This window comes from Microvirga alba (assembly GCF_015694465.1).
GTDB classification, from domain to species: Bacteria; Pseudomonadota; Alphaproteobacteria; order Rhizobiales; family Beijerinckiaceae; genus Microvirga; species Microvirga alba.
Genome location: NZ_JADQDO010000002.1, coordinates 515,350 through 571,034, shown reverse-complemented (window position 1 = coordinate 571,034; position 55,685 = coordinate 515,350). Strand labels below are relative to the sequence as shown.

General features: G+C 64.0%; 56 protein-coding genes (1 of these 56 running past the window's edge). 30 read left to right on the top strand and 26 right to left on the bottom strand.

The features are described from left to right. The 3 genes from I2H38_RS06985 to hslV form a co-directional block, all read right to left on the bottom strand. Positions 1-686: the 5' portion of a BA14K family protein gene (locus tag I2H38_RS06985; protein WP_196271094.1), read on the bottom strand. 115 nt of this gene lie to the left of the window's left edge; 686 of the gene's 801 nt are visible here — the first part of the coding sequence; its start codon is at positions 684-686; its stop codon lies beyond the left edge, outside the window. A gap of 240 nt (positions 687-926) precedes the next feature. Next, positions 927-2,237, bottom strand: a complete 1,311-nt coding sequence (gene hslU / locus I2H38_RS06980) for an ATP-dependent protease ATPase subunit HslU (RefSeq protein ID WP_196271093.1) — start codon at positions 2,235-2,237, stop codon at positions 927-929. Continuing rightward, complete coding sequence (hslV, locus tag I2H38_RS06975; RefSeq protein WP_196271343.1) at positions 2,234-2,764, bottom strand: ATP-dependent protease subunit HslV; 531 nt, start codon at positions 2,762-2,764, stop codon at positions 2,234-2,236. Before hslV ends, hslU begins: the two co-directional genes overlap by 4 nt. A gap of 190 nt (positions 2,765-2,954) precedes the next feature. On the opposite strand from hslV, the gene hisB reads away from it, so the two are divergent. From hisB to coaA, 7 genes are all read left to right on the top strand, one after another. After that, positions 2,955-3,542 (top strand): imidazoleglycerol-phosphate dehydratase HisB, encoded by a 588-nt coding sequence (gene hisB, locus I2H38_RS06970; protein WP_196271342.1) that lies wholly within the window; start codon positions 2,955-2,957, stop codon positions 3,540-3,542. Positions 3,543-3,654: 112 nt separating this feature from the next. Further along, positions 3,655-4,146 carry a DUF2628 domain-containing protein gene (locus I2H38_RS06965; protein WP_196271092.1) on the top strand — a complete coding sequence of 164 codons (492 nt, stop codon included), beginning with the start codon at positions 3,655-3,657 and terminating at the stop codon, positions 4,144-4,146. Further along, complete coding sequence (gene hisH / locus I2H38_RS06960) at positions 4,143-4,793, top strand: imidazole glycerol phosphate synthase subunit HisH (protein ID WP_196271091.1); 651 nt, start codon at positions 4,143-4,145, stop codon at positions 4,791-4,793. The genes I2H38_RS06965 and hisH overlap by 4 nt, the downstream gene beginning before the upstream one ends. Then, positions 4,781-5,533 carry a 1-(5-phosphoribosyl)-5-[(5-phosphoribosylamino)methylideneamino]imidazole-4-carboxamide isomerase gene (gene hisA / locus I2H38_RS06955; protein ID WP_196271090.1) on the top strand — a complete coding sequence of 251 codons (753 nt, stop codon included), beginning with the start codon at positions 4,781-4,783 and terminating at the stop codon, positions 5,531-5,533. The genes hisH and hisA overlap by 13 nt, the downstream gene beginning before the upstream one ends. After that, entirely contained in the window at positions 5,533-6,336 is an 804-nt protein-coding gene (hisF, locus tag I2H38_RS06950) for an imidazole glycerol phosphate synthase subunit HisF (RefSeq protein WP_196271089.1), read from the top strand. Before hisA ends, hisF begins: the two co-directional genes overlap by 1 nt. A 109-nt stretch (positions 6,337-6,445) precedes the next feature. Further along, on the top strand, positions 6,446-6,766 hold the full coding sequence (locus tag I2H38_RS06945) for a phosphoribosyl-ATP diphosphatase (protein ID WP_196271088.1): 321 nt from the start codon (positions 6,446-6,448) through the stop codon (positions 6,764-6,766). A 45-nt stretch (positions 6,767-6,811) separates the two neighbouring features. Continuing rightward, on the top strand, positions 6,812-7,789 hold the full coding sequence (coaA, locus tag I2H38_RS06940) for a type I pantothenate kinase (RefSeq protein WP_196271087.1): 978 nt from the start codon (positions 6,812-6,814) through the stop codon (positions 7,787-7,789). A gap of 138 nt (positions 7,790-7,927) precedes the next feature. On the opposite strand, the gene I2H38_RS06935 is transcribed toward coaA, so the two are convergent. The 6 genes from I2H38_RS06935 to I2H38_RS06910 all read right to left on the bottom strand — a co-directional run bounded on the left by I2H38_RS06935 (position 7,928) and on the right by I2H38_RS06910 (position 12,668). Further along, complete coding sequence (locus I2H38_RS06935) at positions 7,928-8,929, bottom strand: adenosine kinase (RefSeq protein WP_196271086.1); 1,002 nt, start codon at positions 8,927-8,929, stop codon at positions 7,928-7,930. Positions 8,930-9,058: 129 nt separating this feature from the next. After that, positions 9,059-9,751, bottom strand: coding sequence for a pentapeptide repeat-containing protein (locus I2H38_RS06930; RefSeq protein WP_196271085.1), 693 nt, complete (start codon positions 9,749-9,751; stop codon positions 9,059-9,061). A gap of 38 nt (positions 9,752-9,789) precedes the next feature. Next, positions 9,790-10,218 carry a helix-turn-helix domain-containing protein gene (locus I2H38_RS06925; RefSeq protein ID WP_196271084.1) on the bottom strand — a complete coding sequence of 143 codons (429 nt, stop codon included), beginning with the start codon at positions 10,216-10,218 and terminating at the stop codon, positions 9,790-9,792. Positions 10,219-10,222: 4 nt separating this feature from the next. Then, positions 10,223-10,786 carry a Smr/MutS family protein gene (locus I2H38_RS06920; RefSeq protein ID WP_196271083.1) on the bottom strand — a complete coding sequence of 188 codons (564 nt, stop codon included), beginning with the start codon at positions 10,784-10,786 and terminating at the stop codon, positions 10,223-10,225. Beyond that, the gene (mltA, locus tag I2H38_RS06915; RefSeq protein WP_324617358.1) at positions 10,783-11,904 is read right to left on the bottom strand and encodes a murein transglycosylase A; all 1,122 of its coding nucleotides are present in this window, start codon (positions 11,902-11,904) and stop codon (positions 10,783-10,785) included. Before mltA ends, I2H38_RS06920 begins: the two co-directional genes overlap by 4 nt. 47 nt (positions 11,905-11,951) lie before the next feature. Next, positions 11,952-12,668 carry a Tim44/TimA family putative adaptor protein gene (locus I2H38_RS06910; protein ID WP_196271081.1) on the bottom strand — a complete coding sequence of 239 codons (717 nt, stop codon included), beginning with the start codon at positions 12,666-12,668 and terminating at the stop codon, positions 11,952-11,954. A 265-nt stretch (positions 12,669-12,933) separates the two neighbouring features. Here I2H38_RS06910 and secB point away from each other — a divergent pair, with 265 nt between their 5' ends. After that, positions 12,934-13,428 (top strand): protein-export chaperone SecB, encoded by a 495-nt coding sequence (gene secB / locus I2H38_RS06905; protein WP_196271080.1) that lies wholly within the window; start codon positions 12,934-12,936, stop codon positions 13,426-13,428. On the opposite strand, the gene dnaQ is transcribed toward secB, so the two are convergent. The 5 genes from dnaQ to I2H38_RS06880 all read right to left on the bottom strand — a co-directional run bounded on the left by dnaQ (position 13,429) and on the right by I2H38_RS06880 (position 17,156). Continuing rightward, on the bottom strand, positions 13,429-14,151 hold the full coding sequence (gene dnaQ, locus I2H38_RS06900; protein ID WP_324617357.1) for a DNA polymerase III subunit epsilon: 723 nt from the start codon (positions 14,149-14,151) through the stop codon (positions 13,429-13,431). A gap of 14 nt (positions 14,152-14,165) precedes the next feature. Continuing rightward, entirely contained in the window at positions 14,166-14,783 is a 618-nt protein-coding gene (gene coaE, locus I2H38_RS06895; protein WP_196271079.1) for a dephospho-CoA kinase, read from the bottom strand. Next, positions 14,780-15,625: a shikimate dehydrogenase gene (locus I2H38_RS06890; RefSeq protein WP_196271078.1), complete on the bottom strand. Its 846-nt coding sequence runs from the start codon at positions 15,623-15,625 to the stop codon at positions 14,780-14,782. Before I2H38_RS06890 ends, coaE begins: the two co-directional genes overlap by 4 nt. A 77-nt stretch (positions 15,626-15,702) precedes the next feature. Beyond that, complete coding sequence (locus I2H38_RS06885) at positions 15,703-16,320, bottom strand: Maf family protein (protein ID WP_196271077.1); 618 nt, start codon at positions 16,318-16,320, stop codon at positions 15,703-15,705. Positions 16,321-16,325: 5 nt separating this feature from the next. Continuing rightward, the gene (locus I2H38_RS06880) at positions 16,326-17,156 is read right to left on the bottom strand and encodes a pyruvate, water dikinase regulatory protein (protein ID WP_196271076.1); all 831 of its coding nucleotides are present in this window, start codon (positions 17,154-17,156) and stop codon (positions 16,326-16,328) included. 376 nt (positions 17,157-17,532) lie between these two features. On the opposite strand from I2H38_RS06880, the gene hemE reads away from it, so the two are divergent. From hemE to I2H38_RS06855, 5 genes are all read left to right on the top strand, one after another. Further along, positions 17,533-18,567, top strand: coding sequence for a uroporphyrinogen decarboxylase (gene hemE, locus I2H38_RS06875; RefSeq protein WP_196271075.1), 1,035 nt, complete (start codon positions 17,533-17,535; stop codon positions 18,565-18,567). 67 nt (positions 18,568-18,634) lie between these two features. Beyond that, positions 18,635-19,060 (top strand): protoporphyrinogen oxidase HemJ, encoded by a 426-nt coding sequence (gene hemJ, locus I2H38_RS06870; RefSeq protein ID WP_196271074.1) that lies wholly within the window; start codon positions 18,635-18,637, stop codon positions 19,058-19,060. A 6-nt stretch (positions 19,061-19,066) separates the two neighbouring features. Next, positions 19,067-19,801 carry a hypothetical protein gene (locus tag I2H38_RS06865; protein WP_196271073.1) on the top strand — a complete coding sequence of 245 codons (735 nt, stop codon included), beginning with the start codon at positions 19,067-19,069 and terminating at the stop codon, positions 19,799-19,801. A gap of 240 nt (positions 19,802-20,041) precedes the next feature. Further along, a complete protein-coding gene (rho, locus tag I2H38_RS06860) occupies positions 20,042-21,307 on the top strand; it encodes a transcription termination factor Rho (protein WP_196271072.1) in 1,266 nt (421 codons plus the stop codon). A gap of 697 nt (positions 21,308-22,004) precedes the next feature. Next, the gene (locus I2H38_RS06855) at positions 22,005-22,880 is read left to right on the top strand and encodes an NAD(P)-dependent oxidoreductase (RefSeq protein ID WP_196271071.1); all 876 of its coding nucleotides are present in this window, start codon (positions 22,005-22,007) and stop codon (positions 22,878-22,880) included. A gap of 112 nt (positions 22,881-22,992) precedes the next feature. On the opposite strand, the gene I2H38_RS06850 is transcribed toward I2H38_RS06855, so the two are convergent. Further along, entirely contained in the window at positions 22,993-25,002 is a 2,010-nt protein-coding gene (locus I2H38_RS06850; protein WP_196271070.1) for a thioredoxin domain-containing protein, read from the bottom strand. A 121-nt stretch (positions 25,003-25,123) separates the two neighbouring features. Between I2H38_RS06850 and mnmE the strand changes: the two genes are divergently transcribed. The 6 genes from mnmE to I2H38_RS06820 all read left to right on the top strand — a co-directional run bounded on the left by mnmE (position 25,124) and on the right by I2H38_RS06820 (position 32,276). Then, positions 25,124-26,434 carry a tRNA uridine-5-carboxymethylaminomethyl(34) synthesis GTPase MnmE gene (mnmE, locus tag I2H38_RS06845; protein ID WP_196271069.1) on the top strand — a complete coding sequence of 437 codons (1,311 nt, stop codon included), beginning with the start codon at positions 25,124-25,126 and terminating at the stop codon, positions 26,432-26,434. 178 nt (positions 26,435-26,612) lie between these two features. After that, the gene (gene mnmG, locus I2H38_RS06840) at positions 26,613-28,499 is read left to right on the top strand and encodes a tRNA uridine-5-carboxymethylaminomethyl(34) synthesis enzyme MnmG (RefSeq protein WP_196271068.1); all 1,887 of its coding nucleotides are present in this window, start codon (positions 26,613-26,615) and stop codon (positions 28,497-28,499) included. After that, positions 28,496-29,134, top strand: coding sequence for a 16S rRNA (guanine(527)-N(7))-methyltransferase RsmG (gene rsmG, locus I2H38_RS06835; RefSeq protein ID WP_196271067.1), 639 nt, complete (start codon positions 28,496-28,498; stop codon positions 29,132-29,134). The genes mnmG and rsmG overlap by 4 nt, the downstream gene beginning before the upstream one ends. Continuing rightward, positions 29,131-29,970, top strand: coding sequence for a ParA family protein (locus I2H38_RS06830; protein WP_196271066.1), 840 nt, complete (start codon positions 29,131-29,133; stop codon positions 29,968-29,970). Before rsmG ends, I2H38_RS06830 begins: the two co-directional genes overlap by 4 nt. 24 nt (positions 29,971-29,994) lie before the next feature. Then, the gene (locus I2H38_RS06825) at positions 29,995-30,873 is read left to right on the top strand and encodes a ParB/RepB/Spo0J family partition protein (protein ID WP_196271065.1); all 879 of its coding nucleotides are present in this window, start codon (positions 29,995-29,997) and stop codon (positions 30,871-30,873) included. A gap of 275 nt (positions 30,874-31,148) precedes the next feature. Beyond that, entirely contained in the window at positions 31,149-32,276 is a 1,128-nt protein-coding gene (locus tag I2H38_RS06820) for an anhydro-N-acetylmuramic acid kinase (RefSeq protein ID WP_196271064.1), read from the top strand. Positions 32,277-32,391: 115 nt separating this feature from the next. Here I2H38_RS06820 and I2H38_RS06815 read toward each other — a convergent pair whose 3' ends face one another. Continuing rightward, entirely contained in the window at positions 32,392-33,636 is a 1,245-nt protein-coding gene (locus I2H38_RS06815) for an extracellular catalytic domain type 1 short-chain-length polyhydroxyalkanoate depolymerase (protein ID WP_196271063.1), read from the bottom strand. A gap of 111 nt (positions 33,637-33,747) precedes the next feature. After that, on the bottom strand, positions 33,748-34,167 hold the full coding sequence (locus tag I2H38_RS06810; RefSeq protein WP_196271062.1) for a CopG family transcriptional regulator: 420 nt from the start codon (positions 34,165-34,167) through the stop codon (positions 33,748-33,750). A 219-nt stretch (positions 34,168-34,386) separates the two neighbouring features. Here I2H38_RS06810 and I2H38_RS06805 point away from each other — a divergent pair, with 219 nt between their 5' ends. After that, positions 34,387-35,379 (top strand): PhnA-like protein, encoded by a 993-nt coding sequence (locus I2H38_RS06805; protein WP_196271061.1) that lies wholly within the window; start codon positions 34,387-34,389, stop codon positions 35,377-35,379. 37 nt (positions 35,380-35,416) lie between these two features. Here the strand turns inward: I2H38_RS06805 and holA are convergent, their stop codons facing one another. Genes holA through leuS form a run of 3 tightly spaced genes read right to left on the bottom strand, consistent with a single transcriptional unit; the run spans position 35,417 to position 39,585 of the window. Continuing rightward, positions 35,417-36,436 (bottom strand): DNA polymerase III subunit delta, encoded by a 1,020-nt coding sequence (gene holA, locus I2H38_RS06800; protein WP_196271060.1) that lies wholly within the window; start codon positions 36,434-36,436, stop codon positions 35,417-35,419. A 4-nt stretch (positions 36,437-36,440) separates the two neighbouring features. Then, positions 36,441-36,977, bottom strand: a complete 537-nt coding sequence (gene lptE, locus I2H38_RS06795; protein ID WP_196271059.1) for an LPS assembly lipoprotein LptE — start codon at positions 36,975-36,977, stop codon at positions 36,441-36,443. Then, positions 36,964-39,585 carry a leucine--tRNA ligase gene (gene leuS, locus I2H38_RS06790; RefSeq protein ID WP_196271058.1) on the bottom strand — a complete coding sequence of 874 codons (2,622 nt, stop codon included), beginning with the start codon at positions 39,583-39,585 and terminating at the stop codon, positions 36,964-36,966. The genes lptE and leuS overlap by 14 nt, the downstream gene beginning before the upstream one ends. A 328-nt stretch (positions 39,586-39,913) precedes the next feature. On the opposite strand from leuS, the gene I2H38_RS06785 reads away from it, so the two are divergent. Further along, positions 39,914-40,594: a YggS family pyridoxal phosphate-dependent enzyme gene (locus I2H38_RS06785; protein WP_196271057.1), complete on the top strand. Its 681-nt coding sequence runs from the start codon at positions 39,914-39,916 to the stop codon at positions 40,592-40,594. 255 nt (positions 40,595-40,849) lie between these two features. Here the strand turns inward: I2H38_RS06785 and I2H38_RS06780 are convergent, their stop codons facing one another. After that, positions 40,850-42,106: an MFS transporter gene (locus I2H38_RS06780; protein ID WP_229426573.1), complete on the bottom strand. Its 1,257-nt coding sequence runs from the start codon at positions 42,104-42,106 to the stop codon at positions 40,850-40,852. A 95-nt stretch (positions 42,107-42,201) separates the two neighbouring features. On the opposite strand from I2H38_RS06780, the gene I2H38_RS06775 reads away from it, so the two are divergent. The 5 genes from I2H38_RS06775 (at position 42,202) to I2H38_RS06755 (ending at position 47,361) form a co-directional block, all read left to right on the top strand. Further along, positions 42,202-43,056 carry a LysR family transcriptional regulator gene (locus I2H38_RS06775; protein WP_196271056.1) on the top strand — a complete coding sequence of 285 codons (855 nt, stop codon included), beginning with the start codon at positions 42,202-42,204 and terminating at the stop codon, positions 43,054-43,056. A gap of 310 nt (positions 43,057-43,366) precedes the next feature. Then, complete coding sequence (locus I2H38_RS06770; protein ID WP_196271055.1) at positions 43,367-44,896, top strand: ATP-binding cassette domain-containing protein; 1,530 nt, start codon at positions 43,367-43,369, stop codon at positions 44,894-44,896. A 291-nt stretch (positions 44,897-45,187) separates the two neighbouring features. Then, positions 45,188-45,823, top strand: a complete 636-nt coding sequence (locus I2H38_RS06765; protein WP_196271054.1) for a 2OG-Fe(II) oxygenase family protein — start codon at positions 45,188-45,190, stop codon at positions 45,821-45,823. A gap of 45 nt (positions 45,824-45,868) precedes the next feature. Beyond that, positions 45,869-46,495 carry a 2OG-Fe(II) oxygenase gene (locus I2H38_RS06760; protein WP_196271053.1) on the top strand — a complete coding sequence of 209 codons (627 nt, stop codon included), beginning with the start codon at positions 45,869-45,871 and terminating at the stop codon, positions 46,493-46,495. Continuing rightward, the gene (locus I2H38_RS06755; protein WP_196271052.1) at positions 46,492-47,361 is read left to right on the top strand and encodes an FkbM family methyltransferase; all 870 of its coding nucleotides are present in this window, start codon (positions 46,492-46,494) and stop codon (positions 47,359-47,361) included. Before I2H38_RS06760 ends, I2H38_RS06755 begins: the two co-directional genes overlap by 4 nt. Before the next feature lie 20 nt (positions 47,362-47,381). Here I2H38_RS06755 and I2H38_RS06750 read toward each other — a convergent pair whose 3' ends face one another. Beyond that, positions 47,382-47,915, bottom strand: coding sequence for a L,D-transpeptidase family protein (locus tag I2H38_RS06750; RefSeq protein WP_196271051.1), 534 nt, complete (start codon positions 47,913-47,915; stop codon positions 47,382-47,384). A 207-nt stretch (positions 47,916-48,122) separates the two neighbouring features. Here I2H38_RS06750 and I2H38_RS06745 point away from each other — a divergent pair, with 207 nt between their 5' ends. Continuing rightward, positions 48,123-48,809, top strand: a complete 687-nt coding sequence (locus I2H38_RS06745) for a response regulator transcription factor (protein WP_196271050.1) — start codon at positions 48,123-48,125, stop codon at positions 48,807-48,809. 2 nt (positions 48,810-48,811) lie between these two features. Beyond that, positions 48,812-49,306 carry a cyclic nucleotide-binding domain-containing protein gene (locus I2H38_RS06740; protein WP_196271049.1) on the top strand — a complete coding sequence of 165 codons (495 nt, stop codon included), beginning with the start codon at positions 48,812-48,814 and terminating at the stop codon, positions 49,304-49,306. Here the strand turns inward: I2H38_RS06740 and I2H38_RS06735 are convergent. The 4 genes from I2H38_RS06735 to I2H38_RS06720 form a co-directional block, all read right to left on the bottom strand. Further along, a complete protein-coding gene (locus I2H38_RS06735; RefSeq protein WP_196271048.1) occupies positions 49,303-49,473 on the bottom strand; it encodes a hypothetical protein in 171 nt (56 codons plus the stop codon). The two genes, I2H38_RS06740 and I2H38_RS06735, sit on opposite strands and share 4 nt — an antisense overlap. Positions 49,474-49,498: 25 nt before the next feature. Next, complete coding sequence (gene xth, locus I2H38_RS06730) at positions 49,499-50,311, bottom strand: exodeoxyribonuclease III (RefSeq protein WP_196271047.1); 813 nt, start codon at positions 50,309-50,311, stop codon at positions 49,499-49,501. A 163-nt stretch (positions 50,312-50,474) separates the two neighbouring features. Then, entirely contained in the window at positions 50,475-51,443 is a 969-nt protein-coding gene (locus I2H38_RS06725; protein WP_229426572.1) for an outer-membrane lipoprotein carrier protein LolA, read from the bottom strand. Positions 51,444-51,560: 117 nt separating this feature from the next. Further along, entirely contained in the window at positions 51,561-54,167 is a 2,607-nt protein-coding gene (locus I2H38_RS06720) for a DNA translocase FtsK (RefSeq protein WP_196271046.1), read from the bottom strand. Positions 54,168-54,297: 130 nt separating this feature from the next. Between I2H38_RS06720 and I2H38_RS06715 the strand changes: the two genes are divergently transcribed. Beyond that, a complete protein-coding gene (locus I2H38_RS06715) occupies positions 54,298-54,681 on the top strand; it encodes a hypothetical protein (RefSeq protein ID WP_196271045.1) in 384 nt (127 codons plus the stop codon). Positions 54,682-54,722: 41 nt separating this feature from the next. Further along, on the top strand, positions 54,723-55,670 hold the full coding sequence (locus I2H38_RS06710) for a DUF1775 domain-containing protein (protein ID WP_196271044.1): 948 nt from the start codon (positions 54,723-54,725) through the stop codon (positions 55,668-55,670). Positions 55,671-55,685: the final 15 nt, after the last annotated feature.

Here is a 55,685-nt window from a genome sequence, read left to right as displayed (position 1 = left end):
AACTCGCTGCCCCGCGCGAAGCCGTACCCGACGGCCCCCGTCGTCAACCCAATGCTGCCGGTGGTCTCCGGCCCCGTCACGACGGGCCCCGTCACCGCCCCGATGCTGCCCGAAACCGCCGGCGAGAGGCTGGTGTTGAGGTAGCCTAAGCCCGGCACGAATCCGTATTCATATCCGAGCTGGTTCATCGGGCTGAAATATTGACGCGGTGTCTGTCGCGCGATGCTGCCTGTCGTCAATACCTCGCCACCAGACCAGGCCGGAGGGACCCGCGCGATGCTGCCCGTCGTCACCACGTTGTAACCGGGAGACCACGTAGAGGCGTAGTAGGCCGGATACCGCCAACGCCACGAGCTGGCGGCGACCCGCGGACCGACCCAGACTCGCCTGGTCGCAACGAAGACCCGCCCACGCGGCGTCATCACCGTACGCCGGTAAGTCACGAAGTGTCCGCGATGCATCGCGACGCGCCGATGCACGACGACGCGATGCATGGCGACCCGATGATGCACGACACGGTGGGCTCGCACGTGATGAACCCTGTACTGAGTATAGTCTGCCTTCTGTGTCAGTGCCGCCAGATCATCCGACGACAAAGGTCGTGCTTCCACGGAAGCCGCCGCCGCCAGCAAGGATACGCTGCCGAGAGCCGCCGCCGCCAAAGTTGTGAGGATGGCTTTGCGCATGAGAAGTCTCCTTAGACTGTACGGGAGACTTAATGTCTCCCTAGGAGCGCAGTTCCGTTCCACGAGCCGTGATCCGATATCATCTCTCCAGCATCATCCCCGATGACTCGTCTGATACGAACCGTAACAGCAAGTTCCGCGCGTCTAAAGAACTTTGGCGCATATCCTTTTCGCGTTGTTGACCTTCGTCAAAGACTGAGCGCTTACATCGCGCTGCGTCATTATGACCTGAAGATTAGCTTACAGAATAAACCGGCTAAGGTCTGTATTCTTAGCTAAGCTTTCCACTTCGCCGCGCACGTAGACCGCGTCGATGGTCATGGTTTCGCCGGAGCGATCTGGCGCGGTGAACGAGACGTCGTCGAGCACCCGCTCCAGAACCGTCTGCAGGCGGCGCGCGCCGATATTCTCGACCGAGTTGTTCACCTCGACCGCGACCTTCGCCAGGGCGTCGATGGCATCATCGGTAAAGATCAGCTCCACGCCTTCCGTCCGCAGCAGCGCGACCGATTGCTTGATGAGGCTCGCCTCGGTCTCTGTCAGGATGCGCTTGAAATCCTCCACCGTCAGCGGCGACAGCTCGACGCGGATCGGCAGGCGGCCCTGCAATTCCGGCAGCAGGTCGGAGGGCTTCGACACATGGAATGCGCCCGACGCGATAAAAAGAATGTGATCGGTCTTCACCGGCCCGTATTTCGTGGAGACGGTGGTGCCTTCGATGAGCGGCAGGAGATCGCGCTGCACGCCCTCGCGGGAGACGTCCCCGCCCATGCGGCCCTCGCGGGCGCAGATCTTGTCGATCTCATCGAGGAAAACGATGCCGTTTTCCTCCACCTGCCGGATCGCGTCCTGCACGATCACGTCCTGGTCGAGCAGCTTGTCGGCCTCCTCCGTCACCAGCGGCTCATAAGCCTCGCGCACGGTCGTCCGCCGCGTCTTCGCGCGGCCGCTAAAAGCCTTGCCGAACATGTCGGAGAGGTTGATCGCGCCAACCGAGGCGCCCGGCATGCCGGGGATTTCGAACATCGGCATGCCCTGCGATCCGCCCGGCTGCAATTCGATCTCGATTTCCTTGTCGTCGAGTTCGTTCTCTCTGAGCTTGCGGCGGAAGGAATCGCGGGTGGCGGCGCTCGCCGTCGTGCCTACCAGGGCATCGAGCACCCGATCTTCGGCGGCAAGATGCGCCTTGGCCTGAACCTGGCGGCGACGCTCTTCCTTCACGAGGCCGATCCCGACTTCCACGAGATCGCGCACGATCTGCTCCACGTCGCGGCCCACATAGCCGACTTCCGTGAACTTCGTTGCCTCGACCTTGAGGAACGGCGCACCCGCGAGACGGGCGAGGCGGCGCGAAATCTCGGTTTTTCCGCACCCTGTCGGCCCGATCATCAGAATGTTCTTCGGCGCGACCTCCTCGCGCAACGCGCCTTCCAGTTGCTGGCGTCGCCAGCGATTGCGCAGTGCGATGGCGACCGCGCGCTTGGCGTCATGCTGGCCGACGATGAAGCGATCGAGTTCGGAGACGATTTCGCGGGGGGAGAAGGTGGTCATGCGGTTTCCAGAGTCTCGATGACGATATTCGCGTTGGTGTAGACGCAGATTTCAGCTGCGATGGCGAGCGACCGGCGCACGATGGCCTCGGCGTCCATGTCGCTGTCGGCGAGCGCCCGGGCGGCGGCGAGCGCGTAGTTGCCGCCGGAGCCGATGGCCATGATGCCGCCTTCCGGCTCCAGCACGTCGCCCGAGCCGGAGAGAAGCAGGCCGACTTCCTTGTCGGCAACGAGCATCATCGCCTCCAGGCGACGTAAATACCGGTCGGTGCGCCAGTCCTTCGTCAACTCGACGCAGGCGCGGGTAAGCTGGCCGGGATATTGCTCGAGCTTGCCCTCGAGCCGCTCGAACAGGGTGAAGGCATCGGCCGTCGAACCGGCAAAGCCGCCGATCACGCCGCCCTTGGTCAGGCGGCGGACTTTTTTCGCGTTACCTTTCACGATGGTCTGGCCGAGGCTGACCTGGCCGTCGCCGCCGATGACGACGCGGCCGCCTTTGCGGACCATGAGGATGGTGGTGGCGTGCATCGAAGGGGGGGAGGCTTCGGACAAGGGTTACGAACTCCGGGGGACGGGGAGGGACGGGGCTAAGCGGAGAACCGCTCATGCCCTGAATTAAGCATTCGTCATGCAAAAGCAACGCGGGTAGCGTTTCACGCCGCAGCTTGGTAGAACGCGCGGTCTCTTCGCCATCCCTGCCCTTTTAAGGATTGTCATGATGCGCTCCGCGAGCGTCAGCCGCCGCACCGCCGAGACCGATGTCGCCGTGTCGATTGCCCTCGATGGCACCGGCAAGGCCGAAATCGCGACGGGAGTAGGCTTTCTGGACCATATGCTCGAATTGTTCGCCCGCCACGGTCATTTCGACCTGACCGTGAAGGTGACCGGCGACCTGCATGTGGACCAGCATCATACGACGGAGGATACCGGCATCGCGTTAGGAACGGCGATCCTGAAGGCGCTCGGCGACAAAAAGGGCATCTCGCGCTACGCGGACATCCATCTGCCGATGGACGAGACCCTGACCCGCATCGCGCTGGATATTTCGGGCCGCCCGTTCCTGGTGTTCAAGACCACGTTTCCGACCGAGAAAATCGGCGTGTTCGACACCGAGCTGGTGCGCGAATTCTTCCAGGCGTTTGCCATGAATTCCGGGCTGACGCTCCACGTGGAGACGCTCTACGGCGAGAACAGCCATCATATCGCCGAAAGCTGCTTCAAGGGACTGGCACGCGCCTTGCGTCAGGCGGTTGCCATGGACCCAAGGGAAGAGGGCCGCGTTCCCTCTACCAAGGGCACGCTCTAAAGAGTTTTTCGATCTCGGGATCGAAAAGCGCTCTAGAATGTCTTCGTTGGCCGCATTTTCTTTCGCAAAACCGGCGTCCCCGTTTGCGGAAAATGCTCTAAGGAACATCGCCATGGCGACCTATACCCTGCACCTCCCGCGTGATGCGCGGCCGGGTGATCCGGCGGCATTGGACAAGGCTGAACTCGTGAAGGATGCCTTCTCGTGGGGAGCGTTCTTCTTCACGGTGCTGTGGTTCTTCGCCCATCGTCTCTGGATCGCCGGACTCGGCGTTCTTCTCGCGTTTGTCGCCTTCGACGGGGCATTGGACGTCCTGAACGTGCATCCAACGGCGGCCGTCGCCGCGCATCTCCTGTTCTCCTGCCTGATCGGGCTCGAGGCGAACAGCCTCCGGCGCTGGACGCTGGCCCGCAACGGCCGTCCCGTCGTCGATGTGGTGACCGCTTCCGACCGGGACGAGGCGGAGACCAAGGCCTTCGCCCGTTGGCTGGAACGCACCGCGCCCGTGTCCGCGCCATCCCGTCCTGTCGTCGCGCCGAACCGCTCCGCCCGTGGGCCGGAGCCGGTGCTCGGCCTGTTTCCCGATGTGGAGCGTTTCCGGTGAGCCTTGCGATCGTCGATTACGGGTCCGGTAACCTGCACTCCGCCGCGAAGGCTTTCGAGCGCGCCGCACGCGAGGCTGGGCTGTCGGACACCATCACCGTCACCTCCGACCCGGATGTGGTCGCCAAGGCCGACCGGATCGTGCTGCCGGGCGTCGGCGCCTTCGCCGATTGCCGGCGCGGGCTTAACGCCGTTCCCGGCATGGTCGACGCCTTGAACCGCGTGGTGCGGGACAAGGGCCATCCGTTCCTGGGCATCTGCGTCGGCATGCAGCTCATGGCGACGCGCGGCCTGGAGCATGTGACCTCGGATGGCCTCGATTGGATTCACGGCGACGTCAAAGCCATCGTCCCGGACGATCCGAGCTTGAAAATTCCGCATATGGGCTGGAACACCCTTGAGGTGCGCCACCACCATCCGTTGCTCGCCGGTATCGAGACCGGGCCGAACGGCCTGCATGCCTATTTCGTGCATTCCTATGCGCTGCAGGCCGCCGATGGCCGCGACATTGTCGCCACCACCTCCTATGGCGGGCCCGTGACCGCCATGGTGGCGCGCGACAACATCGTCGGCACCCAATTTCACCCCGAAAAGAGCCAGGCTCTCGGCCTGAAGCTCATCGCCAATTTTTTAAGGTGGCGCCCGTGATTCTCTTTCCCGCCATCGACCTCAAAGAGGGCCGCTGCGTCCGCCTGATCCAGGGCGACATGGACCAGGCGACCGTGTTCAACGACGATCCTGCCGCGCAAGGAGCCGCTTTCGAGCAGCAGGGCTTCGAGTGGCTGCATGTGGTCGATCTCGACGGCGCATTCGCCGGCAAGCCTATGAACGCGGCCGCGGTTGAGGCGATTCTCAAGCGCATCAAAATTCCGGTACAGCTCGGCGGCGGCATCCGCGACATGAAGACGGTCGAGGGCTGGCTCGCCAAGGGCGTGGCCCGCGTCATCATCGGCACCGCGGCTGTCCGCGACCCCGCTTTCGTGCGCGAGGCCGCGCGGCTTCACCCCGGCAAGATCGCGGTCGGCATCGACGCCAAGGACGGACTCGTGGCCGTTGAGGGCTGGGCCCAGACCTCGACCCTGACGGCGGAAGAACTCGGCCGCCGCTTCGAGGATGCGGGCGTTGCCGCGATCATCTACACCGACATCGCCCGCGACGGCATCCTGAAGGGCCTCAACATCCCGATGACGCTGGCGCTGGCGAAGGCGGTTTCGATCCCCGTCATCGCGTCTGGCGGCCTCGCCTCCATGGCGGATATCGAGCGCCTCACGCAACCGGACTGCGCCGTGCTCGGAGGCGCGATTTCCGGCCGCGCGCTCTATGACGGACGCATCGACCCGGATCAGGCGCTGGCGCTCTTGCGGACCGTGCGGCGGGAGAATGCCTGATGTTGAAGGTCCGCCTCATTCCCTGCCTCGATGTCAAGGACGGCCGCGTCGTCAAGGGCGTGCAATTCGTCGATCTGCGCGATGCGGGCGATCCGGTCGAGGCTGCGAAAGCTTATGACGCGGCGGGGGCCGACGAACTCTGCTTCCTTGACATCACCGCGAGCCATGAGGCGCGCGGCATCCTGCTCGATGTGGTGCAGCGCACGGCCGAGGCCTGTTTCATGCCGCTCACCGTCGGCGGCGGCGTGCGCACGGTCGAGGACATCCGCAAGCTGCTGCTGGCCGGAGCCGACAAGGTCTCGATCAACACGGCGGCCGTGAACAATCCGGATTTCGTGCGCGAAGCGGCGGAGAAATTCGGCAGCCAGTGCATCGTCGTCGCCATCGACGCCAAGAAGGTGTCGGGGGAGGGCGAGAAGCCGCGCTGGGAGATCTTTACCCATGGCGGACGCAAATCCACGGGCCTCGATGCCATCGCCTTCGCGAAGAAGGTGACCGAACTCGGCGCGGGCGAACTTCTCGTCACCTCCATGGACCGGGACGGCACCAAGGGCGGCTACGACCTGCCGCTGGTGCGCGCGATCGCGGACGCCGTCTCCGTGCCGATCATCGCCTCCGGCGGCGTCGGCAATCTCGACCACCTGGTCGAGGGCATCCGCGACGGCCACGCCAGCGCGGTGCTGGCCGCCTCGATCTTCCACTTCGGCACGTATACCATCGCCGAAGCGAAGGAATACATGGCGAAGGCGGGGCTGAATGTTCGGCTGGACAAGCCGGCAATGACGAAAAACACGCCGCATTGAGGAACCGCGACCTGCTCTCCTCTAACTGAAGCGTTTTCCGGCATTCAGAAAACTGGCCCTTCCCGGTAAAATTGCGTTAAGGGTCGCGACGTCAAAAGAAGTCCAAGCCATGACCTCCTTCACCCTCAACGACCTCGCCCGCATCGTCGCCGAGCGCGCCTCCGCTCCGGCGTCGGAATCCTATACGGCGAAGTTGCTGTCGGATGGACCCGCGCGCGCCGCGAAGAAGCTCGGCGAGGAGGCGGTAGAAGCCGCAATCGCCGCCGTGTTGCAGGATCGCGAAAACCTGACCGCGGAGGCCGCCGACGTGCTGTATCATCTGTTGGTGGTGTTGCACGGTGCCCATATTCCGCTAAGTGACGTGATGGCTGAGCTGGAGCGCCGGACGGCGCAATCGGGACTTGCCGAGAAGGCCGCGCGACCGCGCTGAATTTGGTCGGGCATGATCCTGCCCAAACCTGAAAAGGTGGCTCTCATGGACCAACTGAACGTGGTGTCGGCGCCTGAGACGGATGACGGGCTCTCGCCCTATCGCATTTTCCAGCGCGACGAGTGGGCCAAGCTTCGCGCCGACGCGCCGATGACACTCACCGCCGACGAAGTGGTGCAGCTGCAATCCCTCAATGATCCGATTTCGCTGGACGAAGTGGCAGCGATCTATCTGCCGCTGTCGCGCCTGCTTTCCCTCTACGTCGCGGCGACGCAAGGGTTGTTCAAGGCGACGCAGCGCTTCCTGCTCGCCGAAAACGACGGCAAGGTGCCCTATATCATCGGGGTCGCGGGGTCTGTCGCGGTCGGAAAATCCACCACCGCCCGCGTGCTGAAGGCGCTGCTCGCCCGCTGGCCCAACACCCCGAAGGTCGATCTCGTCACGACGGACGGGTTTCTTTTGCCGAATGCCGAGTTGACCCGTCTGGGCCTGATGGAGCGCAAAGGCTTTCCCGAGAGCTACGACACCGGCGCGCTGTTGCGCTTTCTCGCCGACATCAAGGCCGGCAAGCGCAACGTGCGCGCGCCGCTTTATTCGCACCTGGTCTATGACGTGGTGCCGGGCGAGGAGACGGTGGTCGACCGGCCGGACATCCTCATCGTCGAAGGCCTCAACGTGCTTCAGCCGGCGCGCATGCCGAAAGACGGCACCGCGATTCCCTTCGTGTCCGATTTCTTTGATTTCTCGGTCTATATCGACGCCGACGAGGCCGATCTTCACCGCTGGTACGTCAACCGCTTCCTGCGCCTGCGCCACACCGCTTTCCGCGACCCGCTCTCGTTCTTCCGCCGCTATGCGGAGCTGCCCGAGGACGAGGCCATCGCGATCGCCGAGGGCCTGTGGAACCGCATCAACCTGCTGAACCTGCGCGAAAACATCGTCCCGACCCGCCAGCGCGCGAGCCTGATCCTGAAGAAGGGCGCAAGCCATCGTATCGAGACGGTGGCGCTGAGAAGGCTTTAAGGTCACGCGCCCGCTCCCTCTCCTTTAGGGAGAGGGTTGGGGTGAGGGGTTACAGGTCTACCCGATGAGGGCGTACCCTCACCCTGGCTTCGCTCGACCTCTCCCCAGTGGGGAGAGGTAAAACGGGAAGCATTCGATTTACGCCAACAGGCCTTCCTGCCGCGCGAGATCGCGCAGATCCGTCTGCGGACGGGCGCCGAGATGGCTGATGACTTCCGCCGCCGCGAGGCCGCCGAGGCGGGCGCAATCGACGAGATCGAGGTCCTGGGTCAGTCCGGCGAGGAAGCCGGAGGCGAAAAGGTCGCCCGCGCCCGTGGTGTCGATCACGCGATCGACCGGGAACGCCTTGACCGCGCGGGTTTCGCCACGGCTGACCACGAGCGCGCCATCCGCCGAGCGGGTGACGACGCCCAACAGCTTTTCCTCACGCAGAGCGGCGAGGGCGCTTTCCGGATCGGAGGTCCCGTAGAGGCTCTGGAGCTCGTGAATGTTCGCGAACAGAATGTCGAGGCTGCCGTCGCGCATGAGGGTCAGGAACTCATCGCGGTAGCGATCGACGCAGAAGGCGTCGGAGAGGGTGAGCGCGACCTTGTTGCCCGCCTGGTGGGCGATCTTCACCGCCTTGCGGAACGCTTCCTTGGCCGCCGGGGGATCCCACAGATAGCCTTCGAGATAGACGATCGACGAGGAGCGAACCGTATCCTCATGGATGTCGTCCGGGGTCAGGTTCTGGCACGCACCGAGATAGGTGTTCATGGTGCGCTCGCCATCCGGCGTCACCAGGATGAAGCTGCGCGCCGTGGCGGGGCCATCCTCGGCGAACGCGACGTCGTAATGCACGGCGATGGATTTGAGATCATGCGCGAAAAGGCGCCCGGTCTCGTCGTTCTTCACCTTGCCGATGAAGCCCGCCTTGACGCCGAGCGAAGCGACGCCCGCCGCCGTGTTCGCCGCCGAACCGCCGGAGACGATGATGGCCTGCCCCATATCGCCATAAAGCTCCTCGGCTCGCGCCTCGTCGATGAGCTGCATGGCGCCCTTGTGGACGTTCTTGGCGACGAGGAAGGCTTCATCCGTATGGGCTAGCACGTCAACGATGGCGTTGCCGAGCGTGAGCACGTCGATGCGATTCTGGGACATGAGCAACCGGAGCTTGAGCAAAGTTGCGCTTTCGCATCCGACGCGAGAGCGGTCAAGGGCCGGGGCCTGCAACAAGGGCGTTCGGGCCGCACCGCATCTTCCTAACGCTCGCGCCAGGCTTCCAAAACCTCAGCGCACGTGGATCCCCAGTTCCGACAACAGTTGACTGGCCTGCGCTCGAGAGATCGTCGCTCCCTTGAATTGCTTGGCATCCATCAGCCGGATGCCGCCAAGGTCTGCTCCGCGGAGGTCCGCACCATCGAACCGGGCATCCCTCAGATTGGCATCACGCAAGCTGCATTCCTCGAACCATGCGTCCCGGAAGTCACATTTCCGCAGATCAGCCTGTCCAAAATCGATCTGTCTCAGCCTCGCCTTTCGGAAACTGAAGTTCGGAAGCTTTGCATCGGCGAACAGAATTTCCTCGAACGTAACATTGAGGTGCCTCGCTTCACTCAGATCGGCTCCAATCATTTTACAACTTTGAAACGTAGCGGAGGTGAGGGAGGCTCCTCGGAAATTGCCGTTATTGAAGTCGCACGATTGCAAGACTGCTTCGTTGAGGGAGGCGCCCGCAAAATCGGCGACCCCTCCTCGGCATCCCTTCCATGTTGAGTTCACAAGGGTTGCTCCGGTCATTTTGACATTTCGACAAACGCATTTTTCGAAGTGCCAGCCTGTCAGATCGAGGCGCGAGAGATCGGCCTCCTCAAGATTGCAGTCGATGAGCCTGATGGGAGTGTTCTGGTTCAGGAAAGCCCCAATGGCTGAGCGGTCGAGACGCTCTCCTGAAACAGAGATTAGGCGGTCATCGGTAGCCATTGGTTCTTCCCGGGGTCAGGATACATCGGCGGTCCTCCTCACGGTCTGGGTGAGGATTCGCGGTCTGCTTCCTGCGCCGCCGCGCCGGAATCGGGGCCGCGCCGGCCCTTTTCCTGCGCATTGTCGAGGATCGCGAGAATTTTTTCGAGATCGGCCTCGGAAAGCGCCTTGATCTCCCGCGCCAGCCGGTTCGCGAGGAGCGTTGCGCGCGGGTCCGTGCCCGCCGTGTCGATCCTCACCCTCGGGTCGGAGATGTCGGCCAGCCGGGCAAGGGCATCGGCTTCGTCCCAGATGATGTTGAAATATTGCAGAACCCCCTGGATCAGCGCCCAGGTCGGCTTGCCGCGCTCGCCGCGCTCCAGCGCCGAAAGATAGGCACTCGACACGCCCAGATGCGCGGCCATGTCCTTGAGGAGAAGCCCGCGCTCGCGGCGCAGCTGCCGCACCCGTTCGCCGAAAGGGGTCATCCGATCATCCCGCGCCGCGCCGGCGGCGAAGCCGGACATAGAGTGCACCGGATCCGCCATGCTGGGGAGAGGCTTCCTCGAAACCAACCACGACCGACCGCAATTCCGGCAAGCGCAGCCAATGCGGCACCATGCGGCGCAACACGCCGCGCTCATCGAACAAGGAATGACTGGACGACGGCCCACCCTTGCCGGTGATGACGAGGACGATGACCTGTCCCGATTCCTGCGCCCGGTGGAGAAAGCCGAAGAGCGCGAAATGCGCCTCGGTCTGGCGCATTCCATGCAGGTCGATGACGCTGTCCACCGTACGGGTGCCCCGGCGCAGGGCCTGCAGGGTCTTGCGCTCGACCGGCGCGAGCGGGGTCAGGGCGGGCTTCGCCACGGGCCGCGGCGGCGGCGAGGACGGCAGCACGATGGTCGGCGCGGGCGCGGTGGAGGGTCGTTCCTCCGGCTCGGGCTCGGGCGGCAGCATCTTGCCCTTCATGGGCTTCACGTCCCGGGCCACATGGGCCCAAAGCCGACGCTCTTCGGACGAGAGCTGGCGGGACCGGCGGCGTTTCATCATGACCGGGCTTTGGGCTGGAGCACCACGAACCGGGTGGCGTGCCGCAGCAGGCCCGCGCGCGTTCCCGCCGCCTCCCCGCTGCCAAAAAAGAAATCGCCCCGCGCCGGCCCAACAATCGCCGAGCCCGTATCCTGCGCGATCATGAGCCGTTGCAACGGCTCGGCGCTCTCGAGACTGAGCGGCAATTGCCCCTCGAGCCAGAAGGGCAGGCCATAGGCCCACAGGGAACGGTCGACGGCGAGACTCCGGCCGGGAACGAGCGGAATGCCTGCGCCGCCGATGGGACCGTCCTGCGGCGACAACTCGTCCGCCTCGCGAAAGAAGATATAGGACCGGTTCCGCCGCATCAGCTCGCGGGCCGGTTCGGGATGGTCCTTAAGCCAGCCCATGAGCTTTTCCAGCGTCATGGATTCGAGATCCATCTCGCCCCGCTCGACCAGCAGGCGGCCGATGGACGTGTATGGATGGCCGTTGCGGCCCGCATAGGCGACCCGCATCACGGAACCGTCGGTGAGGCGGATGCGGGTCGAGCCCTGCACATGGATGATGAAGGCCTCGCCCGGCTCGCGGACATAGACAAGCGCTTTCGCGCGAGAGCCGAGGGCTCCGCTTTCGATGGCCGCGCGGTCGGGATAGGGCTCGTAGCCGTTCGGAAGGCGACGGGCGGCTTGCAGCCCAGCCTCCAGGCCGGGCAGGGTCTCGCCCTGAGGAATGGTCACGAGATCGTCCGGGCGAGCGAGGAGCGGCACGGAATAGATCGCCGTCTTTTCGCGTGAACCTTGGAATTCCGGCTCGTAATAGCCGGTCAGGAAGCCCTCGCCGGAGGCCGGAACGATGGAATAGGGTTGGAAATGGGCCTCGAAAAACCGCCGCGCTTCGTCTTTCGAGAGAGACGACCCGGCGCTGAGCGCCTTGCGGCAGACGGCGAGCAAGCCCGCATGGGGTTTTTGCGCAGGCCGCAATTCGGAAGACTGGGCTTCGAGGGAGCGGCAGGACCGCAGGAAAGCCTGAAAAGCCGCCGCGTGATCGTCCTCATCCCAGCCTTTGAGGGCCGAGAACGGCAAGGGCTCGAGATGCGCCCGGCCTTTCAGCGTCGATGCGGCGTCAGTGGCGGACACGGTCAACGCCCAGGCGAGACAACCAAAAACGACTCGCCGGGCATGGCTCATTGCCCCGATTCGGTTGCGACGAGCTGCCAGTTGGGATCGCGGCTGCCGAGCGTGCGGGCGAAGGTCCACACATCGGTCACGTCGACGACGGCATCCGGGCTGCCATCGACAACGGCGCCGGAGGCATCCCGCGTCGCGGTGATGAGCTTGGAGAGGAACCGCACCACGACCTGAGCTGTCTTGCCGGTCATCTCGATGCCGGGGATCTCGGCCTTGTCGATGGAGACGAAAGTGGTTTCCACCTTCTCGCCCCGGCGCTCGCGTTCGGTGATGGCGCGCTCGAAACCATCATAAACGTCCTTGGACAGAAGATCCTTGAGGGTCTTGCGATCGCCCTGGGCAAACGCGGTCACGATCATCTCATAGGCGGCCTTCGCCCCTTCCAGGAAGGTGGCGGCGTCGAAAGACGGCTCGGCGCGCGCGATCTCGTCGAGGTTCCGGGCGAGCGGCGTGCCGGGTTCGGCGATGCCCTTCCAACGCTCGGCCGGCGGCGTCTCCTGAAGCGGGGCGCCGTTGGAGCCGGGCAAGCGCACGACGTTGTCCTGCTCGGCCGAAGCGTTGCCCGGACGCAAGGGTGCGTCGCGCCGCGCCAGCGGATCGAAAGGCTGCTGCTCATTTCCAGTCTTCTGGCCCAGCACTGAGCGAAGGCGCCAGATCACGAAGATCGCGAGAACGATGAAAATGAGGGTCGTGATGTCGAAGGAATCCTGCATCGTCGATCCGTTTTAGGCCTGCCCGTTCCTGGCTCATGATCGGCCAGGCTTTGCCCGCCCATGCGAAAGGAGTGATTTCTCGCATATGGGGCTTATGGGTCGTAACATCCACCTCTTGTTGCGACAAGCGAAGGAGAGAGCTGAATCTTGCCTCGCGGGACTGAAGCATGGTAGCGCGATGATCCTTGGCCCGTTGCCGATCCGGCGCTTTTCACGAAGCGCACCGTCCGGGCCCGACCGAGACCCCACCGCGGAGCATGAAACCATGGCCGACAACCCGGCAAACAACGGAGCGCAGGACGGCGGCATGCCCGCGCTGAACGCGCTTGCGCAATATTGCAAGGATTTCTCGTTCGAGAATCCCAACGCACCCCGCTCGCTGCAGCCGCAGACCGAAGGCCCGCAGATCAACCTGCAGGTCAACGTCAATGCCAAGCAGCTTGCCGAGGCCGATTTCGAAGTCGATCTGACGTTGGAAGGCGACGCCAAGATTGGCGGCAAGGACGTGCTGTTCGCGTTCGAGCTGACCTATTCGGGCGTCTTCCGCGTTCAGAACATCCCGCAGGATCAGCTGCACCCGGTCGTGATGATCGAATGCCCGCGCCTGCTGTTCCCCTTCGCCCGTCAGATCGTGGCCGAGGCAGTGCGCAATGGCGGCTTCCCGCCGCTCTATATCGACCCGATCGATTTCGTTGCGCTCTATCGTCAGCGCGCCGCCGAGATGCAGGGTGAGTCGAGCGCCGGTCAGACGCTCTCGTAATCAGTCGGACGGGCTCTCGCCGATATAGTCGCGCCAGAGAGCATTGGGGCCGAGAGATTGAATGAACGCCTCGTGGGCGTTTCTCTCGGCTTCCGTCAGACGTGACAGAATGGAACGCGGCCGCGCCTCCCGGGGTGCGGCCGCTCCCGTTTGGGGACCAACGCCGCCGCGCGCGGATGGCTGCATCGACAGATCGAAGCCGACCTGCTTGCCGCCGATCAGCTCGATATAAACCTCGGCCAGAATTTCCGCGTCGAGAAGCGCGCCGTGCTTGGTGCGCTTGGAATTGTCGATGCCATAACGCGAGCAGAGCGCATCGAGGTTGTTCGCCGCGCCCGGATGCTTGCGCCGCGCCATCGAGAGCGTGTCGACGGCATCGGCCAGCGCGATTTGCGGATGGCCCGTGCGGGCGAATTCCGCATTGAGGAAGCCCACGTCGAACGCCGCATTGTGAATCACGAGCCGCCCGCCGCGGATGAACTCCACGAACTCCTCGACGATGGCGGAGAAGACCGGCTTGTCCGACAGAAACGCGTCGCTCAACCCGTGCACCGCCAGCGCCCCGGCCGAGACCGGCCGCTGCGGGTTGATGTAGACGTGGTAGAACTTCCCCGTCGGGATGTGATTGAAGAGCTCGATGCAGCCGATTTCGATGATCCGGTCGCCCGAGGCGTGCTCGGTGCCGGTGGTTTCGGTATCCAGAACGATTTCGCGCAGCGTCACTTAAGCTTTATTCCTTAGAGTTTGTTCACGCGCCGCCGGACGCGCCCCGGGCGGGCGGCGAGACAGGCGAGAATGGACCGCACCTGCTCCTCGGCGGAAGCGAAGTCGCGGCTCGTATCCACCAGGAAATGGGACCGTACCCGCTTTTCGGCGTCCGGCATCTGCTTGTCCAGAATGGCGGCGAACTTTTCCTCCGTCATGCCCGGCCGGCGTAGCACACGCTCGCGCTGGATCGGGGCCGGAGCCGTCACCACCAGAACCGCATCGCAGCGCTTTTCCGCGCCGGTTTCGAACAGAAGCGGGATGTCGAGGACCGCCACCGAGGCGAGGGCGGTCACATGGTCGAGAAACGCCTCCTCCTCCTGCCAGACCAGCGGGTGAACGATGGCTTCGAGTTGCTTCATGCGCGCGGAATCGTTGAAAACGGCGGCCCCGAGCCTGGCGCGGTCCACGACGCCGTCGGTCACGGTGCCGGGAAAGGCCTGTTCGATCAGGGGCACAGCGCGACCGCGATAGAGGGCGTGGACGGCAGCATCCGCATCGTGAACCGGGACTCCCAGACGCCGGAAGGCATTCGCCGTCGCCGACTTTCCCATGCCGATGGAGCCTGTGAGTCCCAAGATGAAGGTCATGTCCGGCCCTCGATATCCGCCACGATCAACGCCCGCAGCTCGGGCGTGACCTGCGGCGTGACGCCGAACCAGCGCGCAAAACCGGGCACCGCCTGATGCAGCAGCATGCCGAGCCCGTCGACGATTCTCAAATCCCGCGCCGTCGCCGCCGCGAGAAGAGGCGTCAGCAAAGGAACATAAACGATATCCGCGACGATGGCACGGGCAGGCGCTTTCGCCAGATCGAGAAGCAGCGGCGGCTGGCCGGTCATGCCCAAGGACGTGGTGTTGACGATGAGGCCGGATTTCTCCAGCGCCGCGCCAAGATTCTCCCAAGGGACAACCTCGAGGCTCGGTCCCGGACTTTTCAGGTCGCGCACCAGCTCTTCAGCCTTCGACGCCGTGCGGTTCGCCACGAGAATGCGCCGGATCGGGCGGTCCTGGAGGCCGGCGACGATGGCGCGGGCAGCGCCTCCGGCACCGATGACGAGGGCAGTATCCACATCTTGTTCCCAAGCTGTCCCCAGGCTTTGGTCGAGATGGGCCATGAATCCGAGCACATCGGTGTTGTCGCCCCAGAGCACCCCATTCTCGACCCAGAGCGTGTTGACGGCGCGCAAGCGCTCGGCGCGCTCGGTCCTGCGCTCGACACCGAGAAAGGCCGCCTCCTTATGCGGAATCGTGACATTGCCGCCGGCGAAACCTTGATTCGCAAACGTCTTCAGAAAAGCGGGAAAATCAGCGGGGGCCACGTCGATGCGCTCGTAGGAACCCACCAACCCATATTCCTTCAGCCAATGACCATGGATCAGCGGCGAGCGCGAATGCTTGATGGGATGGCCGACGACGAAGGCCTTGGTCATTGGGGTCGAATCCTTAGAGCATGATTCAGAAAAGCGAAAAAACCGGTTTTCCGATAAAATCATGTGGTATCAAGAGGTTAGAGGGCAAGGCAACCGAGACGCCGCAAAGCGGCAAGGAGAGGAATGAGGGGAAGGCCGAGAATCGTCGAGTGGTCCCCATCGACATGGTCGAAGAGGTGAATGCCCAGACCCTCGAAATGATAGACCCCGACGCTGTGCAGCACCTCCGGTCCGGCCAGATCGAGATAAAGATCGATGGCCTCACCGCTCAGGCCCCGCATGGCGAGATGCGCGCTGACGCAAAAATCCGCGACGATCTCGCCGCCTTGCGCGAGCGAACCAGCGGAATGCAGCGCATGAGTTCGGCCGGCGAGGCTTTGCAGATGAACCCGCGCCGCCGCGCGGTCCGCCGGTTTGTGAAAGATCTTATCCCCGCAATCCAGAACCTGGTCGGCTCCAAGCACCAAACGCTCCGGATTCCGGCGGCTGACGGCAAGCGCCTTTTCAGTCGCCAGGCGGCGGGCGAGATCGATGGGAGACAAAGCCTCCGACCGCGCCGCGGCCTCGACGGCGCGTTCATCGACGTCGGGGGATTGCGTCTCGACCGACAGCCCCGCGCTCTCCAGGAGAGTGCGCCTGGTGCGGCTCGTCGAGGCGAGAAGAAGCGGCGCGGCGGCGACCCAGAGATTCGTCATGCCGCCTATTCCGCGATGAAGCGCAGGCGATGATCGCGGTAGAGATCGAGGATCGCGGCGGCCGTTTCCTCGATGGAACGGCGAGTGACGTCGATCATCGGCCAGTTATGGCGCGCGAAGAGCCGCCGCGAGGCCGCGATTTCCTCCGCCACCGCGTCGCGGTCCACATAAGATGTGTCGTCGTCGGCCTTCAGGCTCAAAAGCCGGTTCTGCCGAATCTGGATGATTCGCTCCGGGGTCGCGACAAGGCCGACGATCAGCGCTCTTCGCGTCGATTCCAGAACCTGCGGCGGCGGTACGCCGGGAACGAGCGGAATGTTGGCGGTCTTCATGCCGCGATGCGCCAGATAGATCGCCGTCGGGGTCTTCGAGGTCCGGCTGACGCCCACCAGGATCACATCCGCGTCGTCCAGATCCTGAGGCAGATGCCCGTCGTCATGGAGAAGGGTGAAATTCATAGCGTCGATGCGCTTGAAGTATTCCGCGTTCAGCATGTGCTGCGCGCCGGGCCGCGCCGTGGACGCGGCTCCGAGATAGGATTGCAGCAAAGTATGCACGGGCTCGAGCACCGAGAGATAGGGTGAGCCGCTGTTGCGGCACACTTCCTCCAGCCGGCTCGCCAGATCCCGCTCGACCAGGGTGTAGAGCACGATGCCGGGAGCGGCCTCGATCTCGCTCAGCACACGGTCGAGCTGCGTCGGGGACCGCACCAGCGGATAGACGTGTTCGATCGCCGCGATTCCCTCGTACTGGGCGACCACGGCGCGGGCGACAGTGATCAGGGTCTCGCCGGTCGAATCCGAGACGAGATGGAGATGAAAGTAGCTGCGCCCCACGAAAGGCCTCCCGGATAAGGAGTTGATGAATGTGGATAGTTCGCTTGTTCTCCCAGGTCCAGCGCGGGGGCCTGTGGGCTCTTTCGTCTTCCATCAACAACACTGGCCATTGTGGGATCGCGCAACGGCCTTTCTGGGAGAATCCGGTACGAATCACCCCACGAAGCACGATTCGAATCTCATCCGATCGCGTTAGTGATTTGTTAAGCTTTAAGAATTTGGAAAGGATTAAGGCAGACGCGACACATTCCCTAACGAAGGGTTACCGGCCCCACCGGTGTGGACCGCCTGTGGACGGGGTTGCGGCTTTACGATTCACGGCCCAAGAGAAACAACAGATTCTCGATTCAAAGAATTTAAGTTTAAGAGAGAGCCTGTGAGCAAACGTCCCACCAAAGCGATCCTGCGTGTCCTGAATGGCGAACCGGTCTGGCCTTTGCCGATCTGGATCATGCGTCAGGCCGGCCGTTATCTGCCGGAGTACCGGGAAACGCGCGCTCAAGCCGGTTCGTTCCTCGACCTCTGCTACAACCCAAGGCTTGCCGAGGAAGTGACGCTTCAGCCGATCCGCCGCTTCGGGTTCGATGCGGCGATCATGTTTTCGGATATTCTGGTCATCCCGCATGCGCTCGGCCAGGAGGTCCGGTTCGTCGAGAACGAGGGGCCGAAGCTCGACCCGATCACCACGATGGCGGATCTGAACCGGCTTGCGGATGAGATCCCGCTCGAGCGCCTCGATCCGGTTTTCGAGACCCTTGACCGGCTCAGCGCCTCGCTGCCGCGCGAAACCACGCTTCTCGGCTTCTGCGGCGCGCCCTGGACGGTGGCGAGCTACATGATCGCGGGCAAGGGCACGCCCGACCAGGCGCCGGCCCGCCTGACCGCCTATCGCGATCCGGCCTTCATGGCCGCCCTGATCGACCGGCTGGTCGTGGCCTCGACCAAGTACCTCATCCGCCAGATCGATGCGGGCGCGGAAGCGGTCCAGATTTTCGAGAGCTTCGGTTCGGCCCTGCCGCCGGCGCTGTTCGACACCCTGTCGCTTGATCCGATCCGGCGGATGGTGGAGGGCCTGAAAGCGGCCCGGCCGGACGCCAAGGTGATCGTGTTCGTGCGGGGAGGGGGATCGCATCTGCATCGGTTCGCGGCCGCTGGAGTGGGCGACGCGCTTGCCCTCGACTGGACCCTCGATCCGGCACTCGTTCTGCCGACGCTCCCGAACCATGTCGCGACACAGGGCAATCTCGATCCGCTGGCGCTCATCGCCGGGGGAGAGGCTCTGACAAAGGGCGTCGATCACATCCTGTCCGCCGTGCGCGGACGTCCGCATATCTTCAACCTCGGGCACGGCATCCTGCCGGAGACGCCGACGGATCATGTGGCGCAGCTCATCGCTCGCGTCAGAGCCTGATGCGAAAAAGTGGACACCATTTTTCCGCAAAAAATCATGCGGCAACAAAAAGATAGGGGGGCCTGACATGGCGTATCTTTGGATCAAGGCGTTTCACGTCATCGCGGTTATCGCCTGGATGGCGGGGATGCTCTATCTGCCGCGCCTGTTCGTTTACCATTGCGATGCGCCCAAAGGTTCGATCCAGTCCGACACCTTCAAGATCATGGAACGGCGTCTGTTGAAGGCGATCATCAACCCGGCGATGGTCCTCACCTGGGTGCTGGGCCTGATCCTGATCTGGCAGGGCGGATGGATTGCTTCAGGCTGGATCCACGCCAAGATCCTGCTCGTGCTGATCCTGTCGGGCGTGCACGGCTTTCTGTCGAAGACGGTGAAGGTTTTCGCGGCCGACGAGAATGTCCGGCCGGCGAAATTCTACCGGATGCTGAACGAGGTTCCGACGGTTTTGATGATTGGCATCGTCATCCTCGTGATCGTGAAGCCGTTCTGAGCCGCGATGGCGAAGAACGACCTCGTCGCATCAGCCGCCCGCAACAATGCCCTGTGGTGCGACACGGTTTGCCGGGCTCACGGCAAGCCGGGCGAGTTTCACCAGGCGATCTGGCTCAACCGGTACGGCACACCGCCGTTCTACCCCGACGCGGTGACACTCGATGGTCGTGACGCATCCGGACTTTTCGACATCCTGGCCGATCTGACTGGCGCGGATCGCGGTCGCGGTTGGGCGGTCAAGGACAGCTTTCACGGCCTGGATTTATCCCCCTTGGGCTTTGAGACGCTGTTCGATGCGCAATGGCTTTGCCTCGAAACCGCGCCTGGAAAGGACCACCCTGGAGATCACCCTTTTTCCGTGATTCGAACCGAGGGTGAATTGGCGGACTGGGAGGATGCCTGGGCCGGGCTGGAAACCGGCTTGAGCGATCGATCGTTACGTCTGTTCGGCTCACAGCTCCTGTTCGATCCCGATATCGTCGTTGCGGCCATCAAGCGTGATGGCGCGATGGTCGGCGGGGGAATTTTGAACCGGGGTGCCGGTGTCGTTGGCCTGTCCAACCTCTTCGCCCTCGCCTTTGACCGCGATACGGTCCGCCGACGATTGGCGGAACTCGCTGTGACGATTTTTCCCGGCCTGCCCCTTGTCGGTTACGAGCGAGGCGCGGATCTTGCGGCTGCGCGCCGGATCGGCTTCGAGCCGATCGGAGATCTGCGGATTTGGCACCGTCCAGCCTGAATCAGTCGATTCCTGCCCTGCCCATTCTTGAATGTGAGGCCTTGAGACTCACTTCGGAAAGGTTTAGAAGGGATCTCCCTTCCTAAAAGACAGGTCGCGCCGCACGGGCCCTCCCGGGTCCTCCAAGTCACATCTCGTGAACTGGGTGGCCCTGTCCAACGTTCCCCTTCAGCTCCCCCCACGCGTTCAGTTCTCTCCTTTTCGAACCTGCCCGCGAACCCTACCCGAGAGTGTTCCCCGATGAGGGAAATCAAACTTCAAGACCTGAAATCCAAGACGCCGACCGAACTCATCGCTTTCGCCGAGGAGCTCGAGGTCGAGAACGCGAGCACGATGCGCAAGCAGGAGCTCATGTTCGCCATCCTCAAGCAGCTGGCCGCCCGCGAGGTCGAGATCATCGGCGCAGGCGTCGTCGAGGTGCTGCAGGACGGCTTCGGCTTCCTGCGCTCGGCTGATTCGAACTATCTGCCCGGCCCGGACGACATCTACGTCTCCCCGAGCCAGATCCGGAAATTCGGCCTGCGCACCGGCGACACGGTAGACGGCCCGATCCGCGGGCCGAAAGAGGGCGAGCGTTATTTCGCCCTGCTCAAGGTCAACACCATCAATTTCGAGGATCCCGAGAAGATCCGGCACAAGGTTCATTTCGACAACCTGACGCCGCTCTTCCCGACCGAGCGCTTCAAGCTCGAAATCGACGATCCGACGAAAAAGGATTATTCGCCGCGAATCATCGACATCGTCTCGCCGATCGGCAAAGGCCAGCGCGCGCTCATCGTGGCGCCGCCGCGCACCGGTAAGACCGTACTGATGCAGAACGTGGCGCAGTCGATCACCACCAACCACCCCGAATGCTACCTCATCGTGCTGCTCATCGACGAGCGCCCGGAAGAGGTGACCGACATGCAGCGCTCGGTGAAGGGCGAGGTCGTGGCCTCCACCTTCGACGAGCCGGCCTCGCGCCACGTCCAGGTCGCCGAAATGGTGATCGAGAAGGCCAAGCGCCTCGTGGAGCATGGCCGCGACGTGGTCATCCTGCTCGACTCGATCACCCGTTTGGGCCGCGCCTACAACACGGTCGTTCCGTCATCCGGCAAGGTGCTGACCGGCGGTGTCGACGCTAATGCCCTGCAGCGTCCGAAGCGCTTCTTCGGTGCGGCGCGTAATATCGAAGAGGGTGGCTCGCTCACCATCATCGCCACCGCGCTCATCGACACCGGTTCGCGCATGGACGAGGTGATCTTCGAAGAGTTCAAGGGCACCGGTAACTCGGAAATCATCCTCGACCGCAAGGTTGCCGACAAGCGCACCTTCCCGGCCATCGACATCACCCGCTCCGGCACCCGCAAGGAAGAGCTTCTGGTTCCGGCCGACACGCTCAAGAAGATGTACGTGCTGCGCCGTATCCTCAACCCGATGGGCACTGTCGACGCCATCGAGTTCCTGCTCGACAAGCTGCGCCAGACCAAGTCGAATGCCGAGTTCTTCGATTCAATGAACACCTGAGCCGGAACGTCCGGCTGCGGAATTTTGGCCCCATCCTCGGCAACGAGGGTGGGGTTTTTTAATGATGGAAGACCCCCATCAGCCAGAGCACCAGCAGGGTCAGCACCGCTGAGATCAGCAAGGACCAGAGACAGCCGACCCGGTTCGAGAAGAAAAGAAACATCGCCGGTTTCCTCTAGCCTTTGCCATCCCCGACCGCCGACAGGCCGGGAAGGCGATATGGGAAACGCGAAAAGGGACGATGGATTTCCTTCCACCGCTTCGTTCTGGCTGGGAACGACCCTATCCCGTCATTCCGGGGCCGCGTGAGCGGAGCCCGGAACCCATAAACGCCGACAATCCCGGAAGAATCTCATCGGCGACCCTATCGCTTCTTCCGAATAAGACAGCGTTTATGGGTTCCGGGTTCGCCTGCGGCGCCCCGGAATGACAGCCGATGCGTGACGGCGGCACAGATGGACGGGAGGGGATTCTTCAAAACGAGGCTGACCTCGCCACTCTCCCAACCTTTCCAAACCCGATCCTCGTTCGCATAACCGAACAGGTCACCTGAATATTCGCTAGGGTCGGAAAGAGTTCCCGCCAGGAGCCCACCGCCCGCGGACGCTTTGCCGGAGGTCGCAGTTCAATCCATTGCGCCACCCTATGGCCTCAGAGTTCGCTCACAGTGCGAGAGCCCGTGTCGGGGGATCGAAACATGGATGTTGGTTTCATCGGGCTTGGGCATATGGGCTTAGGCATGGCGCGATGCCTGCTTGGGGCCGGACATCGACTTGTCGTCTATAACCGGACTCGCGGTAAGGCCTCGGCCCTCGCGGCGGAGGGTGCGCAGGTCGCGGACCGACCCGGCGATGCCTGCCGCAGCGACGCCGTCATCACGATGCTGGCGGATGATCAAGCGGTCGAGGACCTTGTCTTTGGAAGCGGAGAGCTTCTGTCTGCCCTTGGATCGAGCACCGTTCACGTCTCCATGAGTACGATCAGCGTCGCGCTCTCGGAAAAGCTGGCCGATGCGCATGGACAGGCTGGCCAGGCTTATCTTGCCGCTCCTGTCTTCGGCCGCCCGGATGCTACAGAGGCGGCGAAGCTCTTTATCATGGCGGCAGGGCCGGACGCGGCCATCACCCAATGCCAGCCCCTGTTCGACGCGATGGGGCAGAAAACTTTTGTCGTCGGCGAGCGGCAGTCTCAGGCCAACGTCGTCAAGCTCGCCGGCAATTTCCTGATCGCCTCCGTGCTGGAGAGCCTGGGGGAGGCCTTGGCGCTGGTGCGCAAGTCCGACGTCGACGCCCATCTTTTCATGGAGCTCCTCACTGAAACGCTCTTCTCGGCGCCGGTCTACAAGACCTATGGATCCATCATCGCCGACGAGAGATATGAGCCTGCCGGGTTCAAAATGGCCCTCGGGTTGAAAGACATCCGCTTGGCCCTTGCCGCGGCCGACGCGAAGACGGTCCCCATGCCGATCGCCAGTCTGCTCAGGGACCACTTTTTGGCCGGGGTTGCGCGAGGCGAAGGCGATTCCGATTGGTCTGCCCTGGCGCGCTTGGCTGCGAGAAATGCCGGCCTGTAAGGCCGAGGTGCATGCTCAAGGCCGGCGTCTCCGGAACGAGACACAGGCTTTCGCCGACCCCTCAGGAAGAGGTCTATGGGAGCCGTTCGCGGCTCTTAAGCGTCGCGCTGGCTCATCGGGACGACAGCATCTCCCGTGCCTGGGTCACGAGAGCCGCCGGATCGTGGACGGGGAGCGAGCAGCGCATCCCGGCGCATATCAATGCCTGCGGTTCCGCGCTCGATGACGCGAGCGCTCGCGCCGGATGGTCGGTATCCAGAATCTCGCCCTCGCGCAGCCATCGTGTGCTGCGGTCGAGATAGGGCAGGCGCAACGCCGCCTCGTGTAGCGTATCCGCCTTGTTTCCCGTGACCAAAATGCTCAAGCCCCGAAGGTGAAGATCGAGCGCGTTGAGGATCGAGGTGTGCCCGAGCGGCGCGGCGCTGGCGATCCCGGTCAGGTGTGCCAGCATCTTCTCGGCGCGGGCGTGATCCTTTTCCGCCCCGGTGATCTGGGCGAGCCGGACGAGTGCTTCGGCGAAGACCCCGTTCGCGTTCGGCACCGCGTCGTCATGGGTCGGCTGCGGCCGGACCACGAGCGGGTCGGCCTCGCATGCGGTCATGGCGAGGACCCCCGTTTCTTCGACGAGGAAGGCGTCGAGGAGAACATCGCGCCAGGTGATGGCATCCCGTAGACAAGCCTCGTCGCCCGTTGCCTCATAAAGGCTGAGCGCTGCGCGCATCATCGCCGCATGATCGAGGGCAAAGCCCGGAAAGATCAGCGCGCCGCCGCGCCACGAGTGCCCGAGCTGGCCATCGCGGGTCATCGATTCGGCAATGAAACGATACGCCTGTCGAGCCAGCGCGATCCATTCCGGGTGATCGAGGAGGGGAGCGGCCCGCACCAGGGCCGCGATCATCAGCCCGTTCCAGTCGGCCAAGATCTTGTCGTCGAGGCCGGGCCGGATGCGGGTGGCGCGCCGGTCGAGCAGCTTCTGCCGCATCCCGGCAAGGCGCCCCTCCGCCTCGGGCGTGACCTCGCCGGAGAGGAGCCGGTTCGGGATATTGGTCTCTTCCCAGTTCCCCTCGCCCGTGATGTCGTAGGCCTCGGCGAAGAACGCGCCGTCCTCGTCCCCCAGGACCTCGATGATCTCCGCCAGACGCCAGATATAGAACCGGCCTTCCTCGCCTTCCGAATCCGCGTCCAGGCTGGCAGCGTATGCGCCGCCCGGCATCGTCATTTCCCGTTGAAGCCAGGTGACGATGCCCTCCGCCGCAGCCCGGAAGAGGGGCCGGCCGGTCTCCGCGAAGGCGAGGGCGTAGAGCTCCAGCAGCTGGACGTTGTCGTAGAGCATCTTTTCGAAATGCGGCACCAGCCAGCGCTCATCGACCGCGTAGCGGGCAAAGCCGCCGCCGAGGTGATCGTGGATGCCACCAAGCGCCATCCGTTCCAGGGTGAGAAGAAAGAGCTCGCGGGACAGGGCATCCCCCGTCCGCCGGGCATGGCGCAGGAGATATTCGAGGATCGGTGGGTTGGGAAATTTCGGCGCGCCCTGGAGACCGCCATTCTGTGGGTCGATAATCGCGGCAAGCTTTTCGCCCAGATGGTCGAGGTCCTCCCGGGTGAAGGCGCCGCCATCGCCGGTCGCGGTTTTCGCAAGGTGCTGTCTCAAGGCTGCGGTGTTCTTCGCCACGCGCTCCGGTTCGACGCGATAGATACGCGCGATCTCGCGCAGGACCTGGACGAAGCCGGGGCGGCCGAAGCGGGGCTCCTTGGGAAAATAGGTGCCACCCCAGAACGGCTCGCCCTTCGGAGTCAGGAACATGGTGAGCGGCCATCCGCCCTGCTCGCCGAGAAGATGGAGCGCGGTCATGTAGACATGGTCGACATCGGGCCGTTCTTCCCGATCGACCTTGATATTGACGAAGAGCTCGTTCATGACCGCCGCCACGCCGGGGTCTTCGAAGCTCTCGTGGGCCATCACGTGACACCAATGGCACGCCGCGTAGCCGATGGAGATGAGGATCGGCCGGTCGAGCCGCATCGCCTCGGCTTGCGCCTCCGGCCCCCATTCCCACCAATGGACAGGATTGTCCCGGTGCTGCAGGAGATAGGGGGAAGAGGCGTCCTTGAGTCGGTTCATCGATCCTGCTCCGAGGGGGCGTGGTTCAGGGATCCAAAGACAGGCGCGAACGATTCGGATCTGAACCGATCGTTAAGTCGCTTCGAGTTAAAGCTTTCTCAACCCGTTTAGGTTCACGCTCATGCGTTCGGATGACACCATCTTCGCCATTGCGTCAGGCTATGGCCGCGCGGCCGTCTGCATCATCAGGATCAGCGGGGCGAGAAGTCGATTCATCCTCGAAACGATTGCCGGATCGGTGCCCGATTCCCGGCGCGCCTCCGTTCGCTTGCTGCGCGAACCGGCCTCCGGGGAGCCGCTCGATCAGGCCCTCGTGCTGTGGATGCCGGGGCCGAACAGTTTTACCGGCGAGGATCAGGCCGAGCTTCACATCCATGGCGGGTTGGCGACGCGGGCCGCGATCTTGCGCGTGCTCGGCTCGCTGGAGGGATGTCGCGCGGCGGAAGCCGGGGAGTTCACCCGCCGGGCCTTCCTGAATGGGCGGATGGACCTTAGCCGGGTGGAGGGCCTCGCCGACCTGATCGATGCCGAGACCGAGGGTCAGCGCCGCCAGGCCCTGCTCCAGCTCGAAGGCCGCCTCGGCAACGCCGCGGAGGGATGGCGCGAGGACATTCTGCAGGTGCTGGCGCTGATCGAAGCGAGCCTCGACTTCTCCGATGAGGGCGATGTGCCCGATGGCTTGGAGGCCGACATCCTGCGCCGCCTCAAGGCGCTGGGGGACGAACTCGGCCGGGTGCTGGCAAACCGCAGCGGCGAGCGCCTGCGCGAGGGCCTGACCGTCGTGCTCGCCGGTCCCCCCAATGCGGGCAAGTCGACCCTGCTCAACGCGTTGGCACAGCGCGACGTCGCCATCGTCTCGCCGATTGCCGGCACGACTCGCGACGTGATCGAGGTCCATTGTGATCTTGGCGGTTTGCCGGTGGTCATCGTCGACACGGCGGGCCTGCGCGAGAGCGGCGACGTGATCGAGCAGGAGGGCGTCGCCCGGGCCCGTGCCAAGGCGGAAGGCGCGGATGTGGTGCTCTGGCTCGTGCCGCCGGAAGGCGCGGCGAGCGAGCCGCCGGTTGCGCGGCGGCTCCTGCGCATTGCGACCAAATCGGATTTGAATCGGATCCGAGAGGATTGCGACCTGGAGGTCTCGGCCACGACCGGCGAGGGCTTGCCGGAGCTGATCCGTGCTCTGGAGGCCGAGGCCGAAGCGGCTTTGGGGCAGGGCGATGCGCTCCTGACCCGTGAACGGCATCGTCGGGCCTTGGAGCGCACCCATTCTTCCATCGTGCGGGCGATGGAGATGTTGGCGTTTGACGAGCCGGTGGAGCTGATCGCGGAGGAGGTTCGGCTGGCCTCACGCGCCGTCGGCGAGATCACGGGACGGGTCGATGTCGAGCATATGCTCGACCGGCTGTTCTCAAGTTTTTGTATCGGAAAATAGGGGCTGAGGGGCTGTGCCTATCCCTGTTCATGAGGCGGGGAGAGGGAGTCGATAAGCGGCGGACAGGCTGTGGATAGACTGTGTAGAAGAGACCGAGACCTGCGATGTTTCACGTGAAACATTTTGCCCTTTTGACCGCGATCCCGACAGGCCGTACAGGCGTGTCCTGGAGATTTCCATGATTCACCGATTCGACGTGATTGTTGTCGGCGGCGGCCATGCCGGTGCTGAAGCGGCGGCCGCTTCCGCGCGCATGGGCGCGCGCACCGCGCTCGTCACCCATAAGGCCGGGACCATCGGCGCCATGTCCTGCAACCCGGCCATCGGCGGTCTGGGCAAGGGCCACCTCGTTCGTGAGATCGACGCCCTCGACGGGGTGATGGGGCGCATCGCCGATCAGGCCGGCATCCAGTTCCGCCTTCTTAACCGCCGTAAGGGACCCGCCGTGCGCGGCCCACGCACCCAGGCCGACCGCAAGCTCTATGCCCGCGCCATGCAGGCCGAACTGTCCCGGACGCCGAACCTGACCATTGTCGAAGGCGAGGCTGACGACATCGTGGTCGAGGAGGGCCGGGTGACGAGCCTGCTCCTGGCCGACGGCCGCAGGCTCGGCACCGGCGCCGTCGTGTTGACGACCGGCACCTTCCTGTCCGGCCTGATCCATATTGGCGAACGCAAGATCCCGGCGGGCCGGATGGGGGAGCGTCCCTCGCTCGGCTTGCCCAAAACCTTTCAGCGACTCGGCTTCACCCTCGGGCGGCTCAAGACCGGCACGCCGCCGCGCCTCGATGGCCGCACCATCGATTGGGCCTCGGTCGAAAAGCAGGCCGCCGATGATGAGCCGGTACCGTTCTCGGCGCTGACGACGACCATCACTGTGCCGCAGATCGAGTGCGGGATCACCCGCACGACGGCGCAGGTCCATGCCCTCATCCGGGACAACCTCCACCGCGCCCCGATGTACTCGGGCGACATCCAGGGGCGGGGGCCGCGCTATTGCCCCTCCATCGAGGATAAGGTGGTGCGCTTCGGCGACCGTGACGGGCACCAGATCTTTTTGGAGCCGGAGGGGCTCGACGACATCACCGTTTATCCCAACGGTATCTCGACCTCCTTGCCGGAGGACGTCCAGCTTGGCCTCCTGGCCCATATTCCTGGCCTGGAAAAGGTCCGGATGATCCAGCCCGGCTACGCGATCGAGTACGATTATGTCGATCCACGCAACCTGACGCCGAGCCTCGAAACCAAGGCCGTGCGGGGTCTTTTTCTCGCCGGTCAGATCAACGGGACGACTGGCTATGAGGAGGCGGGGGCGCAAGGACTGGTCGCCGGTCTCAATGCCGCCCGCTGCGCTTCCGGTCAGGACGGCGTCGTGTTCGACCGGGCCGAATCCTATATCGGCGTGTTGATCGACGATCTCGTGACCCGAGGGGTGAGCGAGCCCTACCGTATGTTCACCTCACGCTCCGAGTATCGGCTCAGCCTGCGCATCGACAATGCAGACGAGCGGCTGACCGGGAAGGGGCAGGACATCGGCTGTGTCGGCCCGGAGCGCGCGGCGCATTTCCGGCAATCGCAGGACGACATTCGGCAGACCACGGCGCAGCTTCAGGCGCTCAACGTGACGCCGAAGGAGGCTCTCCGCTACGGTTTGGAGCTGAACCAGGACGGCATTCGCCGCAGCGCCTACCAGCTTCTGTCCTATCCGAATATCGGCTGGGACCGGCTGATCGCGGTCTGGCCGGAACTGGTGGCGGTGCCCGCATCCGTGAAGGAGCGGCTTGAGACCGACGCGACCTATGCTGTCTATCTCGACCGTCAGAAGGCGGATATCGCCGCTTACCGCCGGGACGAGGGTGTCGTGCTCGAGGACGCGATCGACTTCCAGAACCTTCCCGGCTTGTCGAACGAGATCAAGGCCAAGCTTGATCTGGTGCGCCCGCAGACTTTGGGGCAGGCGGCCCGAATCGAAGGCATCACGCCCGCCGCTTTGACCCTCCTTGCGGCTCACGCCAAGAAATTATCCGCACGTAGTGTCCAGGAAATGGATTCGGTATCGCCATGAAACCTTCTGCCGCATCGCATTTGGACAGCCTCGCGCCGTTCGATGTTTCACGTGAAACAGAGGAGAGGCTCTCTCTCCTCGAGAGCGAACTGCGCCGTTGGCAAGCGATCAAGAATCTCGTCGGCCCCGGGACCCTCGATCACATCTGGGACCGGCACATCGTCGATTCGCTTCAATTGCTCGACCTGGAACCAGAGGCGCGGACCTGGCTCGACCTCGGTTCGGGCGCCGGATTCCCCGGGCTGGTTCTCGCCATCGCCGGGTTTGAACGCGGCCTGACGGTCCATCTCGTCGAGAGCAATTCGCGTAAATGCGCTTTCCTCCGGAACATCGCTCGGCTGACCGGTGTGCGGGCTTTCGTGCATGAAGCACGGCTGGAAACCGTCATTCCTACTTTCGTGGGTAAAGCCGATGTGGTTTCCGCAAGGGCACTCGCCTCGCTAACCAAGTTGATAGAATGGACGGAACCGTTGTTGAAAACGGGGACAACTGGTCTGTTTCCCAAGGGACGGGACGTGGAGTCGGAATTGACCGAGGCGCGGGAATCGTGGACATTCGAAGCAGAAATCCTGCCGAGCCGGACCGATTCCGAAGCCAGGATTCTTCGCATCACTTCCATCGAGAACCTGTCATGATCACCGACCGCAGCGGATCCGACCAAGGGACGCGCCCGGGCAAGCCCCGCATTCTGGTGCTCGCCAATCAAAAGGGCGGCGTCGGCAAGACCACCACGGCCATCAATCTCGGAACCGCTTTGGCCGCCATCGGCGAGAAGGTGCTGATCGTCGACCTCGATCCGCAGGGCAACGCGTCGACTGGCCTCGGCATCGATCGCAAGAGCCGTCGCGTTTCGACCTATCATGTGCTCGCCGGAGAGTCGTCCTTGGCGGAGGCCATCACCGAGACCGTGGTGCCGCGTCTCTACGTGGCGCCCTCGACTCTCGACCTGTTGGGCATCGAATTGGAGATCGCCAGCGAGCGCAATCGCGCGCACCGGCTCCGCTCGGCGATCGAGGGTCTGATGAGCGTCGAGGTAAATGATCCCTTTACCTATGTTTTGATCGACTGCCCGCCTTCGCTCAATCTTTTGACCATCAATGCCTTGACCGCGTCTGATGCCGTCCTGGTGCCGCTCCAATGCGAATTTTTTGCGCTGGAAGGCCTCAGCCAGTTGCTAAAGACCGTCGAACAGGTCCGTGCGGCGCTCAATCCGCAATTGTCGATTCATGGCGTCGTGCTGACCATGTTCGACCCGCGCAACAACCTGTCGGGGCAGGTCGTGGCCGACGTGCGCGAGTTCATGGGCAACAAGGTTTACGAGACCATGATCCCGCGTAACGTTCGCGTGTCGGAAGCGCCGTCGCACGGCAAGCCGGTGCTGCTCTACGATCTGAAATGCGCCGGCTCGCAGGCCTATCTTCGACTCGCATCCGAAATCATTCAGCGTGAGCGCGCTCTCCGCGCGGCTTAAAATCAAAAACAATTGAGAGAACCAATGGCAGAAGAAGGCAAGTCGCGTTTGGGGCGGGGACTGGCGGCGCTGATCGGCGAGGTCGGCGACGAGATCGGCGTGGTTGAGCGCGGCAAGGGCCAGCGCCGGGTACCGGTGGAGTTCCTGCGTCCCAACCCGCGCAATCCGCGCAAGACTTTCGAAGACAGCGAGCTGCAGGAGCTGTCCCAGTCGATCAAGGATCGCGGCATCATCCAACCCATCGTGGTGCGACCGCTGCCGAACAAGTCCGATGCCTATGAGATCGTCGCGGGCGAGCGCCGCTGGCGCGCGGCTCAAGCCGCCGGTTTGCATGAGGTGCCGGTCGTCGTGGTCGATATCGACGACAAGACCTCGCTCGAATACGCGATTCTTGAAAACGTGCAGCGCGCGGACCTCAACCCGGTCGAGGAGGCGCAGGGCTATTCCCGGTTGATGGCCGAGTTTTCCTACACGCAGGAGAACCTGTCGAAGATCATCGGCAAGAGCCGCAGCCATATCGCCAACATGATGCGCCTCTCGGATCTGCCGGAATCGGTCAAGACGTTGCTGGTCAACCGCCAGATCACCGCCGGCCACGGCCGCGCGCTTCTGTCGGTCAAAGACCCGCTCGGCGTTGCCAAGAAGATCATGAGCGCCGGCTTGAGCGTCCGTCAGGTCGAGGAAATCGCGCAAGCCGAACACGCGGAGCCCTCGACGCTCGAGACCAAATCGGCGAAGCCCAAGGCGGCAAAGGACCCCGATACCCGCGCGCTCGAAAAGGCGCTGCAGGACGTGCTCGGCCTCACCGTCGCCATTGACCACAAGGGGCAGGGCGGCGAATTGCGCATCCGCTACAAGACCCTGGAGCAACTTGACGGGCTTTGCCGCAGGCTGAATCCGTAACGACGAAAAACACTATTTTATCAATATGTTAAAGCGGGTCTGCGACTATTGTCGCGCCCGCTTTTTTTCTGTATCGCCCTGGTTGATCCAGGCGGGGTGACCCGGCCTGAGGCTGGATCAACCTCTCGCGCAAGGCGGGCCTGATCCTCGGCTATGACCTATCGGAAAGAGCATTGCGATTGCTCGGCCCGACGATATGATCACGGTCATCAGGCGAGCTTGACTGGCCGAAACCGGTGCGAAGAGTTCGCCCGATCCGTGAAGGGGAGATTGTCGTGAAGCCAGCGTGGGCCATCGGATTGATGACCGGAACCGTCCTCGACGGCAACATCGACATCGCCTTGATCAAGACGGACGGCGAGACGGTGCAAGAATTCGGGCCCTGGACGCTCGCGCCGTATCCACCGGAACTCCGCCCGCTGCTCCGAGAGGCCATGGCCCAGGCGCGCGACTGGGGTTTCGAAGGTCCCGAGCCTGAGATCTTCGCGCGCGCGGAAGACGCCCTGACCCGGGCGCAATCGGCGGCTGTCTCAGCCTTTCTCGCGAAGGCCGAAATCAAGCCATCGGACATCTCCGTCATCGGTTTTCACGGCCAGACCATGCTTCACCGCGCCCCCGAGGGCGAGCGCCGGGGCAAGACCCGGCAACTCGGCAACGGCGCGCTGATGGCGAACCTCGTCGGCGCGAACGTGGCCTTTGATTTCCGGACCGCCGATATGGCGGCGGGCGGGCAGGGCGCGCCCTTGGCGGCGAGCTACCACGTCGCGCTGCTGCGCAGCATCGACGCCAAGTCGAACGCGGCGGTCCTCAATTTGGGTGGCGTGAGCAACGTCACCTGGTGGGGCGGCGACACGATGGTTGCGTTCGATACCGGCCCGGCCAACGCTCCGCTCAACGACTGGATCGGCCGATATGGCCTTGGCGACATGGATCGCGACGGCCTCATCGCGGCCCGTGGAACAGTGGATGAGGCGCGGCTTGCCCGCCTTCTCGAGCATCCTTATCTCACGGCGCCCTATCCCAAGTCGCTGGATCGCAACGATTTCACGGCGTCCATGGCTGACGGGCTGAGCGTGGAGGATGGCGCAGCCACGTTGACGGCGTTCACCGCAGGCGCCGTGGGCAAAGCGCTCGATCTGCTGCCCCAACGCCCCGCGCGGCTCATCCTGTGCGGCGGCGGGCGAAGAAACCCGACGCTGGTGGATGCCATTCGCAAGCGCGCGCGCGTCGAGCCGATCATGGCGGAGGCAGTGGGTTGGCGCGGCGATGCCGTGGAGGCGGAGTGCTTTGCATTTCTTGCCATGCGCGCCCTTCGCGGATTGCCGATCAGCTTCCCGCTGACGACGGGCGTCAAGCAGCCGATCACCGGTGGACGCATCGCGATGTTCGACGCGGCGGCTTAAGCCTGGGTGTGGAGTTGCAACGATCAGCCGGTATGGCTTGATCATGTCTTTTTGAAACATGATCAAGCTCTTGGCGGCGATGGTGTCGGTGAGGTCCGCTTGTCCCGATCATGTTCTAGCCGAGAGGCGCGGCTTTCGTTGGGTGTTGGAGGAAGAAGCGCATCATCTCGCGACTGGCGTCGGGCCCGCTCGGGTCCGTGTACGATCCGGCGGTGCTTCCGCCGGACCATGCGTGGCCCACGCCGTGAAGGATCCATTGCTCCCGCATTGGCCGCCCGCTTTCGTCCGCCTGCACGGTACGGGTGTACCTGATTCCGCCCGGAGCCTCGCCGTGGCTGACGGTGGTCCGGAGATCCGCCGCAGCACGCGACTGGGCGATGACCTGATCGCCGTTGACTGGATTGACGGTCGTGTCGCGGTCACCATGGAATACGATGATCGGAACGGCGCCGAACCCGCGCGATCCCGGGGAAGATCCGCCCTGCCGCATCGCGGCTAAGGCGGATGGCATGTCGCTCGCGGCACCGCACGCCAATCCGGAATGGACCCCGACGGCCGCGTAGAGATCCGGGTAGGCCGAGCCCATGACGGCCGCTGCGGCGCCTCCGGCAGACAGGCCGGCGATATACACGCGGCCGGGCTCGACGGGGAAGTCGCGCATGATCTGGCGGGTGATCCCGGCGATCAACGAGGGTTCGCCCCGGTCGCGCTGCTGATGGCCCGCGCTGAACCAGTTCCAGCATTTCGAGACATTGGCCGACTGTGCCTGCGCCGGATAAGCGACAAGGAAAGTCTGTTCTTCAGCCAGATCGTTCATTCGCGTTCCGGCGGCAAAGTCGTCGGGCGACTGGGTGCAGCCGTGGAGCATCACCACAAGGGGCAGCGCCGTTCCGTCGTAGCCGCTTGGAACGTAGAGTTTGTACGCTCGGCTTCCCGCCGCATTGGCATAGCCGCGCTCTTCAAACTGCGCCCCGTCCGGCAGAGGAGCCGGGGCGCGCACCACTGCAGGCCCGACCAGTCCGTCGAGCCCACGGACGGAGCCGGGTTGCACGAACCGGTCGAGGAACCCGCGGAGCGCCTCAGGCATCTGCGGCGGGCTCATGCCCCCGGGACGACCGGCGGAGTGCGCCTCACGAAATTGCGGGGACGTCCAAGCGCCTCCGGTTTCCATGGACGGCGGCACCATATCGAGAATGGGCGGCGTTCCGGCCGGCTTCTGCTGTGCATCACCGTCGAAATAGGACGCGGCGGCGGATGAAGGGGCGAGCCCTCCACGCAGGACGGCCATCGCCTCTTCGAGCTGCCCTTCGCGCGTGAGGCGGGTTGCCTCCATCATATCGATTTTCAGGAATACGTTCATGGAAGTAGCTCCTGTGTGGGGTCGGATTCCGGCAAAGAAAGAGCGCTGCCCTTCCTCTCGGAAGGGATTGAAGGCGCTCACTCGGTCTTCGAGTAGCGGAAAATCAGACCCTTATCGGATGCGGTCGCTCAACGCCGCCTTCACCGCGGGACTGGCTTGCAAGGCGCCAAGCACGTGAATGGAGGCAATGGTTTCGCGCGCCAGTTCGGGAGAGACGTCTGCCGCGATGACGGCCAGCCCGAGGACCTGGATGTGAAGCGTCTCACCTGCCGCTCTGACGGTCTCCAGGTCCTGCCGACTGTATTGGCGCAGACCGAGATCGAGTTGGTGCCTCGCGACGGACTGCTTGACGGCGTCGTTGTGGCGATCGAGCTGGTTCCGGATCGCCGTCCGGATGAAATCGGTGCGGTTCGAGTAAAACCCCTCCTGCACCAGGAGGTCGACATGGCCGAGATCGACATAGCCGAGATTGATCGTGATCTTCTCGCTGTCGGCTGCCTTCGGCCGGAGCTCCTGTACTTTATCAGACATCTCGACCATCCATTGACCATCCACATGGATGGTATTTGGGATGACTCGATCGCATTACAAGGGACCCCAGCGCTGAAATTCTCGGGCGTCGGGCCTGAGAATGCCGTCAAGACGGCCCCTCGACCTGCGGCCGCGCGCAGGTTCCCGGAAAGCGGCCTTCCGGAACACGCATGCAGGGCGCACGTTCCTTCTGGGCAATCTTGTGTTCAGGAGGCAGCTATGGTCGATCGCCCTGTCACACTGCCCGCCGAGGATGCCCGCACGATGATGCTCAACCGCATCGCCTGGGGCGCCGTCTTTGCCGGCGTCGTCATCGCTCTCGTCACGCAGCTTATCCTCAACATGATCGGCGTCGGAATTGGCGTGTCGACGCTCAATCCGGGCGCGGGCGCGAGTGCGAACCCCTCCGCGATGTCCCTTTCCATCGGGGCCGGGGTCTGGTTTCTCCTGTCCGGCGTGATTGCCTCCTTTGCGGGCGGCTACGCCGCAGGTCGGCTTGCGGGCAAGCCGAAGGAATCGACTGCGGGGTGGCACGGCCTCACGGCCTGGGCGCTCACGACCCTGGTCATCTTCTATCTCCTAACGTCCACGGCCAGCAGCCTGGTGGGCGGGGCCTACAGTACGGTGACGGGCGCACTTGGAGGCGTGAGCCGCACAGTCGGAGCCACGGCCCAAACCGCACTTCAGGCCGCTGCCCCATCATTATCGCAGGTCACCGATCCGTTCAGCGCTATCGAGAACCAGATACGGGGCGTAACCGGCGGCAATGACCCCGCTGCGCTGCGCGACGCGGCTATCACCGCCATACGTGCCACGCTCACGGGTGACCAGGCTCAGGCGCAGGCCGCGCGGAATCGCGCCGTCGCTGCGTTGGCCCGGGCGCAGAACATCCCGGAGGATCAGGCCCGAGCCCAGATTCAGCAATACGAGCAGCAATACCGGCAGGCGGTGGATCAGGCCAAGCTGCGGGCGACGCAGGCCGCCGACGCTGCCGCCCAAGCTGTCTCCCGGAGTGCTCTGTTTGGCTCGCTCGCCCTTGTCGTCGGTGCCTTGGCGGGCTGGTTTGGCGGTCGGACCGGCACGGTGTACCCGGCACTCACGGAAACGATGTTGGCTCCAGCCGTGCGTACGGGGTTCGCCGAATCGGTGTCACGCAGCGAGCTGGAGGCTGGTCGTCAAACCACGGCTGGCGAACCCATCAGGCAGCCGTAGATCGTGGCTTGTCCGTAGAGCAATCAGGGATCAAGCTCTACCGCCTTGCGGCGCGGGCCAGATCGAGCAGGGTCTTGGCGGCGATGGTGTCGTCGAGTTGTGAGAGCCGCCGGGTGTCCAAAAGGCTTGCCTGGATCTGCGCGATGGCTTGTTTCAGGCTCTCGCTGGTCCAGCGCTGCAAATGGCGTTCCACCAGCGGCTTCCGGCGAAAATGCAGGCCGCGCAGGGTTTCCATGGCCGTCGTGATGGGGCGGCCTTCTTCCACGATCAGGCGCGTGGAGAGCAGCATCAGGGCATGGCGGAGCGCCGCGCCGAGGACCTGCGAGGCATGGACGCCCTCGGCCGCAAGCCGTCGCGAGCCGGTCTCGAGGCCCGCGCCTTCTCCGGCGAAGGCCGCATCCACCACCGCGTCCATGGCGAGGCTCGACACGTCGCTCATGATGGCATCGACATCGGCCAGCGTGATTTCGCGTTGGCCGTGAGCGTAGAGCATCAGCTTCGCCAATTCGCCGCGTGTGGCGAGGCGGTCGCCGCCGAGGCTGGCCAAAAGGGCGGTTCGGACCTCGCGGCTGAGGGAAAAGCCGCCTTTTTGCAGGGTTTCATCGACGACCGCGCCGAGATCGCGGCCGGTATCGCCGTAACAGGGCAGGGCGAGCGCCCGCTGCGAGCGCTCGCAAAGGGTCCGCAAGGGCGAGGTCTTGGCCAGATCGCCGCCTTCGATGACGATGACCGTGTCCTGCAGCTCGCCCTTGAGAACCGCATCGACCGCTGGTGCGATGTTGCGGGACGTCGCCCTGATCCACAGGGCGCGCTTGCCGCCGAACAGGCCCATGGTTCCGGCCTCGTCCGCCAGCCGCGCCGGGTCCGAGGCGAGATCGTCGCCGTCGATGCGAATGAGCTGGAACGGGTCGTTCGGGTCATCCACGGAGCGCTCGGCGACCGCTCGGGCGCGCTCGTTGATCAGGCCGATATCCGGGCCGTAGAACAAATAGACGCCGATGCGCGGATCGGGGCGGCGGAGCGCCCCATCCACGTCACCTGCCTTGACCGCGACCATCAGATCAGGAGCGGGCTTGGAGCGTCGCCGCCAGCCGTGTCTTGACCTGTTCCGACAGCAGCTTAGCGAGCCTGATTTCCGCTTCCCGGCCTGCGCGCAGGGTAGCGAAACGTTGCTCGAAACGGTCGTAGGTCGCCGATGACGTCGCCGTTCCCGTCGTGATCACCGTCGAGCCGTCCGGGGTGGTCAGCGTGTAGGCCAGCTTGCCGGTGAGCGTCGCCGATAGAGCGCGGCCCGACTGGGAATCCACGATCGGCGTCGTCAGCTGCTCTCCGAGCGACAGCCGGAGCACGTATTTCTTCGGCGTGTCGGAGCCCGAGCCGTTGAGGGCGTAGATCAGCTCGCTGCGCAGATAATGGCCGATTCGCGCCTGCGAATCCGGCCACTTCACCTCCGGCACATCGATGGTCGCGAGGACGGTCTGGAGCGACTCGCCCGAGGCCGTCGGGCCATAGAGGGGACGGAAGCAGGCGGACACGCTGAGCACGAGGCCTGCCGCCAGGACGATGCGGGCGAAGCCTTTGAAGTTAAGCGACGACATTCACGATCCTCTGTGGGACGACGATGATCTTGCGAGGCGGCTTGCCTTCCATAGCCTTTTGCACGGCCTCAAGCGAGAGCACGGCGGCTTCGATGGCCTTCTGGTCGGCATCGCGCGGCACGGTGACGTCGGCGCGCTTCTTGCCATTGACCTGGACGGGCAGGGTGATGGAATCCTCAACCAGCAACGAGCGGTCCACGACCGGCCAGGCCGTATCGGCGGCGAGACCCGGTTGGCGCAGGGATTCCCAGCATTCCTCCGCCAGGTGCGGCATCATCGGGGCCAGCATCTGGATGAAGATGCGCCCGGCCTCGCGGAAGGCTTGCGCCAAACCCGGTTCGTCGGCGGCTTTGCCCTGATTGACCAGATCCAGCAGGCTGTTGGCGAGCTCATAGAGATGCGCGACGCAGCGGTTGAAGCGCAGGCGCTCCACGTCGTCCTCGACCGCGGCGAGAGCCTTGTGCGCGGCCTTGCGGACAGCCGTGCCGATGGGGCCTTGCGCCGCCGCGCCGTCCGCCGAGGCCGATCGGTCGGCCAATTCGCCGACGAGACGCCACACGCGCTGCACGAAGCGGCCCGCGCCCTGAACGCCTTCCTCGGTCCAGATCACGTCGCGCTCCGGCGGCGAATCGGACAGCATGAACCAGCGGGCGGTATCGGCGCCATAGGACGCGATGATCTCGTCCGGATCGACGGTGTTCTTCTTCGATTTCGACATCTTCTCGATCGAGCCGATGGAAACCGGAGCGCCGGTCGTCACGTGGAAGGCCTTTCGCGCCGCGCCTTCGGTCTCGAAACGCACGTCGCTCGGCAGGACCCAGCGGCCTTCGGCATCCTTATAGGTCTCATGCACGACCATGCCCTGCGTGAAGAGGCCGGCGAAGGGCTCGTCGAGCCCCGCATGGCCGGCCTTCTTCATGGCGCGGGTGAAGAAGCGCGAATAGAGCAGGTGCAGAATCGCGTGCTCGATGCCGCCGATATATTGATCGACCGGCAGCCAGGCATCGACGGTCTCGCGATCGGTCGGCTTGTCGGCAAGGGTCGGGTCGGTAAAGCGGGCGAAATACCAGGACGAATCCACAAAGGTGTCCATGGTGTCCGTCTCGCGCCGGGCCCCCTTGCCGCATTTCGGGCAATCCACATGCTTCCAGGTCGGATGCCGGTCGAGCGGGTTGCCGGGCACGTCGAAGGACACGTCGTCCGGCAGCGTCACCGGCAACTGGCTCTTGGGCACCGGCACGACGCCGCAATCGTCGCAATGGATGATCGGGATCGGGCAGCCCCAATAGCGCTGGCGCGAGATGCCCCAGTCGCGCAGGCGGAAATTGACCTTGCGCTGGCCGACCGGCTTGTTCCCGCGGGTTTGCGTCTCCAGACGGCGCGCGACTTCCTCCTTCGCCTCCGCAATGGTCATGCCGTCGAGGAAGCGGGAATTGATCAGGCGGCCCTCGCCGTCATAGGCGGTGTCGGTGATGACGAAGCTGGCCGGGTCCACATCCGGCGGGCACACGACGGGCGTGTTGCCGAGGCCGTATTTGTTGACGAAATCCAGGTCGCGCTGGTCGTGCGCCGGGCAGCCGAAGATCGCGCCGGTGCCATATTCCATGAGCACGAAATTCGCCACGTAGACCGGCAGCGTCCAGGACGGGTCGAGGGGATGCTCGGCCCGGATGCCGGTGTCGAATCCAAGCTTTTCCGCCTTGTCGATGGCTTCCTGCGCGGTGCCGGTGCGCTTGGCCGTCTCGATGAAGGCGGCAAGGTCCGGATTCTTTTCGGCAACGGCCTTCGCCAGCGGGTGATCGGGGGCGACAGCCACGAATTTCGCGCCGAACAGCGTGTCGGGACGCGTCGTGTAGACCTCGACCTCGTCCTCGCCACGGGGTGTCGTGTCGGTGCGCAGGGCAAATCGGATCAGCAACCCTTCGGAGCGGCCGATCCAGTTGCGCTGCATCAGGCGCACCTTCTCCGGCCAGCGGTCGAGGGTGTCGAGCTTGTCGTGCAGGTCCTGCGCGTAATCGGTGATTCTCAGGAACCACTGGGTCAGTTCGCGGCTCTCGACCAGAGCGCCGGAGCGCCAGCCGCGCCCGTCGATCACCTGTTCGTTGGCGAGCACCGTGTGGTCCACCGGGTCCCAGTTCACCTTGGCGGTCTTGCGATCGACGAGGCCCGCCTCGACGAAATCGAGGAACATGCGCTGCTGGTGCTTATAATAGCTCGGATCGCAGGTCGCGATCTCACGGCTCCAGTCGAGCGACAGGCCCATGGATTGCAGCTGGCCGCGCATGGTCGCGATATTGGCGTAGGTCCATTCCTTCGGGTGGACCTTGTTCTGCATGGCAGCGTTTTCCGCCGGCATGCCGAAGGCGTCCCAACCCATCGGATGGAGCACGTTGAAGCCCTTGGCCCGCTTGTAGCGCGCCACCACGTCGCCCATGGTGTAGTTGCGCACGTGGCCCATATGGATGCGCCCCGACGGATAGGGGAACATCTCGAGCACGTAATATTTCGGACGCGGGTCGTCGTTGTTGGTCTTGAACAGGTCGCGGTCGTTCCAGACCTTCCGCCATTTCAGCTCGGCTTCCTTGGCGTTGTAGCGCTCGGGCCTCATTTTTCGTAACACATCCGTCATTGTAGAGATTTTAGCGGCGAAGATATTAGCACCTTGCGCCGCCGGGTTGGCGCGGACTAGGACACAGCTCTCCCGCGCGGTCAACGCCTTCGCGCGCGAGAGGGCGGTCGGTTTGTCGCCACCGCGTCATTCCGGGGCGCCGCAGGCGAGCCCGGAACCCATAAACGCCGGTGGTTCAGGATCGGAAGCGGCGGGGTCGTTGCGGATGATTCTGCGAACTCGGCGTTTATGGGTTCCGGGCTCCGCTCAATCGGCCCCGGAATGACGGGGTCTGATGTATGAACGAGAGCACGGTTAAGGGGATTTCATGAGCGACAACAGTTCCGTCGAACGCCTGAAACACGTCCAGGCGAGCGTCAAACGCTCGGCCTCTGACTACGCGCGCGATCCCGCTTCGGTGACCCTCATCGCGGTCTCCAAAACCTTCCCGGCCGAGGACATCGAGCCCGTCCTCGCGGCGGGCCAGCGCGTGTTCGGCGAGAATTACGTGCAGGAGGCCAAAGCCAAGTGGCCGGATCTGCGTCAGCGTTATTCCGGCGTGGAGCTGCACCTCATCGGGCCGCTGCAATCCAACAAGGCCAAGGACGCGGTCGAGCTTTTCGACGTGATTCACACCCTCGACCGGCCCTCGCTGGCGGAGGCGCTCGCCAAGGAAATCGCCAAATCGGGCAAAACCCCACGCCTCCTGGTGCAGGTCAACACGGGTGAGGAGCCGCAAAAGGGCGGCGTCATGCCCGCCGAGGTCGATGCGTTCCTGGCGGCCTGCCGCTCGAAATATGGCCTGACCATCGAGGGCCTGATGTGCATTCCCCCGGCGGAAGACCCGCCATCCCCCCATTTCGCCCTGCTCAACACGATGGCGAAGCGCAATGGGCTGAGATGGCTCTCCATGGGCATGAGCGCCGATTTCGACGCGGCGATCCAGATGGGCGCGACCCATGTGCGGGTGGGGAGCGCGATTTTCGGGACGCGGCCGAAGGCGGCTTGACCGCCGATAGGATGTGACATTCCCGTTCGCGGCGGATTATTAGGCGGTCTGTGCGCAATGCTTCGTAGGAAGGCTCACGCCATTTCAGCCTCGGGCGCCGCTTCCTCCAGAAGCCATTGCCGAAAAGCCTCGACGACCGGCATGTCGCGCCGGGAGGCGCGGCGTCTGGCGGCGCTCGGCGACCATCTCCTCCTCGATATTGGCCAGGAACCCGCCAAGGTGCGGCGGTCGATCGAGGAGGCTTGCGTCAGGTCTTCATGAGGGAGCGCATGCCGGTCGCAGGTTCGAGGTGCAGAGCGGGAGCGCGGTCAGCACGACCGGAACGATCAGGGCGATCCAGGCGGGGACATATCCGCTGAAATCCACCACGAGCCCGAAGAAATAGGGGCCCAACGACATCGCCAGCAAGCCGATGGTGGAGGCAAACCCGATCGTCGCCGCGATCGCCGTCCTCGGTGCCCGTTCGGCGATCTCCAGGAGAAAAAGCGGGTACCAGCCGATGCCGAAGAAGCCGATTGCCGCGAGAACCGGCACGAGCGTCCACGCCGATGGGGCGGTGGGCAACGCCAGGAAGAAGACGGCTGCCGCCGCGGCCGCGATCATCAGAACGCCGAGCGAGCGGGCGCGCTGTCCGGGCCAGAACCTGTCGCTGAGCCAGGGCGCGAGGACACGGCCGAGGATGCCGATGATCTGGGTCGCCGCGAAGAACGACGCGGCGGAGACAAGCCCCAGCCCCAACCCATCCGCCATGAAAGAGATTGCGTGCGCGGTAAAGGTGAACTGGAACGCCGACATCGCGATGCCTGCCGCCAGCACGCGGCAAAAGCTTTTCTCCCGCAGCAACTGACGGATCAGCGCAGCAAGCGGAATGGGGCGGGCGGCGCTCGTGAGCCCATCGCCCTCGCGCTCCCGATAGAGCGCCCAGAAGAGAACGCCGCCAGCAGCGGCAATTCCGCCTTGTGCCATGACCGCGACCGGCCAGCCATAAAGCGTCGCGAGGAGGGGAAGGCAAAAGGCAGCGATCGCGGTGCCGAGCGGCACGGCCGCCTGCCGAAGACCGGTGGGAAGCCCGCGCTTGCCGGGCGGAAACCAGCGCAGGATCGCGCGCGCACCACCCGGTTGGACGGATGCATAAAGCGCGCCGAGCAGGGTGACGAGGGCGAGGACCGCGACATAGCTCGATGCGACCAGCGCGCCGGTGATCAGGCTGATTCCGATGGCGAGCAGCGTGAGGGAAACCACGCTGCGCTCGCCATAACGATCGATCGCGCGGCCAAGAGCCATCATCGACAGGATCTGGCCGCCGTTCATGGCGGTCACGGCAAGGGCTGCCGAGCTTTGCGACAGATCGAACGTGTCACGCCAGAAAGGGACGAGCGTGTAGACGCCCTGGGATACGAAGGATCCGGCGGTCTGGACCGTGACCGCCACCGCGAGCACCGTGGAAAGCGCAGCACCACCCGGTGCTTCGTCTCGAACCTGATTTGCTGTCGTTGTTGCGGTTTGCATCATCACCTGCCTCTTGTCCCGGCAAGCTAGATGCGGAATGATCATATCTGAACTGCGTTATTGCAGATTTCAATGATAACAAAAATATATCACGCACCATGCAAAACCTCGATCCGGCCTCCCTCCATGCTTTCGTGCTCATCGCCGACCTGAAGAACTTCACGCGGGCCGCCGAGGTTCTGAACACCACCCAGGCGGCTGTCAGCCTCAAGTTGAAGCGTCTGGAGGCGCGCCTCGGGCGGGTCCTCGTCGAACGCACCCCGCGATCCGTCAGGCTCACCTCGGACGGGGTCGCGTTCCTGGAACCGGCCCGCGAGGTCGTCGCGGCGCATCGGCGAGCCGCAGAGGCTTTCACCACGGTGCAAAGCCGCCTCGTCGTGGGCGTCACCCATCACATTGTCGGTGCCGATCTGCCGATGATGCTCAAGCGCCTCAACGAGGCGGATCGCGCGACCGTGCTCGAACTTCGCATCGGAACGACGCGGGCGATCCTCGAGAGCTATGATGCCGGTGCTCTCGATGCCGCCATCGTCGTCCGCTACGACGAGAGCCGACGCGACGGAGAGAAACTCGTCGCCGAGTCCTTCGGCTGGTTCTCAAGCCCGTCCTTCGCGCATTTCGCGGGAGAACCGATTCCGCTGGCCATGCAGGCCGACCCCTGCCGCCTGCGAAAGATGGCGGTTGATTGCCTCGACCGAGCGGGCTTGCCATGGCGGGAGGCGTTCATCGGAGGTGGCGTGGCGACCATCGGTTCGGCGGCCGCTGCCGGGATCGCGGTCGCGGCGCTCGCCAGGCGTGTCGCTCCCGGCGGAACCATCGATGTCGGTGACCGGCTTGGTCTTCCGCCATTGCCCGCGCGCGATGTGATGCTGCACTCCAAAGTCTCGACGCCTCAGGGCCGTGCGGCCCTTCGAAGCCTTGCTGCGGCCTTCAAGGCAACCGCTAGTGCCTGACAGGGGAGTTGTCTTTCGCGACGGCCACCGTTAAATTCTTGATCAGATCCACGATGCCAACCAAGGGAGGGCTGCATGTGTGAGCAACACCATCTTCGCATGTTCGGCCCCTGGAACGCCCTGCAGCAGCTTGTTGCAGGGCCGGCCATGAAACGGATCTGACGGGTTTTCCCGTCCTTATCTCATCTCAGGTCAGCTCTGAACGGCTTATCCGCCGAGGCCTCGCAGGCTTCGCGCGTCTGACGAACGTTCAAGATATTTCGCGCGCCGCCGCCATGATGCGGGCGCGCTGCACCTCAAGAGATGAAAAATGGGCTCGATCAGCCTTCGCAATGTCACCGTTCTTGCACAAACCCCGCTGTTTCAGGATCTGAACCTCGTCATCGGCGAGCGGGATCGCCTCGGTCTCGTGGCCGGCAATGGCGCGGGAAAATCAACGCTCCTCAAATGTCTCGCGGGCCTGTCCGAGCCGACCCACGGCGAGATCCTCCGTTCGCGGGGCATGCGCATTGCGCTCGTCGAGCAGGACGTCCCGGAGGCCCTGTTCGACTTGCCCCTTCACGAGGCCGTCTCGCGTGCCCTTCCGCCGTTTGAGCGGGACGGCCAGGAATGGCGGGTCGATGTGGTCCTCGACGAATTCGAGACGCCGCTCGATCTGCGCGAGCGGCCGGTGCGGGCGCTCAGCGGCGGCTGGCAGCGTCTGGCGTTGATCGCCCGCGCCTGGGTCACGGAGCCGGACGCGCTTCTACTCGATGAGCCGACCAATCACCTCGATCTCGAAAAGCTTCTGCTCCTGGAGCGCTGGATCGCCAGCGCGGCCGGGTCGATTCCCATGGTGATCGCCAGCCACGACCGCGATTTTCTTCAAGCCTGCACGACGAAGACGCTCTTCTTGCGGCCCGAAAATTCGGTGAGCTTCGCGCATCCCTATCGCCGGGCTCGCGATCTGCTCGATGCGCATGATGCGGCGCTTGCCGACAGGAACGAGAAGGACCGGCGGGAAATCAAACGGCTGCGGCAGAATGCGGGCGAACTCCGCAATGTCGGCATCAACAGCGGCAGCGATCTTCTCCTGACCAAGGCCAAGCAGCTTAAGAACCGCGCGCAGGCGCTGGAGGAGGGGTTGCAGGCGGTGCACAAGGAGCGCTCGGGCGAGATCCGCCTCGCCAATCGCGGCACGCATGCCAAGGTTCTCGCCGCGCTGGAAAACGTCGCCGTGCGCAAGCCCGATGGCGGGCGTCTGTTCGAAATTCCGAAGCTCGAGGTCGCTCAGCGCGACCGTATCGTGCTGTTGGGACGCAACGGAGCGGGCAAGTCGCAGCTCATCCGGCTGCTTCACAAGGCCATGAGCGCCGCCGATGGGCAGACCGGCATCAAGGTCAGCCCGTCCGTGGTGCTCGGCTATACGGATCAGGACATGTCGCAATTGCCGAACAAGGCGACGCCGCTCGACTTCATCCTTTCCACGTTCCGCCTCGGCGACCAGAAAAGCCTCAGCCTGCTTGCGGGCGCGGGCTTCTCCATCGAGAAACAGCAGCAGCCGATCGCGAAACTTTCAGCCGGCCAGAAGGCGCGGCTCGGGCTCCTGGCGTTGCGCCTTTCCGAGCCCAACTTCTACCTGATGGACGAACCCACCAACCACGTGGACATTCCGGGCCGGGAGCAGCTGGAGGCCGAGATTCTGTCGTCGGACGCCACCAGCATCGTGGTCTCTCACGACCGAAGTTTCGTGAAAACGATCGGCACGCGTTTCCTCGTGATCGAGGGCACGAAGCTGAAGGAAGTCGACTCGCCGGAGGTGTTCTACAAGGCGATGGGGGCCGATGCCCCGCCGCGATAGGCGCGGCAGGCCAAAAAGCTCGAACAAAGGGGATCGGCGGAGCCTTCCTTGTTCGGCAAACCTTATCGGGAGCGCCCATCTGAGAGCGCGAACGGCACCCGCTTTACGATCCAGCTAAAGTATAAAAGGGCCTTCTCTGTCGCCGGGTCTCTAAAACCCTAGATGGGTCCATAGCCTGGGAATGCTCTTCCCAGGCGACCCGGGGGGCTGAACGGCGGTCGCTGGCTTTTGCGGTGATTTCCGTAGGGGCATGTCGTCGGGTCGTGTCACATCGGATGATGGGATCGGGCCATGAATTATCTGGATCTCGACGCGCTCGCGGAAACACCGCTGACGAGTCAGCCTTTCGAACACGTGATCGTCCCCAATTTCGTACCGCGCGATGCTTTCCGGAAAGTCGTCAATGATTTTCCGACTGTACCGGGCGCGGGTTCGCATCCTCCAGCCGAACTCAAGATCAAGGGACATTTCGCCGAGTTGATCCGCGAACTTCACGCAGACGCCTTCCGCGAGGCGGTCGAGGAGAAGTTCGATGTGGACCTCGCGGGACGGCCGACCATGTACACGGTCCGCGGTTTCTTACGGATGAAGGACGGGGCGATTCACACCGACAGCACGACGAAGATCATCACTGTGCTTCTCTATCTCAACGAGGATTGGGACCATGATGGCGGCCGTCTTCGTCTGTTGAAGAATGGAACCGATCTCGAAGACTACGTCGCCGAGATCCCGCCGGTGAACGGAACGCTTCTCGTGTTCCGCCGCTCCAACAATTCCTGGCACGGGCATAAGCCCCATGAGGGCCGCCGCCGCGCGATCCAGTTCAACTGGGTGACGGAGCAGAGGGTGGTGACGAAGGAACAATCGCGTCATCGCCTGTCGACCCGGATCAAGAAAATCAAGAGCTTCTTCTCTCCTGCAGCGTGAGGTCTGCTCTTCGCGGTCCGATCAATTCTTCTGGTGCACCCCCCGATGACGTCTCTCCTGAACGCCGAATCCATCCGCCAAAGCCAATACGCAGCCGATCCCTATCCGCACTTTCTCGGAGCCAATTTTTTGCGGGCGGAAGCGATCCCTGCCTTGCGCCGCGATTTCCCCGAAATCACGAAACCGGGCTACCTGACGGTCGACGACGTTGAACTCAAAGGAGCCTTCCGGGATCTCATCCGGGAGTTGGAAAGTCCCGAACTCACCGAGGTTCTCTCCGCCCGGTTCGGGATCGACCTTCACCCCTATCCGCGCCTGACCACGATCATGAAACGCTCGCAACCGAAATACGGTGCGATTCATACGGATGGCCCGTCGAAGGTCATGACGATGCTCGTCTACATGAATGACGAATGGCAGCAGGGAGAGGGTGGCCGCCTGCGCGCGCTCTATAACGGGACCGATTTCGAGCCTTACGCCTGCGAGGTGCCGCCGATCATGGGCTCCGTGTTCGGCTTCCTGCGAACCGACAATTCCTGGCATGGACACAGGCCGTTTGCCGGCGAGCGCGGCGTCGTCCAGATCGCCTGGATCAAGGATCAAAAGGAACTCGACCGGAAGCGCCGTCGCAACAGCTTTGCCCAGGTCCTCAAGGGTGTATTCGGCCGTTGAGCGCGCTGGTTTCCGAAACGAAGCACGAAAGCTTTGGGTCGTTCGGCGAGGCGCCTTTCGGGGCGTTTTCTCCATCGACCGTGACCGGCTTCGGCATCGCGTTGACCCGCCGTCTGCCGCGCGGGTGGTTCGGCCGCCGCGCGGCTCTCATTGTCCGTCGCGCGGTCCGCTGGCTCCTGCAAGGGCGGCCCGTCGATACGGTCGTCTTCGGGGCGCGAATGCGCCTCTTTGCCTCCGGCAATACCTGCGAAGGGCGGATCCTCTTTACGCCACACCATTTCGACCCGGACGAGCTTTCGTTTCTCGACGCGCGGGTCCGTGAAGGCTTCAAGTTCGTGGATGTGGGGGCGAATGTCGGTCCCTACACGTTTTTCGCGGCGTCGCTGGGCGCGCGCGTGCTCGCTTTCGAGCCGCAGCCCGATCTTTTCGACCGCTTGGCGTATAATCTGCGCCAGAACGATCTGCCGAACGTGAAGGCGGTCAATTGCGCTCTCGCGGATCGCGACGGCGACGTGGTGATGTTCATCGACACCCGGAACAAGGGGCAGTCGAGCATCCAGATCATGCCGGCGGGCGAAACGCTGAGCAGCCTGAAGGTGAACGCGATCACGCTCCTTCGAGCGCTGCAGGAGGAGGCCTTCGAGCGGCCCGATCTCGTCAAGCTGGATGTGGAAGGCGCGGAGGGTCTCATTCTCGAGCCGTTTTTCCGAGAGGCTCCCGAGCACCTTTGGCCCCTCATGTTCATGATCGAACGGACCCATTACACAGCGACGAATAATGCCGCCCAGGCGCTCGAGCGGGTCGGATACAATCTGATGCTGACCACGCGGCTGAACATGGTCTATGAGAGGATACCGGACGCGTAGCGCAGCAGCCGCGTGGCTTCCTATCCCACGATTTCGATCTTGGTTTTTGGTCCGACGCGCTCCAGCAGCCGGCGGATCATGCGTTGCTCGACGGCGACGCAGCCCTCCGTCGGTTGGAAGCCGGGGCGGGCGAGGTGGAGGAAGATCGCGCTGCCCTTTCCGCGCGTGATGGGGCCACGATTCCAGCCGATATCGACCACGATGTCATAGAGATGGTCGTCCCGCCACATGGTCTCGTGGCTCGTGGCGCAGGGGAGCGGGACGAGGCGGTTATAGCGCCGGTCCTTCGGATCGTCCGACCAGCCGTCGCCGCGGCGAATCGGTCGCAGGCGCAGGCCCGAACGGGGGCGTGGACCATGATCAGCCCGGTAGAAGGCCTGGAGCAGGGCAAACCGCCCCACCGGCGATGCGCCGTCGCCCTCACGCTTGGCGTGCCTCGTGCCGGAACGCCCGAGCGCGCAAGGCATCACGAGATTTCCGGCCTCCAGTCGCCCCTGGCGATGGTCGAGCGGAGATCGATAAACGCGGATGAGGTTGACGTGGGTGCGCTTCATCGGCAGTGGAAGGGCTGGTCAAGGCCCTTGTTGTCAAGCTGGGAGTGACTACTCTAACGGCTAGAGCATGATCAAGAAAAGTGGGTTAAGTCTTTTCCGAAACGATCATGCGTGAATAAAAGGACATGAGCGGGCGCGATGACTTGCAGCAAGTCGGCGCGTTTCTTTTGACCGCTCGTTGAGTTCCATCGTGTTGAAGGGTTTGAGATGTCGAATGCCAGCCGACTCCTCGTCGTGGATGACGATCGGGACCTGCGCGACACCCTCGCCGAGCAGCTGGGCTTCTACGAAGAGTTTCAGGTCGTCACCGCCGAATCGGCGGCCGAGGCCATCGAGGCGGTGAAGGTCGACCGGATCGATCTCGCCATCATGGATGTGGGCCTGCCCGACATGGACGGCCGCGACGCGGTCAAGGTCATGCGCCGCGAGGGCTTTCGCAGCCCGATCATCATGCTCACCGCGCAAGGATCGGATACCGACACGGTGATGGGCCTCGAGGCCGGTGCCAACGACTATGTGGTGAAGCCGTTCAAATTCGCCGTGCTTCTCGCCCGTATCCGGGCGCAGCTGCGCCAATACGAGGCGAGCGAGGATGCGGTGTTCCAGATCGGCCATTATACGTTCCGTCCGGGCTCAAAGCTCCTCACCACGGAAAAGGGCTCGAAGCTCAAGCTGACGGAAAAGGAAACGGCGATCCTGCGCTATCTTTACCGCGCCGGTCAGGCCGTGGTCGGGCGCGACACCCTGCTGACCGAGGTCTGGGGCTACAATTCCAACGTCACGACCCACACCCTCGAGACGCATATCTACCGTCTGCGCCAGAAGATCGAAACCGATCCCTCCAATGCCCGCATCCTCGTCACCGAGCCCGGCGGCTACAAGCTGATCCCGTAAAAATGGCGCTCGAAGACGACATCACGATCCTGTCCGGCGCGCCCCTGTTCAACCTGCTCGACCGGGACGCCCTTCGCCTCGTGGCTTTTGCCGCCGAGAGCCGCGTCCTACGCGCGGGCGACACGCTGTTTCGCAAGGGCGATCGCTCGGATGGCGGCTTTGTGGTTGTGAAGGGCGCCATTGCGCTCGACGCCAATGACGACGGATCGCCGGCGGCCTTCATCGCCGGGCCGGGGGCTGTCATCGGCAAGGCGGCCTTGTTCGCCCGCATCGAGCGCCCGGCGACCGCCACCGCCCGCGAGCCCTCGACGGTCATTCGGGTCTCCCCCAGCCTGATGCGCCGCGTGCTCGAAGAATTCCCCGCCGCCGCCGCCGCCATGGAACAGGCGATGGCCGAGGAGTTGACCCGCCTGTCGCGCGGGCTGGAGCAGGTGCGCCAGAAACTGATCGCGATCGATGGCGAGGAGATACCGGCGGTCGCGCCGGACGAATCTTAAAAGTTAAGGCGCTCCTGCGTATGACCGGCCAGATAGAGGGCCTTGGGATCGGGCTTCGGTGTCATCCCAACGGGCGGAAGGCGCGCGTCGACGACGACCACATCCGCATGGTTCAAATGGTCGGCCAACCATTTCGCCGAAACGAGAAAGGGAGATTTTTCGGTCATTCGAGAAAGACTCATGAAAGAAAAATCAAAGCTCCAGCACCGCCGTCACCGGCGCGTGGTCCGAGGGACGCTCCCAGCCGCGGGTTTCGCGGGTGACCTCGACGGAGCGGATCGTGCCGGCGAGGTTCTGCGACAGCCAGATATGGTCGAGGCGGCGGCCCTTGTTGGCGGCGGCCCAATCGGGCGAGCGGTAGCTCCACCAGGAATAGATCTTTTCCGGTTCAGGCCTGATATGCCGCATGGCGTCGGCCCAGCCGCCTTCCTGGCGCAATTCCTCCAGGGCGGCGGTTTCGATGGGGGTGTGGCTGACCACGTCCAAAAGCTGCTTGTGGCTCCAGACGTCGTGTTCCAGTGGCGCGACATTGAGATCGCCCACGAGAATCGCGGGCGTGGCGGTGGGCTTTGCCCGGCCGCCCCAGCCACGCAACTCTTCCATGAATTGCAGCTTGTGGCGGAACTTCTCGTTCAGTTCCGGGTCCGGAATATCGCCGCCGGCAGGCACGTAAAAGTTGTGGATCACGAGGCCCGAGGCTGCCTTGGCCTGGGTTAGGGTCACGGTGATGTGGCGCGCATCGGCCCTGCCGCACATTTCCATGATGCTGGTCTGCGAAAATGGATAGCGGGAGAGGATCGCGACGCCGTTATAGCCCTTCTGGCCCATGTGGACGACGAAGGGATAGCCGCAGGCCTGGAGTTCTTTCAGCGGAAACTTGTCGTCCGGGCATTTCGTCTCCTGCAAGCACAGGATGTCGGGCCGCTGCTCTTGCAGGAACCGGCGCACCTGATCGATGCGCAGGCGGACGGAATTGATGTTCCAGGTGGAGACGGACAGTTTCACGGCAAGGCCTCGTTTCGGACGGACCTCTCCGGGCTACGACAGATTCTCTCGCGAGGGAAGCGCGCCGGAGGTCCCACTGTCATTCCGGGGTGTCATTCTGGGGCCGCGAAAGCGGAGCCCGGAAGGACACCGGTGGAAGGTAGCGATACGGGCGGTCCTTATTCTACCGGCTGCTGCCGATCGTCGGCGCGTTCGGAATGCGGAAGAGGCTCTGGTCGATGCGCCTGCTGCGATCCGTCTTATTGAGCATCACCACGGTCTGGAACCCTTGCGGATCGACGATCCGCCATTGCGTCAGGGTTTGCACCGCGGGATCGAAATAGAGCGTAATGCGGGAGGTGCCCCCGAGGGTCGAGCTGTCCTCCAGATTGACGCGGACGGAGTTCGGCTCGCTGGTGACGCCGGTGACGGCGATGTCGCGGCCGAGATTGACCTGCTCGCGCAGCAGGAATTTCAGCGGCGTCTGCTGGATGAAATAGAGATCCTGCGTCAGGAGCTTTTTGTCCCGCACCGCGACCGAGGTGCCGTCTGCGATGACTTCCAGGGTCGCGGGCGGATCGTAGTCGAACCTAAGCTTGCCGGGGCGCTGGAGATAGAGGGTGCCGCCGAGCCTGCGGCCATCGCCGCCAATTTGCGTGAAATCCGCCACAAGCGTGCCGAGGCCGGTGAAATAGGCGTTCGCCCGGTCGACGATCTCCTGGTTCGAGAGGTGCTCGACCTTGGCGGTCGCGGCAGCGCCAGCCGCGGCGGCCACGACGGGCTTCGGTGTGATGACGATGGGCTCGTCCGCGCGGAATTCCGCTTGCGCGACGGGGGGCATCGGCCGGACCGGAGGCAGCGGGGCTCGCGCAGCCATGGCCGGCTCCGCCTTGGGTTCAGGCTTGGCGGGAGCGTCGGCCTCCCCTTTGGCGGCCGGCTGCGCTGCGTGCGGTCGGAATGTCGCGGTCGGCAGGGGAGCGGCGGAGAGGTTGAATCCCTCGGCCGCTGAGGCAATTGTCGCGGGCGCGGCGGAGGGCCGCTGCGGCGGGAGGATCATCTCCATCGGAAGGACCTGAGCCGCAGCCGGAAACGCTCCCGCGCCCGCCGTGGCGGCAAGGATCGTCGCAAGGCCTGCAAGGCTCGAAAACCGCATCCGAAGAAACTCCTCGACTCTGTACACAGGGCGGTGCGCTAACGGTTCGGTATGGCTATTCAATGGCTTAGCCATTCGATGACGCGCCGCGCGGGATTCGGTTCCCAAACCGCGCGCTTAATCCTCGTCCACCCCGGCGGACTCGAGCAGGATGTCGCGCTTACCCGCGTGGTTCGCGGGTCCCACGATGCCCTCTTTCTCCATGCGCTCCATGAGCGAGGCGGCGCGGTTATAGCCGATCTGCAACCGGCGCTGGATGTAAGAGGTCGAAGCCTTCTTGTCGCGCAGGACCACGGCGATGGCCTGATCGTAGAGATCGCCCGAGCCGGAGCCGAACTCGCCCTGGTCGAAGACCGGCGTGTCGCCGCCGCCGCCGCCCTCGTCCTCGTCCGCCGTGACGGCTTCGAGATATTGCGGACGGGCCTGGCGCTTGAGATGGGCCACCACCTTCTCTACTTCCTCGTCGGAGCAGAAGGGGCCGTGGACGCGGGTGATGCGTCCGCCGCCCGCCATGTAGAGCATATCGCCCTGGCCGAGCAGCTGCTCTGCGCCCATCTCGCCGAGAATGGTGCGTGAGTCGATCTTCGACGTGACCTGGAAGGAGATGCGGGTCGGGAAGTTCGCCTTGATCGTGCCGGTGATGACGTCCACCGACGGGCGCTGCGTCGCCAGGATCACATGGATGCCCGCCGCGCGTGCCATCTGGGCGAGACGCTGGATCGCGCCTTCGATGTCTTTTCCGGCCACCATCATCAGGTCGGCCATCTCGTCGACGATGACGACGATGTAGGGCAGGGGCTCGAGATCCATGATCTCGTCCTCATAGATCGCCTGCCCGGTTTCCTTCTCGAAGCCGGTCTGAACCGTGCGGGTAATGACCTCGCCACGGGCTTTGGCTTCCGAGACGCGCGCGTTGAAGCCGTCGATGTTGCGCACGCCGAGCTTCGACATCTTCTTGTAGCGATCCTCCATCTCGCGTACCGCCCATTTGAGCGCGACCACCGCCTTCTTGGGGTCGGTCACGACGGGCGTGAGCAGATGCGGAATGCCGTCATAGACCGACAATTCCAGCATCTTGGGATCGACCATGATCAGGCGGCATTCCTCAGGCTTGAGGCGATAGACCAGCGACAGAATCATGGTGTTGATGGCGACCGATTTACCGGAGCCGGTGGTGCCCGCGACGAGCAGGTGCGGCATGCGGGCAAGATCCGCGATCACCGGTTCGCCGCCGATGGTCTTGCCGAGGCAGAGCGCGAGCTTCTGCTTGGTCGATTCGAAATCCTGGCTCGCCAGGAGTTCGCGCAGGAAAACCGTTTCGCGCTTGTGGTTCGGCAATTCGATGCCGATGGCGTTGCGGCCTTGCACCACCGCGACGCGGGCCGAAATCGCGCTCATGGAGCGGGCGATGTCGTCGGCGAGCGAAATCACGCGCGAGGATTTGGTGCCCGGCGCGGGTTCGAGCTCATAGAGCGTGACCACGGGGCCGGGACGCACGTTGATGATCTCGCCCTTGACGCCGAAATCCTCGAGCGTGCCTTCGAGAAGCGTTGCGTTCTGCTCCAGCGCGTCGGCGGAGACGAGGGGACCCGCAGGCTTCTTCGGCTCGGCCAGGAGGTTCAACGCGGGCAGGGCGTAATCGCCGTTGTCGAGCAGCGAAGGCTGCGCCTCGCGAGCCATGCGGCGGCCGGGCTTTGGCGCGGCCGGCGCTGGCGCCACGCGGTTCGGGGTCGGTTCGGGGTGTGACACCCTGGAGGCGCTCGGTGGCGCGGGGGCGTAATCGTCCTCTGGGCCCCAAGGCTCCTCGTCCTCGTCATGCATCGGAGTGGCGGCCGGCGCCGGTCGTGCGCGGGGCGGAGCGCCGTCAAGGGTCGGTTCACGGCGGGTGAAGCCCGCCTCGGCCGCTCCGCGTTTCGAGCCGCCGGGCGCGGGAATATAGTCGTCTTCGTCGTGGTTGCGGCGTTCGCTCCAGCGACGCGCGGCTCCGCGCACGCTCATCAGGCCATGGGCGAGCGCGCCGAGGGACACGATGCCCCAGCCGGGCTCGTCATGCCCCACATCTTCGGAATCCTCCCAATCGGAGGTCTTGGGCTTCCGCTTGGCGGGGCGAGGCTCTTCGAATTCCTCCGGCTCCGGACGATGCCGCTCCTCTGCGAGGCCGAGGCCGCAGGCGGCGGTCAGGCTCAAAATCGCGATGCCCGCGAAGACGAAGCCGAGAATGCCGACCGACGAGCCGCTCGACAGGCCGGTCACGGCCTTCGCGCCGGCCAGAATCGCATCGCCCACCACGCCGCCGAGGCCCGTCGGCAAGGGCCAGCGGTCGGTGGCGGGAAGTGTGCCGGCGAGTGCGGTCGCAGAACCCGCGCCGAGAACCCAGAGCACCAGGCGCAGTTGCGTGCGGCCGAGTTCGCCCGACTTCATCAGCCGCCAACCCCAGAGCGCCAGCGGCAGCAGGGCCCCGATGGCGCCCAACCCCAAGAGTTGCATGAACAGATCGGCGACGATGGCACCCGGCCAGCCGAGCATGTTGCGCACGGGCAGATCGGTGGCATTGTTCAGGCTCGGATCGTCGACGGACCAGGTCGCGAGCGCCACCGCCACGGCTCCGGAGAGCGCGATGAGGAACAGGCCGATCAATTCCTGCGCCCGACGGGCGAAAAAGGCCCGCAAGGCGCTGGAAAGCCCGTCATAGGCGGAATTGGAGGAACGGCGGACCGTGCGCATCGATTGACTCGACCAGGATCTAAAAATGACTCGCCGTCACTCTAGAACAGGCGGGTTAAGGGTCCTTTAACCCTACGGCCACCCTTTTTCCGTTGTTGACGAGGAATGGGGAAGGAGTCATGTCCCAGCCATGGCGAACAGGGCATTCATGACCGGGTGGAAGCGGGCCGCGATCACGGCCACGATCGCTTATGCCTTGGCTGTGCAGGCCCTGCTTCTGTCGTTCAGCGGCGCGCTCCATGCGGGGTCGGTCAATCTGCCGCAGGGGATTCTCTGCGCGTGGGACGCGACACCGAGCCCGGATCAGTCCCCGGCCAAGGCCCATGACGGCGTGTGCTGCATATTGGGCTGCAACGGTTCGGTTTCCGCTGCCGGACCGGTTCCAGCCTTCGCAGTCCTTGAACAGGTTCTGCCCGTCGCGATCCTCGTCGGCTTTTCCCTGGAAACGCCGTTTCTTCGCGTCGCCTCCAAAGTCCTGCCGGTGGGGTCGCGCGCGCCGCCGCGCCTCGGTTGATCTTTCGTCGACCCTATCAACCGAAACTCAGGACAAATCCCATGAAACTGTCGCTTACCAGTGGCGCGCTTGTCGCGGCCGCCTCGATTGCCATTGCTTCGCCCGTTTTCGCTCACGCCACGCTGGAGACCGCGCAGGCCGCGCCTAATTCCACCTACAAGGCGGTGGTGCGCATCGGCCATGGCTGCGCAGGCCAGCCGACCTTGAAGGTCCGCGTGCGCATCCCCGAGGGCGTGATCGCGGTCAAGCCGATGCCCAAGGCGGGCTGGGCGCTGGAAACCACCAAAGGCGCCTACGCCAAGACCTATCAGCTCTATGGCGATCAGGTCGCGGAGGGCGTCACCGGAATCGTCTGGTCGGGTTCGCTCGACGATGGCTATTACGACGAGTTCGTGTTCCAGGCGCGGGTGACCGATGCCTTCCAGCCGGGCGAGACGGTCTATTTCCCGGTCGTGCAGGAATGCGCCACCGCCAAGGAGGAATGGACGCAAATCCCGGCCGCCGGACAGGATGCGCACAGCCTCAAGTCGCCCGCTCCCGGCGTGAAGATCGTCGCTGCGGCCTCCGGCGCGCCCGCTGCGATCAAGGCGGGGGCGCTCACGATCGAGCAACCCTGGTCGCGCGCGACGCCGGTGGGCGCGAAGGTTGGCGGCGGCTACCTGCGCATCACCAACACGGGCAAGGAATCAGACCGGCTGATCGGCGGCTCGTTCCCATTGGCTTCAAAAGTCGAGGTGCATGAAATGTCCGTGCAGGACAATGTCATGCGCATGAAGCCGGTCGAGGGCGGCCTTGAAATCAAGCCGGGCGAGAGCGTCGAATTGAAGCCCGGTGGCTACCATCTCATGTTGATGGACCTGAAGGAGCCGCTGAAGGAGGGCCAGACCTTCAAGGGCACGCTGGTCTTCGAGAAGGCCGGGACAGTGAATGTGGATTACACGATCCGCTCCATGGCCGGTCAGGGCGCGGCGACCGAGCATAAGCACTAGCGGTTTTCCGTCACG

Coding starts and splice junctions, on each gene's coding strand:
- hslU (WP_196271093.1), bottom strand. CDS start 2,237: ATGACCACCTTCTCCCCCCGCGAAATCGTCTCCGAACTCGATCGCTTC.
- hslV (WP_196271343.1), bottom strand. CDS start 2,764: ATGCACGCCACCACCATCCTCATGGTCCGCAAAGGCGGCCGCGTCGTC.
- hisB (WP_196271342.1), top strand. CDS start 2,955: ATGCGCTCCGCGAGCGTCAGCCGCCGCACCGCCGAGACCGATGTCGCC.
- I2H38_RS06965 (WP_196271092.1), top strand. CDS start 3,655: ATGGCGACCTATACCCTGCACCTCCCGCGTGATGCGCGGCCGGGTGAT.
- hisF (WP_196271089.1), top strand. CDS start 5,533: ATGTTGAAGGTCCGCCTCATTCCCTGCCTCGATGTCAAGGACGGCCGC.
- I2H38_RS06945 (WP_196271088.1), top strand. CDS start 6,446: ATGACCTCCTTCACCCTCAACGACCTCGCCCGCATCGTCGCCGAGCGC.
- coaA (WP_196271087.1), top strand. CDS start 6,812: ATGGACCAACTGAACGTGGTGTCGGCGCCTGAGACGGATGACGGGCTC.
- I2H38_RS06935 (WP_196271086.1), bottom strand. CDS start 8,929: ATGTCCCAGAATCGCATCGACGTGCTCACGCTCGGCAACGCCATCGTT.
- I2H38_RS06930 (WP_196271085.1), bottom strand. CDS start 9,751: ATGGCTACCGATGACCGCCTAATCTCTGTTTCAGGAGAGCGTCTCGAC.
- I2H38_RS06925 (WP_196271084.1), bottom strand. CDS start 10,218: ATGACCCCTTTCGGCGAACGGGTGCGGCAGCTGCGCCGCGAGCGCGGG.
- I2H38_RS06920 (WP_196271083.1), bottom strand. CDS start 10,786: ATGATGAAACGCCGCCGGTCCCGCCAGCTCTCGTCCGAAGAGCGTCGG.
- I2H38_RS06910 (WP_196271081.1), bottom strand. CDS start 12,668: ATGCAGGATTCCTTCGACATCACGACCCTCATTTTCATCGTTCTCGCG.
- secB (WP_196271080.1), top strand. CDS start 12,934: ATGGCCGACAACCCGGCAAACAACGGAGCGCAGGACGGCGGCATGCCC.
- coaE (WP_196271079.1), bottom strand. CDS start 14,783: ATGACCTTCATCTTGGGACTCACAGGCTCCATCGGCATGGGAAAGTCG.
- I2H38_RS06890 (WP_196271078.1), bottom strand. CDS start 15,625: ATGACCAAGGCCTTCGTCGTCGGCCATCCCATCAAGCATTCGCGCTCG.
- I2H38_RS06885 (WP_196271077.1), bottom strand. CDS start 16,320: ATGACGAATCTCTGGGTCGCCGCCGCGCCGCTTCTTCTCGCCTCGACG.
- hemJ (WP_196271074.1), top strand. CDS start 18,635: ATGGCGTATCTTTGGATCAAGGCGTTTCACGTCATCGCGGTTATCGCC.
- I2H38_RS06865 (WP_196271073.1), top strand. CDS start 19,067: ATGGCGAAGAACGACCTCGTCGCATCAGCCGCCCGCAACAATGCCCTG.
- rho (WP_196271072.1), top strand. CDS start 20,042: ATGAGGGAAATCAAACTTCAAGACCTGAAATCCAAGACGCCGACCGAA.
- I2H38_RS06855 (WP_196271071.1), top strand. CDS start 22,005: ATGGATGTTGGTTTCATCGGGCTTGGGCATATGGGCTTAGGCATGGCG.
- I2H38_RS06850 (WP_196271070.1), bottom strand. CDS start 25,002: ATGAACCGACTCAAGGACGCCTCTTCCCCCTATCTCCTGCAGCACCGG.
- mnmE (WP_196271069.1), top strand. CDS start 25,124: ATGCGTTCGGATGACACCATCTTCGCCATTGCGTCAGGCTATGGCCGC.
- mnmG (WP_196271068.1), top strand. CDS start 26,613: ATGATTCACCGATTCGACGTGATTGTTGTCGGCGGCGGCCATGCCGGT.
- rsmG (WP_196271067.1), top strand. CDS start 28,496: ATGAAACCTTCTGCCGCATCGCATTTGGACAGCCTCGCGCCGTTCGAT.
- I2H38_RS06830 (WP_196271066.1), top strand. CDS start 29,131: ATGATCACCGACCGCAGCGGATCCGACCAAGGGACGCGCCCGGGCAAG.
- I2H38_RS06825 (WP_196271065.1), top strand. CDS start 29,995: ATGGCAGAAGAAGGCAAGTCGCGTTTGGGGCGGGGACTGGCGGCGCTG.
- I2H38_RS06815 (WP_196271063.1), bottom strand. CDS start 33,636: ATGAACGTATTCCTGAAAATCGATATGATGGAGGCAACCCGCCTCACG.
- I2H38_RS06810 (WP_196271062.1), bottom strand. CDS start 34,167: ATGTCTGATAAAGTACAGGAGCTCCGGCCGAAGGCAGCCGACAGCGAG.
- I2H38_RS06805 (WP_196271061.1), top strand. CDS start 34,387: ATGGTCGATCGCCCTGTCACACTGCCCGCCGAGGATGCCCGCACGATG.
- holA (WP_196271060.1), bottom strand. CDS start 36,436: ATGGTCGCGGTCAAGGCAGGTGACGTGGATGGGGCGCTCCGCCGCCCC.
- lptE (WP_196271059.1), bottom strand. CDS start 36,977: ATGTCGTCGCTTAACTTCAAAGGCTTCGCCCGCATCGTCCTGGCGGCA.
- leuS (WP_196271058.1), bottom strand. CDS start 39,585: ATGAGGCCCGAGCGCTACAACGCCAAGGAAGCCGAGCTGAAATGGCGG.
- I2H38_RS06785 (WP_196271057.1), top strand. CDS start 39,914: ATGAGCGACAACAGTTCCGTCGAACGCCTGAAACACGTCCAGGCGAGC.
- I2H38_RS06780 (WP_229426573.1), bottom strand. CDS start 42,106: ATGATGCAAACCGCAACAACGACAGCAAATCAGGTTCGAGACGAAGCA.
- I2H38_RS06775 (WP_196271056.1), top strand. CDS start 42,202: ATGCAAAACCTCGATCCGGCCTCCCTCCATGCTTTCGTGCTCATCGCC.
- I2H38_RS06770 (WP_196271055.1), top strand. CDS start 43,367: ATGGGCTCGATCAGCCTTCGCAATGTCACCGTTCTTGCACAAACCCCG.
- I2H38_RS06765 (WP_196271054.1), top strand. CDS start 45,188: ATGAATTATCTGGATCTCGACGCGCTCGCGGAAACACCGCTGACGAGT.
- I2H38_RS06760 (WP_196271053.1), top strand. CDS start 45,869: ATGACGTCTCTCCTGAACGCCGAATCCATCCGCCAAAGCCAATACGCA.
- I2H38_RS06750 (WP_196271051.1), bottom strand. CDS start 47,915: ATGAAGCGCACCCACGTCAACCTCATCCGCGTTTATCGATCTCCGCTC.
- I2H38_RS06745 (WP_196271050.1), top strand. CDS start 48,123: ATGTCGAATGCCAGCCGACTCCTCGTCGTGGATGACGATCGGGACCTG.
- I2H38_RS06740 (WP_196271049.1), top strand. CDS start 48,812: ATGGCGCTCGAAGACGACATCACGATCCTGTCCGGCGCGCCCCTGTTC.
- I2H38_RS06735 (WP_196271048.1), bottom strand. CDS start 49,473: ATGACCGAAAAATCTCCCTTTCTCGTTTCGGCGAAATGGTTGGCCGAC.
- I2H38_RS06725 (WP_229426572.1), bottom strand. CDS start 51,443: ATGCGGTTTTCGAGCCTTGCAGGCCTTGCGACGATCCTTGCCGCCACG.
- I2H38_RS06720 (WP_196271046.1), bottom strand. CDS start 54,167: ATGCGCACGGTCCGCCGTTCCTCCAATTCCGCCTATGACGGGCTTTCC.
- I2H38_RS06715 (WP_196271045.1), top strand. CDS start 54,298: ATGGCGAACAGGGCATTCATGACCGGGTGGAAGCGGGCCGCGATCACG.
- I2H38_RS06710 (WP_196271044.1), top strand. CDS start 54,723: ATGAAACTGTCGCTTACCAGTGGCGCGCTTGTCGCGGCCGCCTCGATT.